This is a genomic window from Sphingobacterium sp. GVS05A (assembly GCF_019969845.1).
GTDB lineage: Bacteria > Bacteroidota > Bacteroidia > Sphingobacteriales > Sphingobacteriaceae > Sphingobacterium.
The window spans coordinates 230,685-288,355 of the sequence record NZ_JAHXYR010000001.1 but is presented as its reverse complement, the minus strand read 5'-3'; the positions used below and the strand labels follow the sequence as shown (position 1 = coordinate 288,355).

The 57,671-nt window shown below is 41.3% G+C and carries 31 protein-coding genes (1 of these 31 only partly in view); 6 read left to right on the top strand and 25 right to left on the bottom strand.

Annotation, left to right across the window (positions count from 1 at the left end; translation table 11 throughout):
* Positions 1–337 precede the first annotated feature (337 nt).
* The 4 genes from LC454_RS01160 to LC454_RS01145 all read left to right on the top strand — a co-directional run bounded on the left by LC454_RS01160 (position 338) and on the right by LC454_RS01145 (position 7,100).
* Positions 338–2,875, top strand: a complete 2,538-nt coding sequence (locus LC454_RS01160) for a TonB-dependent receptor (protein WP_223578310.1) — start codon at positions 338–340, stop codon at positions 2,873–2,875.
* A gap of 487 nt (positions 2,876–3,362) precedes the next feature.
* Positions 3,363–4,409 carry a hypothetical protein gene (locus tag LC454_RS01155; protein WP_223578308.1) on the top strand — a complete coding sequence of 349 codons (1,047 nt, stop codon included), beginning with the start codon at positions 3,363–3,365 and terminating at the stop codon, positions 4,407–4,409.
* A gap of 10 nt (positions 4,410–4,419) precedes the next feature.
* Positions 4,420–5,160 (top strand): hypothetical protein, encoded by a 741-nt coding sequence (locus tag LC454_RS01150; protein WP_223578306.1) that lies wholly within the window; start codon positions 4,420–4,422, stop codon positions 5,158–5,160.
* A gap of 188 nt (positions 5,161–5,348) precedes the next feature.
* Positions 5,349–7,100, top strand: a complete 1,752-nt coding sequence (locus LC454_RS01145; RefSeq protein ID WP_223578304.1) for a family 43 glycosylhydrolase — start codon at positions 5,349–5,351, stop codon at positions 7,098–7,100.
* Positions 7,101–7,523: 423 nt separating this feature from the next.
* Here LC454_RS01145 and galB read toward each other — a convergent pair whose 3' ends face one another.
* The 7 genes from galB to LC454_RS01110 all read right to left on the bottom strand — a co-directional run bounded on the left by galB (position 7,524) and on the right by LC454_RS01110 (position 23,081).
* Complete coding sequence (gene galB, locus LC454_RS01140) at positions 7,524–10,040, bottom strand: beta-galactosidase GalB (protein ID WP_223578302.1); 2,517 nt, start codon at positions 10,038–10,040, stop codon at positions 7,524–7,526.
* Positions 10,041–10,105: 65 nt separating this feature from the next.
* The gene (locus tag LC454_RS01135) at positions 10,106–12,337 is read right to left on the bottom strand and encodes a glycoside hydrolase family 3 C-terminal domain-containing protein (RefSeq protein ID WP_223578300.1); all 2,232 of its coding nucleotides are present in this window, start codon (positions 12,335–12,337) and stop codon (positions 10,106–10,108) included.
* Between the two features lie 74 nt (positions 12,338–12,411).
* The gene (locus LC454_RS01130) at positions 12,412–14,703 is read right to left on the bottom strand and encodes a glycosyl hydrolase family 95 catalytic domain-containing protein (RefSeq protein WP_223578298.1); all 2,292 of its coding nucleotides are present in this window, start codon (positions 14,701–14,703) and stop codon (positions 12,412–12,414) included.
* Between the two features lie 104 nt (positions 14,704–14,807).
* On the bottom strand, positions 14,808–16,064 hold the full coding sequence (locus LC454_RS01125; RefSeq protein WP_223578297.1) for a DUF2264 domain-containing protein: 1,257 nt from the start codon (positions 16,062–16,064) through the stop codon (positions 14,808–14,810).
* Between the two features lie 484 nt (positions 16,065–16,548).
* Positions 16,549–18,477, bottom strand: a complete 1,929-nt coding sequence (locus LC454_RS01120) for a right-handed parallel beta-helix repeat-containing protein (RefSeq protein WP_223578295.1) — start codon at positions 18,475–18,477, stop codon at positions 16,549–16,551.
* Positions 18,478–18,535: 58 nt separating this feature from the next.
* The gene (locus tag LC454_RS01115) at positions 18,536–20,815 is read right to left on the bottom strand and encodes a hypothetical protein (protein ID WP_223578293.1); all 2,280 of its coding nucleotides are present in this window, start codon (positions 20,813–20,815) and stop codon (positions 18,536–18,538) included.
* A gap of 37 nt (positions 20,816–20,852) precedes the next feature.
* Complete coding sequence (locus LC454_RS01110; protein ID WP_223578291.1) at positions 20,853–23,081, bottom strand: hypothetical protein; 2,229 nt, start codon at positions 23,079–23,081, stop codon at positions 20,853–20,855.
* Positions 23,082–23,532: 451 nt separating this feature from the next.
* Here LC454_RS01110 and LC454_RS01105 point away from each other — a divergent pair, with 451 nt between their 5' ends.
* Positions 23,533–24,414 (top strand): AraC family transcriptional regulator, encoded by an 882-nt coding sequence (locus LC454_RS01105; protein ID WP_223578288.1) that lies wholly within the window; start codon positions 23,533–23,535, stop codon positions 24,412–24,414.
* Here the strand turns inward: LC454_RS01105 and LC454_RS01100 are convergent.
* The 16 genes from LC454_RS01100 to LC454_RS01025 form a co-directional block, all read right to left on the bottom strand.
* Positions 24,401–24,796 carry an L-rhamnose mutarotase gene (locus tag LC454_RS01100; protein WP_223578286.1) on the bottom strand — a complete coding sequence of 132 codons (396 nt, stop codon included), beginning with the start codon at positions 24,794–24,796 and terminating at the stop codon, positions 24,401–24,403. The genes LC454_RS01105 and LC454_RS01100 overlap by 14 nt on opposite strands.
* Before the next feature lie 139 nt (positions 24,797–24,935).
* Complete coding sequence (locus LC454_RS01095) at positions 24,936–26,495, bottom strand: SLC5 family protein (RefSeq protein WP_223578284.1); 1,560 nt, start codon at positions 26,493–26,495, stop codon at positions 24,936–24,938.
* Positions 26,496–26,518: 23 nt separating this feature from the next.
* On the bottom strand, positions 26,519–27,691 hold the full coding sequence (locus LC454_RS01090) for an enolase C-terminal domain-like protein (RefSeq protein WP_223578282.1): 1,173 nt from the start codon (positions 27,689–27,691) through the stop codon (positions 26,519–26,521).
* Entirely contained in the window at positions 27,688–28,584 is an 897-nt protein-coding gene (locus tag LC454_RS01085) for an aldo/keto reductase (protein WP_223578280.1), read from the bottom strand. The genes LC454_RS01090 and LC454_RS01085 overlap by 4 nt, the downstream gene beginning before the upstream one ends.
* A gap of 32 nt (positions 28,585–28,616) precedes the next feature.
* Positions 28,617–29,153, bottom strand: a complete 537-nt coding sequence (locus LC454_RS01080) for an RNA polymerase sigma-70 factor (RefSeq protein WP_223578278.1) — start codon at positions 29,151–29,153, stop codon at positions 28,617–28,619.
* Between the two features lie 285 nt (positions 29,154–29,438).
* A complete protein-coding gene (locus LC454_RS01075) occupies positions 29,439–30,782 on the bottom strand; it encodes a MutS-related protein (RefSeq protein ID WP_223578277.1) in 1,344 nt (447 codons plus the stop codon).
* Between the two features lie 190 nt (positions 30,783–30,972).
* Entirely contained in the window at positions 30,973–32,586 is a 1,614-nt protein-coding gene (locus tag LC454_RS01070) for a glycoside hydrolase 43 family protein (RefSeq protein WP_223578275.1), read from the bottom strand.
* 24 nt (positions 32,587–32,610) lie between these two features.
* Positions 32,611–35,535: a glycoside hydrolase family 2 TIM barrel-domain containing protein gene (locus LC454_RS01065; RefSeq protein WP_223578273.1), complete on the bottom strand. Its 2,925-nt coding sequence runs from the start codon at positions 35,533–35,535 to the stop codon at positions 32,611–32,613.
* A gap of 16 nt (positions 35,536–35,551) precedes the next feature.
* Positions 35,552–38,077 carry a beta-galactosidase gene (locus LC454_RS01060; RefSeq protein WP_223578271.1) on the bottom strand — a complete coding sequence of 842 codons (2,526 nt, stop codon included), beginning with the start codon at positions 38,075–38,077 and terminating at the stop codon, positions 35,552–35,554.
* A 134-nt stretch (positions 38,078–38,211) separates the two neighbouring features.
* Positions 38,212–40,569: a glycosyl hydrolase family 95 catalytic domain-containing protein gene (locus tag LC454_RS01055; RefSeq protein ID WP_223578269.1), complete on the bottom strand. Its 2,358-nt coding sequence runs from the start codon at positions 40,567–40,569 to the stop codon at positions 38,212–38,214.
* Between the two features lie 163 nt (positions 40,570–40,732).
* Positions 40,733–42,352: a RagB/SusD family nutrient uptake outer membrane protein gene (locus LC454_RS01050; protein WP_223578267.1), complete on the bottom strand. Its 1,620-nt coding sequence runs from the start codon at positions 42,350–42,352 to the stop codon at positions 40,733–40,735.
* Between the two features lie 18 nt (positions 42,353–42,370).
* On the bottom strand, positions 42,371–45,712 hold the full coding sequence (locus LC454_RS01045) for a TonB-dependent receptor (protein ID WP_223578265.1): 3,342 nt from the start codon (positions 45,710–45,712) through the stop codon (positions 42,371–42,373).
* 125 nt (positions 45,713–45,837) lie between these two features.
* Complete coding sequence (locus tag LC454_RS01040; RefSeq protein WP_223578263.1) at positions 45,838–46,932, bottom strand: FecR family protein; 1,095 nt, start codon at positions 46,930–46,932, stop codon at positions 45,838–45,840.
* A gap of 73 nt (positions 46,933–47,005) precedes the next feature.
* The gene (locus LC454_RS01035) at positions 47,006–47,584 is read right to left on the bottom strand and encodes an RNA polymerase sigma-70 factor (RefSeq protein WP_223578261.1); all 579 of its coding nucleotides are present in this window, start codon (positions 47,582–47,584) and stop codon (positions 47,006–47,008) included.
* Positions 47,585–47,696: 112 nt separating this feature from the next.
* Complete coding sequence (locus LC454_RS01030; protein ID WP_223578259.1) at positions 47,697–50,120, bottom strand: hypothetical protein; 2,424 nt, start codon at positions 50,118–50,120, stop codon at positions 47,697–47,699.
* Positions 50,121–50,202: 82 nt separating this feature from the next.
* A complete protein-coding gene (locus tag LC454_RS01025) occupies positions 50,203–52,194 on the bottom strand; it encodes a DUF5054 domain-containing protein (RefSeq protein ID WP_223578257.1) in 1,992 nt (663 codons plus the stop codon).
* Positions 52,195–52,497: 303 nt separating this feature from the next.
* Between LC454_RS01025 and LC454_RS01020 the strand changes: the two genes are divergently transcribed.
* Positions 52,498–54,588 carry a hypothetical protein gene (locus LC454_RS01020; protein WP_223578255.1) on the top strand — a complete coding sequence of 697 codons (2,091 nt, stop codon included), beginning with the start codon at positions 52,498–52,500 and terminating at the stop codon, positions 54,586–54,588.
* Positions 54,589–54,752: 164 nt separating this feature from the next.
* Here the strand turns inward: LC454_RS01020 and LC454_RS01015 are convergent, their stop codons facing one another.
* Both LC454_RS01015 and LC454_RS01010 read right to left on the bottom strand, forming a co-directional pair.
* Positions 54,753–56,618, bottom strand: a complete 1,866-nt coding sequence (locus LC454_RS01015) for a RagB/SusD family nutrient uptake outer membrane protein (protein WP_223578253.1) — start codon at positions 56,616–56,618, stop codon at positions 54,753–54,755.
* Between the two features lie 27 nt (positions 56,619–56,645).
* A protein-coding gene (locus LC454_RS01010) for a SusC/RagA family TonB-linked outer membrane protein (RefSeq protein WP_223578252.1) crosses the window boundary here: on the bottom strand, positions 56,646–57,671 show its final stretch. Its footprint extends 2,136 nt past the window's final position; the window shows 1,026 of its 3,162 coding nt (coding positions 2,137–3,162); the start codon falls outside the window, past its right edge; the stop codon is at positions 56,646–56,648.

Here is a 57,671-nt window from a genome sequence, read left to right as displayed (position 1 = left end):
ATTCCTAACGGCTTTCTTCTAACCTAATGAAAAACATCGATACCGTGATCGGTAAAGTGTTGATCTCCTAAATCCAAATATATCAAGTCTATTTCTCCTGTGTATCCTTCATTTACAATCCGCGCTTATGATTTACGATTCGTAGTGGTTAATAAAAATATGACAGATCATTGAATGTCAATACATTAAAGACCAAAACAAGCAAATATCCCAGTATTATTACCTACAATAGGACTGCATAAAAGGTATGTTATTTTTTTATTTTAAATCAGTCTAAATAACTAAATTAATTGTATGTTTGCGCCGATAAATAATTTAGACTAATTCAATATTAATAATGAAAAGATCTTTTCTGGGGCTTATCTTAAGTCTGGGATTGGTAGGAGCGACACATTTGGATGTTTCGGCTCAAAGTAAAGGGGTATATGGACGCGTCAAAACCAAAGATGGCGCAGCAATCGAGTCAGCTACAGTAACTATTACAACACTTGGCAGATCAACTTCAACCTCCCGTGATGGCAGTTTTCATTTCTACAATCTTCCGGATGGGACCTATACCATTCAAATCAAGAGCATAGGCAATGCTATTGAAGAACAAACAATAACTGTTAAAGATGGTAAAGCGCAAACAATTCATGTAGCGATGAATATTTCTGAGTCGCAATTGGAGCAGGTTGAAGTGTTTGGCTATAATTCCCATAATAATAAAACGGTCAATGTTGGGAAAGCAGGTATTATTGATAAAGACTTACCACAAAGCGTGCAGATTATTAATAAGCAGATCATTACCGATCAACAAGTCAACAGATTAAGCGATGCGCTCAAAAACGCGAATGGTGTAGCCATGGGTGCAAATCGTGGCGGTGTAAATGAAAACTTTTATGCGAGAGGTTACAGCTTGGGGGCAAACAATATCTTTAAGAATGGCGCACGCACAAATAATGGAGGTTCAATAGAAGCTAGTACATTAGAATCCGTTGAAATACTTAAAGGAAGTGCTGCATTACTATATGGTGGTGTATCCGGCGGTGCGGTCGTTAATCTGGTTACCAAAAAGCCTAAGTTCTCCTACGGCGGAGAAGCTTCAATGCGTGTAGGTAGTTATGACTTTTATAAACCTACAGTCGATGTTTACGGCCCAATTTCAAATAAAGTCGCTTTTCGCATGATAGGCACTTATGAAAAAGCTGGCAGCTTCAGAGATCAGGTCAAGTCAAAACGAACCTATGTAAACCCATCTGTATTGTATAAGATTTCCGATCAAACGGATCTAAACTTCACATTTGATTACTTGAAAAGTGATTTCACACCAGACTTTGGAATAGGGACTGTCGACGGCAAATTAAATCAATCTGTCGGAAGAAATACATTCTTAAATGTACCTTGGGCTTATAACAATACAAATACTTCAAACGGTCAGATCAATTTCAACCATAAATTTAGCGAATCCTGGAATTTAAATGCGATCGCAAGCTATCAAACCTACGACCGTGACTATTATGGATCTGATAGGATCCAGGCTGACAAAAATGGTATTGCTCCTAGAAATTTGACAAGATCCAAATCAAACGAATTTACAGCCAACCAGCAGTTAAATTTAACAGGTACTGTAAAAACAGGTGCTATTAAACATAAAATTCTAGTCGGTGCCGATGCCGATCAATCACATGCAAATGTGTATGCCTATTTTATGGAAGGGATCAATTATTACGATGATAAAAATGCATTAAAGGCAAATGCTTACGATTCGATTTATGTTTTCAATCCGAGTCAAACAGCACAGCATTTGGCTACAGGCCGTGGATTGAGATCTGATATCCCAGGTGCTAATTTGTTGACAAAAACCACAACAGATATCTATCGATACGGTGTATTTCTACAGGATTTGATCGAACTGAATGAGAAGTTTAAAGTTTTGGCCGGAATACGCTATTCCTATCAACGTACGCCTAATTCCGAGCGATTTACTTACAAGGAAAATAAAACAGAAGAAGTAATTACAAAAGATGGGCAGGGAAATCCAATGGGAGCCAAAGTTGATAAAGCATGGTCACCTAAATTCGGCTTGATTTATCAGCCAATACCTTCATCGAGTATATATATCACTTATGCGAATAATTTCACCTCTAACTCGGGCTACGATATCAATTACCAACCTCTAGCACCATCAATAATTGATCAATATGAAGCCGGTGTCAAGAATGATTTTTTCAATGGTCGTTTATCTGCAAATCTTGCCTGGTATAGAATCAATAATAATAGATTCGCTCAGCAGCTGCTTCTGAAACCAGATGGCACCGAAAATGGCGACGCCAACATGAAGGAGTTCTCCGGAAAAACAGCCTCTGAGGGTCTAGAAGCTGAAGTAACAGGAACATTATTACCAGGTTTGAATGTGACAGCTGGATATTCCTATAATTATATGCGTTATACCCATACAAATCCAATTTCAAGCTATACAACAACAGTTGGAAATGACACAAAAACTGTAGAAATTTCTGGAAGTGAAGAAAACGTACGCTTAGTGGGTACCACCGCCCATACTGCAAATGGAACAGTATTTTACACCTTTCAAAATGAAACTGTCAAAGGATTAAAACTAGGCTTTTCTGCTTTTTATACAGGCAGACGTAACGCAGGATGGAACAATAGCAAAATCAATGTTCGAGACGGTTTAAATCGTCTTATTTCAGTCAGCCCATTTACCACAATTGACTTTTCTGCCGGATATACCTATAAAAATTGGAGCATTCTTGGAAAATTGTCCAATATCAACAATGCATTTAATTATTACATCCACGAAAATTATAGTGTAAACCCTATTCCACCGCGTAGTTTTATGGCAACGCTTTCGTATAAATTCGAAAAAAGATAAATCAAATCGTCTTATTTATATCAAAAAAGGGGGCTTTTTATCTAAAGCTCCCTTTTTTGTCCTACTGTATTATCTAAATTTTCAGTTATAGCGTCCTAAGCTTCATTTTTATTATTTTTTAGCAAATCCACAGACAGTAAAGCTGTAATGGATGTCGCAATTAATGCCGAAATACCCATATTCATTGTACTAATTAGTATGTTATCAGCGAGTGCGTACTTGATGCTATAATAAGTAATGACGTAAGTAAACAGATAAGTGATAAATGCTTTAATAATTTCCATAAACTAATAGTAGGATACAGCTAAAATAATTTCCCGGTACAAATATAAAGCGCCATTGACAATTGTTTTTCCTCCTCTTACAATTCGTCCCAGATGATTTATGATTCGTATTTCTGATAGTGATTTATGCATGGTATTTTAACCTTATGAGTAAATAATATAAAATATAATACCTATTTTCAAATCAAATTAGGAACAAAACGATGAAGTCATTCAAACATCCATATCCTCTATTGTTGCTGATGCTATCATTGGGTATGACAGCATTTTCTCAAACCAAAGAAGAACTCAAAAAAAAGTATGAGAACAGCAGTATAGATCAAGAGCTCAAGAAAAAGATGGCTACGGAATTTGTTTTTCCCGATAGCCTAATACTGCCGCCTTTACACTATACCAATTCCTACTATGTATTAGATTCGGTGGTCAACGACTTCCAATCTATTTCCATCGATATTATAGTACAGGATGACATTCCTGATCACTATTCATTTTATATTTCTCCTTTTAATATTGCGTTGAACAATATTCCTTTGTATTGTGGTATTCAATCTGCTGGCGGTGGTATCAGTGTGAAAACGGGCAAGGAGCAAGAAATTAAATTTAATGGTATCTTTTCACGTTGGTTTGAACGGACAAAAAAAGCATTGAAAACAACAGGATATTACGCCAGCTCGGATGCCGAAGGCGACTTTATCAGCGTCCGCAATACCGTAGGATGGCATAAAGGATCTTATCGGATAACACTAATAAGAGAAGGAAATATTCCCGGTAAGGCGGTGCCTGATTCGATCAATCCCAAAGAGACTTATTTCAGTTGGGGCGATTATGAGCATTCCTGGATCACCATGTATGTCGAAGACTTAAGCAACAAAAAGGTCACTAATGTGGGGTCTTTGGCATTTCCGGGTAAAAAGATCCAAATGAGGAAACAAATCACATCGTTCCTAGAGCAGTATAAATATTTTATTGATTTTGCGCAAAGTGCGAGAAATCTGGAAGGGATGAATGTGATACGTTATGACAAATTACCCCGAGTAACCATTATCCAGAAAAATTTACGGATCAATGGCAAAACCGTCCATCTTGACAAGGTGCCCACCTACCACAATCGCACACATAACCCCGAACAAAGTAAAGTCGCAGGGGAAATGCCCATCCTATCAAAAGACAGTTATAACCCTTCCACAGGTGAGTTAACATTAGAGACAGGCCTATTTGTTGGCTGGCCAGAGAAAAAGGAAGGGAAATAAATGAATGATAATGATACGCAAAAAGTTACTTCTGCTGGTACTGATATCATTGACAACTTTCTGCTATTGTCAACGACAGCTTGAAGATGGGGGATTAGATGTGGAAAAGGTAAATTTTAATAGCTTTAACACAAAAAGTTTTTATGCAACTGCCTTAAAAGCCGAATGGTCGGATTATCATAAAAAGAGAAATGCGGGTGTAAAACCGATCTATTTTTTTAGGGCGGAAACGGATACCATAGACAGGACAGGACAAAACTTTAACATTGATACTGCATTTGCAATTCAATACCGACAAACTGGTATTGGTAGAAGTGGCTGGGAAAAGGACTATAGCGCTGGATTTTTCCGTAATTTAAAATTTAATGAAATAAATGCCATTACAGACCTCGACAATAAGCTGCTGCTTTTGTCCGGGGCAACAGACAGGATAGAACCCGAAAAATTGAACAGCTTTATCGTCGAATTAAATAAAGCATTTGGAAACGCATATTTAACAGATTTGTCAAAGGGCCTTTCTTCCTATCAACTACGAAAATGGGAACTTGAAGATCGCATCATCGTATTAGCCTCTGCTGGTGTAATAGATTACAAAGGGCTTGTCTTAACAGAAAAAGAGAAGGCATTTATAAAAAGTATCGAAAATGACAACTTTCTATCCGCTACCCTTTTCAGCTGTAGAAAAGATGTCTACGATACTTTCAAACAGATGAGTATGCGTACTGGATTTATGACTTCCTTTGAAAAATGAAGATGATTAGCAAATACGTCTTTTATATTTTCGTTTGATCATTTTGATAAAAAGCTTTTAGGGATAAAATACCAAAGATAGCTATCTCAAGAGATGGCTATCTTTGGTATTGGGAAATTTAGGGAAAGCCCCCTTTCAATCGACTTTATTAGAAAAGGAAAATTATGCGAAAGCCAAAATATCTTCCCATGCAATATCTAATTGCATCTCAGTATAAAAATAAGTTCAATAAGATTACCAGATCAGTACTTCTCCTTCTATTCTTTTGGTCTGGGCTTATCTACGGGCAACAATCCTCAAAAATCATCATCAATCCCCTAGCGCTCGAGTACCGTTTCCTGCCAGAAAGTCCAAGCCGAAGGGAAGCAGCAGACCCTGTCGTCCAACTCTATAAAGGTCAATACTATCTATTTGCTTCCAAATCTGGTGGATATTGGCGCTCTTCAGACCTAAAAGACTGGATTTACATTTCATGTAAAACTATCAAAAGCATAGAAGCTTATGCACCAACGGTACTGAGTTATGATGGTGCACTTTACTTTCTAGCATCAGGAGGAAAACCTCAGATCTATAAAACAGTCAATCCGGATGAGGATCAATGGGAACCTGTACCCACCAAATTTACCATAGGAATGACTGACCCCGCCTTTTTCATGGATGGCAACAAAAAAGTCTACCTATACTGGGGATGTTCCAACGTAGATCCCATTATGGGTGTGGAGGTCGATCCAAAAGATGGGTTCAAACCCATTGGTGAGCCAAAAGTATTGATCCAACATCATGAAAAACAATATGGATGGGAAGTACAGGGGGAGCATAACGAACTAGGGACTCCAGGCTGGAATGAAGGTCCCTCAGTAATTAAATACAAAGGCATATACTATCTCCAATATGCATCTCCTGGGACTCAATTCAGGAGTTATGCCGATGGTGTCTATACATCGACATCCCCCTTAGGACCTTTTCGATACGAAACGAATAGTCCCTTCTCCTATAAACCGGGGGGATTTATTGCTGGAGCAGGTCACGGTCATACATTTCAAGACAAACTTGGCAATTTTTGGCATGTTGCAACCATGAAAATTTCGGTACGGGACTGGTTCGAACGGCGTATCGGTCTTTTTCCGGCATTTTTTGACAAGGAAGGTAAACTTTACGCACAAACAGTATATACTGATCTCCCCTTTCAGATTCCCAATACTAAAGTTAACCTCGAAAAGAAGGATCTTTCTCTTCCGTATAACCTGTTATCTCGCAATAAGCCCATTATCGTATCCAGTGCATTAAGTAAATTTCCGCAAGGCAATGCGAATGATGAGCGTGTAGAGAGTTGGTGGTCAGCAAGATCAGGAGCCATCGGTGAGTACCTTCAAATCGACCTCGAGAAGAAAATGGCCATCAACGCCCTTCAGGTTAATTTTGCCGATCAGGACTTCGAACTTAAAGCTCCACAATCTTATAGTTATCAATATTTGATCGAATACTCCCTAGATGGAAAAAAATGGTCTCCCCTCATCGACCAGCGAAAAAGCACAAAAGATCAACCACATGAATTGTTCTGCTTGGATCACAAAATTCTTGCACGTTACGTACGCATCACCAATAAGAAAGAGATCCCCGGAAAATTTTCACTCTATGATTTCCGCATTTTTGGCAATGGCCTTGGACAAAAACCAACAGCGATCAATGGCTTAGAAGGACAACGAGATGCAAAGGATCGTCGTCGGATAACCTTACAATGGCAAGCAAGCGCAGACGCTAAAGGCTATATCCTACGTTGGGGCGTTACAGCCGAAAAATTATATAATGCCACCGTCATCTACGACAACAAATTTGAAGGACGTATTTTCAATAGCGCTCAGGACTACTATTTTTCAGTCGAGGCTTTCAATGAAAATGGGCATTCAAAGCAGAGTAAAAAATTACTCCATATTGAATAACATATAGACCAAAATATCCCATTAGGTAGGCGCCAAACGAAATCCGAGAAGATAGGTACTGAAATCTTTTCAATCATGCACAGGCACACACAAAGCAGCAAATAAGGCCGGGGCAAAACAGAGGAGTCTTCTCACCAGCATGACGAGAAGACTCCTTAAAAATTAAAATCTCGATCCGAGACCTTTACCAGGCGGCTTACTTAATCACAAGCCAAGTTTGACTTTTTACCGGTATATGACCTCAAAGATTGCTTCTGATGTCGCATTTAATGACACTGTCCTACTGTGCTGATCCTGTTCCAGCACTTGCACATTTCCTTTCAGTCAAGCATAGTATAAGTTAAGCTTGATTTTTCGCTTTATCTGTCCTACAATCCGGCCAGGCACAGGAAATAAATCTGCTTTTTTAAGTATTCTGTCTTTTTATTTTGACAATACATTTACGGACGCGACTTTCAACCCCTTGCTCGATGCCTTGATCCGGATTGCGCCCTGCTCTCCTTTTTTTGCCTTTACGATGACCAATGCCATTCCATTATACGCTTTACGCGAATGACTTTGGAACGAAGTAAAATCAATCGCATTCCCATTATCGGTAGAAACAATTTCACCCGCACCTTCGACCGAAAAATCAATCAGTGCGTCCGATTGAGGCACCAAAGTTCCTTTTTTATCAGTCACTTTTACCGAGACAAAAACTAGCTCCGACCGTCCGCCATCGATTGTAGCACGATCCGCTTCCATCTGGAGCTTTTCGGCTTTTCCAGCGGTTTGAATTTCTGCTTTGGACCATTCCTTGCCGTCCTTATAAGCAATTACCTTTACCGTTCCCTGTTCGTAGCGCACACTATCCCATTGCAATCGAAAATCCTGTCCCGCAACCTTCTTCTTACGTCCTTGACTTTTTCCATTGACGAACAGTTCTGCTTCTGTACCCGAAGTATACACATGCACCGGTGTAATCTCCCCTTTTCTGCTTGCCCAGGTCCAATGTGGCAGGATATGCGTCACTGGCAATTCAGGTCGCCAATGGGATTGATATAGGTAGAACCGATCTTTTGGAAAACCGGCAAGGTCGATAATACCGAAATAGCTGCTTCTTGAAGGCGGATTCTTCTTCTTCAATTCTTCCAATGCAGCTTCCAGTTCAGCACGTTTTGCGGGATCCGTTCTAAAATTCAACAAATTGGTCTCCGCTGAATTATAAGGTGTCGGTTCGCCCAGATAATCAAAACCTGTCCAAACGTATTCTCCCAGCAAATTTGGATATTGAGCCAATATCCGGAACTGTGCATCCGGTGAACAGCCCCATCCCGGAGCAGCACGATCGTAAGAAGTGACCTGCCAGCCATCGTAATCGGTTCCAAAAAAATATTCGCCACGGGAAGAAACACAGGAAGAAGTTTCGCTACCAATCGTCGGCATGCTCCGATAACGCGCATCTTTATCCCAACGACCTTGTTGACTGAAGAAATAATTTACACCCATGATATCCAAAGCAGTTGCAGCCCCCGACTCGCGGCCGCCATCCGGGTCATTATAACCATTGGAAACTGGTCGTGTTGGATCTGCCCGGCGAATAATATCGGCCAGATGCCGAGTCATGTTGATATCCTGTTGTTCAAGCACCTCATTACCAATGGACCAAATGAATACCGACGGATGATTTCGATCGCGATGCACCATAGCCAATAGATCGCGCTCATGCCACTCATCGTATAATTTATTATAATCTCTTGCGCGCTTACCTGTTTGCCAAGCGTCAAAAGCCTCGTCCCAAATCAAAATCCCCATTTTATCAGCCAACTCCAATAGTTCCGGTGCTGGTGGGTTATGTGATGTGCGCAGGGAATTCATCCCCATGGTCTGTAACATTTTGAGCTGACGTTCCAAGGCTGTTTTATTAAAAGCAGCCCCTAATGATCCTAAATCATGATGGTTACATACCCCCTTTATGTCTACACGACGGCCGTTTAACTTGAAGCCTTCATTTGCTGTGAATGCTATAGTCCGTACACCAAAAGGACTATAATAAGTATCGCTTGTCTGGCCGTCAACGATGACTTCAATCTTTTCTACATAACGATTTGGCGATAGAATATCCCATCGTTTCGGTTGATTGATATGTGTTTCAAGTGTCAGTTTGCCACTTGCATTGGCATGAAGGTCTACAAATCCATTGGCTGTAGCCACCTGTTTTCCAGGTTTATCTTGTTCATCCAACTCAAAATAAGTCGCTTTGACCTCTGCATGTACCGGGGAAAAACGAAAATTATCCAAAGTTACCTCGTTCTTAACCGTCGCGTATTGATCATTGATAACCGGCGTTGTAAGTGAGGTTCCCCAATGCGCAACATGCACAGCAGAAGTACGTACCATCCATACATGGCGATAGATTCCAGCACCGCTATACCATCTTGATTCCCAATTTTCCGTATCCAAACGTACTGCCAAAACATTCTCAGCATCTTTTTTTAGATAGGGTGTCAAGTCCATACGAAAGGAACTATACCCATATGGCCAAGTGCCCACATAGCGGCCATTTAACCAAATTTTGGCATTCGCCATGGCTCCATCAAAATCCAGATAAACCCGTTCTCCGGCTTGAAGATTTTCCAGTTTAAAATGCTTTCTATACCAACCTATCCCTTTATAGGGCAGCTTTCCAGATTCACTGGCCAATTCAATACGGAATGGTCCCTCAATAGCCCAATCATGCGGCAGATCTAATTTACGCCAGGAATCATCACTAAACTCGGTCTTATAGACGTCATTCGGTTCAGCCAATTGATTACCGTCCGCTTGCAAACCAAAGCGGTAAAACTTCCAATCCCGATCAAAAAGTTCAACATGCGCATTTCCCATGCGTGTAATTTCCTGCTGTTGTCCAAATAAAGAGAGGGATAACATTGCTAGGATCATTCCAAAAAGTACTTTCATTTAATATTGTTTATTCGTTGATTAAATAAAGTTATGAATCTATACAAGCCTTTATCTATTTTGTCTTAATAAGGTCGATACGCAGTTCCATGCATTGTAATTTCACGCTCGACTCCCACAGATTTACCTGGCTGACCACCACCAACATATATTTTGACAGTCCCACCTTTTTGTATCAGGTCCCCCTTTTCACTCACTAGGGCAAGATCTTCAGGTGTCAGTATAAAAGTTATCTTTTGAGAACGTCCTTTTTTAAAAAATACGCGCTGAAATCCTTTTAAAGCACTATTAGGCACCTTATAGTTTCCTTCTTTTGGATGAACAACATACAATTGAACGACCTCATCACCATCACGCTCGCCACTATTTGTCACCTGTACCGTGACCTCAACATCAGTGCCTGTTTCGACGATCGTAGGTGCCTGCAATTGTTTATATTCAAAGTTTGTATAGCTTAGTCCATAACCAAATGGATAACGTACCTCACCCGTAAAATAACGATAAGTCCGGTTTGCCATGGAGTAATCCTCAAAATCGGGTAAGTCTGCATCCCGTTTATACGTTGTCAACGGCATACGTCCTGCAGGATTATAGCGACCAAATAGCACATCTGTAATAGCATCTCCAGCTGCCTGTCCGCCATACCATGCCTGCAATAGGGCATCTACATGTTGGGATTCCCAGTCGAAACTCATCACCGACCCCGACATATTGACCAAAACAAGTGGTTTTCCTACTTTTTTCAACTCTTTCAGCAATGCGGTCTGTACTTCCGGAGAGCCCATGGTCGAACGGTCGCCATTGACAAACGCACCATAACCCGCCGCTCCGGCATCGCCCGCTTCACCTTCATAGTCGGCGGTTATACCACCAACGAAAACAATAACATCTGCAGCAGCAGCCTTTTTAACAATTTCTTCAAATGAAGGGCCGCCATCAATTTTTTTCATAATTTCGGTTCCCGCAAGATAGTCAATCGCGATTTGCTTTCCATAACGTTTCTGTAAGCTACTCAACGGTGTGACAATTTCTGAGGGCGTACCAAAATAATTTGCTAACTGCGCATGTCCATTATTAGCATTGGGGCCGATCAAAGCAATTCTTTTTATTTTATTGGGATCCAGGGGTAGAATGCCATGCTCATTTTTCAACAGCACCATAGATTCCTGGGCCATTTTATAAGCATGGGCCTTATGCGATTTACTTTCGATCACTTCGCGACCTATCTTTGCATAAGGTACCAGTTCTTGTGGATCGAACATGCCCAATTGAAACCAGATCTGCAAAAGTCGGGCTAGTGAAACATCTATTTCCTTTTCGGATAATGTCCCTTGTTTTACCCCCTGTTCCAGCAATTGATAGAGATTACCACATTCCAGATCTGTTCCAGCCAAAACTGCCGCACTGACGGCCGCTGTATTATCCGGATGTGTATTATGTCCGCTAGCAAAATCATTGATACCCCCGCAGTCCGAAGTTACATAGCCTTTAAAACCCCATTGCTGCCTCAAAATATTATTAAGTAGCACATTATTTCCACAACATGGCATCCCTTCCAAACGGTTGTAGGCACACATGATCCCATGCACTTTAGCCTTGGTTACCAATTGCCGAAATGCAGGGAGATAGGTATCCCAAAGGTCATAAGCTGATACTTCCGCGTTAAAAGAATGTCGATTATGCTCGGGACCACTGTGCACAGCGTAGTGTTTGGCTGCTGCAACTGCTTTCAAATACTGCGGATCATCACCTTCTAGTCCGCGTACGATAGCTGTTCCAATCTGACCTGTCAAATAAGGGTCTTCACCATAAGTCTCCTGTCCCCTTCCCCAACGTGGATCGCGAAAGATATTGACATTCGGAGTCCAATAGGTCAAGCCCCGGTAACGTTGACCTGTTTTTCCAGCTTTGAGATCTTCATTGAATAATGCGCGACCTTCTGTTGCCGTAAAATCCCCCATCTGTCTGACCGCATCCGTATTAAAAGTAGCCGCCATTCCTATTGCCTGTGGATATACCGTGACTTTTTCTTCTGTCCTTGCAACACCATGCAGCGCTTCATTCCACCAATCGTATGCCGGAATGCCTAATCGTGGAATGCCCTTAAACTCGTGCTTCATCATCTGCACTTTCTCCGATAAGGTCAATCGCGCAATCAAATCTTGAATACGTTCTTCCCGGCTTCTTTTCACATCGCGAAAAGCGTAATCTTTATTTTGAGCTGTCCCCTGTTTTCCTCCACAAACAAACAGCAGAAGAAGAACATTCAGCCTCAAAAAACATCGGTTAACTTTCATTTCTATATTTATTTTTATCAGGTATATTTTTCTATATCCAAACTTCATCTTGGCCAATAGCCTGTTATAATCTTTTAAACACCAGCAACCAAGTAAACACGGTCGCCCTTTGCTGTCTTGATATGCAGACGATCTCCCTGCATTGTTTCCTTCATTTTACCATTCTTACGACAAGATACCTTTTGTCCAGGCCACGGGTTATCCAAGATCAAATTGCGGCCCTGTTCGCTTAAAATTTCAACATAAGCAACAGCTCCATTTTCAAGTTTTGAGGAGACTAAAAAAGCACCATCTACACGCAGATTGGCAAATTGTGCAGCTTGCTGTTTGTTCCATACCGGAAATAATTTTAACACCTGATGATGGACACCACACAGCATCTGGTTGATGGTTGTCGGTACAGTACTGCAATTTTCTATACCGTGTGGGTTATTCAGTTGAAATCCATTCGGGTAAGTATGCCGACTATATTGGTTCAAATGATACAAAATACTATCTACGTTATAACCTACGCGAACCGCTGCCGGGAAAAAACTATTGGTACCATTATTATCAGTCCAGCGTCCCATTTGGCTGATGGTATTACGCGCAATGTCAATCCAATATTGGTCACTTCCGAGGTCAAGCTGCATAGCCGGAAAGATATGTTGTATACCCAGTGAATTATCGTTCCACCAAGCAGGCCCCTTTTCGGTATAACGGAAGACTGATTGACCATCTCTTTCCTGAACCGGAAAAGTAGCAAGATTCTCCTTTACCTGTATCCAATTCGCCGCCAACTGACGGTCCAAATCCAAATAGTTACTCAAATCGGCAGCCAGCTGCAGTGTCTGCCTTACCAGTCCAAGACTTAGAATTGGATTGCTATCCCCAACAGTACCTTCATGAATTGCATCGTTAAAAATCACATAACGCCCTTTTGCATCTTTCTTTACATAATTGTTCCAAAACACAGCTGCGCCACGCACATAAGGGTATATTTTTCGTGCATAATTGCGATCATAAGTCGTGTAAAACGCCGTTGCCATATTGGTTACACCATAAGACACATTACTTTTTTGACCAAAGAACAAACCTTTTTGCTCCACCTGTCCACCTTGGATATAACCACCAAATGCGCTTTCCATGATGGCATTTTGACGGGTTGTTTCCATTCCTTTCGGACCTATTCCCACTGGATACAGCAATCCATCCGAAATCCCAGTTATTTCTTTCGAATAGAACTGACCTCGTTCCATAAAGTCGAGCAAAGGTTGCTCATACGAACCTGCTGCACCAAGATGATTGGAAGAATAAAGTCCATAGTAAGGCGCCATATAGTTATAATTCAAATGATAATCGCCATTCCAATTGGGAATCTCCTGGGTAATCCATGTTCCAAAGATGGGCGGTGCAAATTGCGGATCGCGACTACAGGATCCCATCACATAGTGAGACAAGTAATATTGTTTTTCGATCACTTTATCAGGAATTTCAACATAAGACTCGGACCAAAAATCTGCCCACCATTTTTTATGTTCGCGCTCGAGCAGTTTTACATTTTTTAGATCTAAACTAGCTATGGTCTTAAGCACCTTTTCTACACAATCTTTATTTTTGAAATTGGAAGATAAAGCACATACATAGGTTAGCGATTCGCCTGCATGTAAGTTGAAAGCAGGTTGCTGCTGTGTGATTATTTTTCCAGCGGCAGCAGCCTTTGTCGGAATATCTACCAACTCCTCAAAGCCCCTACTGATCAATATTGTTCCATTTCCTCTCGTCTCCTGCTGAGTGACAGCTGGGAACAGTGATTCGGCTGATGGATTATTTTTAAATTGGTCACCGGCTGGGAGAAGCAGATTTATCTGCCCACTGATTTGTTGCTTCCCTTTGTTTTGAAATTGTAAAATCAAGCAGTCATCTTTCTCGGAAACAAATGATCGGATCTCCAGCAGCTTATCTCCCGCCTGAAAGGTTGAGGTTGCAACTGCTGTATAGAGATCTAAATCAACCTTGTAACTAGCCGTCTTTAACATTGGAATGGCGACTTCCACCTTACCCAATACAGCAGGATAAGATTCATTAAATCCAGATTTTAAACGCCAAAAATCATTTCTTGCCAGGTAGTAGGTCTGCCTATCGGAAGTACCACCAATGGCAACTCCTGTACTGCCGTTCCCCAATAAAGGGGCATCCACAGCTACTTGGGATGGTATACGTACCGCTGGTCGATCGAATTTAGCCACATATTGCGATACGATAGTTTTACTTTTTTGCAATAATACTTGTTGTACGGCGTTTTGCTGAGCCTGACCTGGTAAATAAGAACTAAAACCAAGGAAACAAGTAAAAAAAACTAGCTTAAGATTTGGCGATTTCATCATAATGCTTTCATTAAAAGACGACTCACTACCACCGTTCCCTAGAACAATTGTAAGAAAATCATTCGGCTAGCTTTTTAGAAGAAATAACAGTAATTCGGCTTATGTTAATAACCAATTTTATAGTCTTTTTTAAACACCTGACCTTGCCAAGCTTTCTTTGTTGTCCAGTCTTCCGGTTTATTTGTCCAGAATGGATCATTTACAGGCAATCCCAACGGCAAAAAACTGAGTGTCGTCATATATAAACTTCCAGTGGAAGTATAAGTATCCGCAACTTCTGGCTGTCCGCCACAGAATCCCAACAATAACCATCCTTTTGGATCAAAGTTCGAACAGGAATCGAACATTCGCCGATGCATAGCCGTCATCGCGCTTCTAATCTGTCCCGGCGACAGTCCCTCGGGGTACTTACCCAATAGAGCCACTTGTGCCAGGGACTGGAAAGCACCCGTACGGTATGTTATCGACCGACCAAAAGGGGGGAAGCTTCCGTCTACACCGATCATGCGTTCTTGAAATGTTGCATAACGCTGCATACGTCTTAGGACCAAATCATATTCCTTGCTACCCATCTTCTTTACATCCACAAGCGTACGATAGATATCAACCAACATGGGTTGAATAACAAAACTGTTGTAATAATCCATGGCAAAATAAGGCCCATCGCTGTACCAGCCATCTCCTAAGTACCATTCCTCCATTTTCTTCAGTGCTATATCGATACGGGCGGGATCAGCCTCTTCCCCTATGCGTAACAAAAAGACTTCCGTCAATGCGGAAAATAACAGCCAATTGTTGTAATAGGCGGCTCGATTACGCAAACTTTTAAAATTATTGATGATTCTTGATTTTGTCGCTGTATCTAATGGTTCCCAAAGTGCCTGAGGAGCTCTTAAAAAACCTTGTGCCATAAATGCTGCGTCAACAATTGGCTGTTGTTCTTTGCTGAAATCTAGACAATCCGGATTCCTTGGATTCACTGCATTCGCAATTCCCTTCAGCAATGCCAAGCGCAATTTCTTGCGCTGCTTTCCCTCTTGTGTATTGTCATCCGGGAGTGAAAGCCAGGGAGCAACACCAGCCATGGTACGCCCCACAGCTTCCAAGTAAGAAACCTGTTCTGCCTTTAACATGTAGCCTGGAGCCTTTTCCAATGGCATATTCTTTTTCAGCGTGCCCGAAGCGAGATTATGGATCACCGGAGATACAATTTTGTAAAGTAGTCCGGTCCAATAATCACGATCTTGGTTTCCTTGTTCAATTGTTGTAGGAAGAGTGGTAGCCTGTTGAGCGACTACGGGTTGAGCTATTCCGGCATAGAACACGGAGGTTATGCAGGCAAGCAATCTAACATATTTCATTCGTTTGGGTTTGATCTAAGCGATTGGTTATAAATTTTGTTTAGATTTATATACTATCATGATGATAGTGCATAAATCTAAACAAAATACTAGATTCCTCCCAAAGCAATCACTTGAAAATTATTGATTAATGGTTTAGCCAAACTCTTATTGACATACAGTCGTACGGCATCTGATCATGGAATTTAGTGGCAACAACTTTGGGATCAAAGGGTAAACAAATTCGTCCTTTTGACATTACTTGTTCAGTGCTCGTTCAGTGCTTGCTCAGGGATGACTCAGTAACAACTGAATAACCAGTGACTGATAACTGTCTAATAATTGATTGAAAATTGTAATTAGCTATAAGTTGGTATTAAGATGTTTCCCTTTAATAAATATCTTGGTTATTTGTTATAGTCTCCTCTATCGACAGAAAGGTTATGTTCTTCAAAAAAGGATGCTCAAAAGCATCCCACACGATTTTAATTGAATTATTAGATTTCTATTCATAAATCAACGTTATTTTTTTATTCTTTTTCCCAGTATATTCAAACGGACCTGGCGACGGATTGGACTTTTTTCGAGCATTACCGAAATAGTCCCGGTCAATCCGCAAAGGTTGCCCATTTCGATCTTCAAATGGCAGATTTGGTATAGCAGTAGCTTGCAATGATCGTGATGTCACCAAATCTCTACTATGTTGCAACCAATTTGCTTGAAACGGAAAGTCCAAATAGACCTTACCTTGCTTTTCCACTAAATTGACCAAAACAGCCTGGTTCGTATCAATCAATGCCTGTTGTTCCACCGCTCCTTTCACGACATAGGCTTTCATACGCTGTTCGGCATCGGCATGTACCTCGCCCATACGCGCATTCTCCTTGTGTGCTGAAATGCCGACACTACCTTTTAAATAAACATTGCCATTCAACAATACTGGTAAATAGGCCTTACTATAATCACTAACATCCCCCCCTTTTGCAAAAATATTATTGATAAACTGTACATCTCCACCCGGATTATCCTTTAATGCCGTAATCCTTGTTCCATGCGCTTTCAAATAGGGGGTCAATCGGCTATCGTAGGCAACCACATCTATTTTTCCAGCAAAAAGGTTATGGGCAAAAGCAGCCCCCTGTGCGTTCATTAACAAACTTTTAGGAGAAAGCATAATATTATTGGCAACGAATGCCGGCCCATGTGTCACTTCAAGAAATACATCAAGATCGTTCTGATACAACAAGTTGTCCATAACCTCTGCTCCCTGAGCCATCCAGTCCAACCAGATTGCCTTATCTGTGCGAAAGATCCGATTATTTCGAATGCTAACATCTACAGCGCCATGAAATTTAATCCCTGCCATTTCCGCTCCTGTAAACAGGCGCTCGATATGGATATCATGGATGGTATTCTTGTCTATCGTACTGAAAGAACAGCCCATACTACCCACAATACCAGCCTGCTCACAATAAGCAACCTTATTGTTGCCCACATAATGACTACCGACGCTGTCCTTGTTCCATCCGAAAGCCAAGGCTCTTTTTATCGTACCGACATAACCTTCAGCCGACTCGGTATCTTTATTATCATAGGCATCACCATATTTTCCTAGCGCAATCCCGACACATTTGGAATATTGTATGGTATTATTAATAATTCGCCACCCCTTACTCCAATGTGTTCCAATTAGCCCCTCCTGCTCAGCTGTCGGCGGAGCCCAATTGGTGGCAGCCTGTTCCATGACGAAACCATCGACCGTGATAAAATTGACAAATGGACGATCGGGATAGAAAACCCTGCGCCGGACATTGATTTCGACATTTCCCTGATTGGGGTTGACCTGTGGGAATCGTGCCCATATAACGGTATTTTCTTTGTCTACCGAAGCCCACCACCCTCCTTTTGGGGAACGGTCGGTCAACAAGTGCTTTTTAGATGCAGCTTCCATTAGCCAATGACCATTTAGATAGACCGCGCCACGATGATATTTCCTTTCTTTAGGAGTCGGCCAAAACCAATCCCCACGGATCTCCTCAGCATAGGGATTAAATGTACCAAAGAATGTATTGGGTAAGTCCAATTGCCAAATATCGTCATGCACTAACTTCCAGTCCCTCACTTCTTCGGAGCCTTTAATAATTACCTTCTCACCTTTTGCTGCACGATAGGTGATGGGCTGTTTTACCGAAACGCCACCGCGTGGCGGAACAACACTTTCCCGGTACACCCCCTCATGGACTGTAATAATATCACCGGGCATAGCAAGCTTTGCTGCAGCCATAATGCTGCGGAGTGGTTTTGCTGGAGTGCCAGCCTGCATATCACTTCCAGTGATCGCAACATGGTATTCCCTAGGCTTCGATTTCATCTGTGCCGACGAGGTTTCAAATCCCAAAAAGAAAATCCAGGTTAGAAAAAAAGTAATTTTCATTTTAATCAATTTAATGCCATAAAAACCATATCCGGCCTAAATGGACCGGATATAGTTTTTAATATCCTTTTGCTCTTGTCAATTTTGTTAATAGTTGCTTACCCGAACCATCTTTGTTGATCCGATAAAGATTCCAATGATCTTTATCCAATTCTTCGAGTCTAAAACTCTGCGTAGGATCCACTAGATATTCTTTCACCCATCGCGGGAATGCATTTGCCGCACGGGCGTTCTCCCAAGTGCGAATTGCCTTAAAAATAGCATCTTTCTGCGCACAGCTTTCCACCTGTTTTTGATTCAGTTTTAAGCTGTAGGTCGATCCCGTACCCACGGACATGGCCTGGATATGCTCATATTCTTCTACAGTAGACTTTTCTGTAATAGGAAAATTCCCACCCATTCCTACAGGAAAGAAATTGGCTTGGCACACATCCCTTAGATCCTTCCCTTGACTTGTTGTACTACCCCATTCTCTTGTTTGCGCATCATATAAGTTTTTTCCCCCACCTACATTCCAGATACTTTGATAATGCCATGATCCCTCGGACAAAGTAGCCCCTGTAAATCGAATGTCAGCTAGCCCATGCTGCTTCGCGCGATCAAACATCTTGCGGAAAAAGCGTTTAGCCGAATAGTAACCATGACCATTATTGAACAAGAATTCCTGACCGTCAAAATCATAGTAGCCCAAACCATTGATTGCACAGACATCGGCGTAATATTCGGCAATTTTATCCTGCAACTGTATATTCGGAATCAGGCCATCATAACCATAGTCAATGGTAACCTGTAATTTGTACAAAGTATCCTGTGCCTTATGTGCACTAGCTGTCGTTTTCCAATATCCTCTTTTCACGTTCAATAAGTGATAAGGTTTTGTGTCACTAACCCCGAGATAATGGATCAACTCCTTTCCAATTTTAATGATATTTAAGCTCTTGACATGTCCTTCCCAACTGCCAATTTCTTCTAGATGCGTCGGATCATCCACATAGATCAATGTATCCGTAACACTGATTGCCTTAGCTAGCAAACGTTTTTGTTGATACCAGATACTATCGCTTGGAACCGGACTTGCATCTTTCGTGCCCGGAGCCAGGGCATTCGTTATCGGGGTACGACCGATAACAAGATTGTGCTTGGCTGCCAACATCGCATATTCCTTATGAGAAAGTGCTTTCCCATCGGAGAATTTCAGCGGCTTATGCTCAAAGTTTTTACCGTCAATATAGCCTGCATTTCCGCGATCAGGTCGTAAAAATCCTTGGTCATACAAGCTGATAGCCTTAAATCCCAACCGGTCAGCATATCCTATCATATTGTCATATTGTCCACCCTCGGTCAATACATCAGGTACAAAGGCTGCTGGATCTTTGATCCATTTTCCATTGACGGTCGGATGTGGCAAGCCTTCTTTTAGGACAATATCTTGAATCACATCCATCAAAGCCGTACTATCGGGACTTCCCCAAAAGGCTATCGATGAACCGATATAATCGACACCGGGTAGGGGCTGAACCTGCAAATGGTTTGGCTTGTTTGAAGGCATATTGGGAATCAACGAATAATACACCTCACGCGGACTTCTACGGTCCCGAGATTGGTAGGTAATGGATATCCTTCCATTTTTATCCACCTCAGCTGCATTGCCGTACATAATCCGATAATAAGGTTCTTTGTGCGCATAGAAGGCAACATCGCTGATACCATTTCCACCTAAAGTAAATATTTGACCTTCATGCAAGTCATTTGGCAATGGAAAACGCGCAGCGTCCGGTGAATGGATAATATACTGAAATGGTGCTGCATCGCCTTGAATATCTGCTGTTCCGCCCAATGTATTGTCATTGAGTGCCAGCATACCAATCGCGTAGTTGACTGCCTTGCTCGTATCCCGGCTGACACCAATAATCTCGCCCAGTAAATTGGTTATATTGGTATGATATGATCCCCATTGTATAGCCTCAATTTCTTTCGAGTTTGTCAAAGAAAGAAGTTTCATCTTGAAGTACTTCGCCTGCGGTATGATGCTGATGCGTGCAGTGGAACCGTTAGGATAAGCCAGAGTCATGATTTTATCGCTTGCAGAGTAGTTCGCCCGATTTGGATAGGTATACAGCCTTTTCTTCGCATTATATAGTACCATCAACGGGGATGGTTTATCAGCGGGACTAAATTCCGGACTCGATTTTTTTGTAATGTTCTGCATGCTCGTGATGTACCCTTTTTGGTCGATCACAATTTTAAAATAATTGGTCTTTAATGTCGTTTGGCTATACCCCATCGTTGACAAGGCAGTCAATCCGAGACATAGCAGTTTAGCTTTTAGAAATTTCATTCCCTTTAATTTTAAACGTATCGTATTTAGTTCTCATTTATAGGTCAACAGCCAGGGATTCCCCTGCTTTTATGTTGACTTTGTTCTTCCAATCCCAAAAAGCATTCTCTCCCAAAGGCCGAGCCGCTTGGGCAGCATCTTCTGCCAATATTGTGATATGAGCGTCGTAGGCTGTTGGATTGTGAAGTGTCAAAGACAAGCCCCGAGCCGTTTTCTTTATCGTCTTGATAACAATATGATCAAAGGCATAAGCTGTCCCTTTGTCCTTGCGGACGTAAAGTCCTGGTATCTCTAGCGCCATCAATGCCCCATTGGTTTCATTCCATCCTGTTTTACCACCATCGCCACGTGATCCCCGACTATCTGCATCACAGTAGGTCAGACGTTCGGTGATCTTACCATCGGGTTGTACACCTTCGGCATGCGCATGGATAACGTCACGCATCAGGTCAGCATACAAGCTTACGCCGATTTCCCGGAACAACTTGAAGAGGACATCGCCAGACTGCGTACAGAATCCCGGGGCACCATGTTTGTTTTGTGTACTCGCCCAAACTGCCCCTGTGAGGTTGGCACCCAATTTTGCCAAGGCTGTATTTTCAGGCAGCCGATACGGAAAAGAGACTGTCCAGGATGCCGTATAATTCGCTAGATTTCTAGCCTGTTCCAAGTATTCGCGTTGGCCGGTTTGTTCAAAAAGTGTCATTAATGAAGTCGTCAATGCAATTGCAGTTTCGGAATCTGCATTCTGCAAAATATCGCCACAGGCTCCCGAAGTAAATCCTACAAGCGCAAACTCATCGTAATATTTTTTTGCAGCCTGCTTTGCAATTGCTAGATAATTATCATTATGAAAATAGGAAGCGGCCAATGTCAAACCAGCAACAGCCATCGCTCCGCCTGTTGTATTATAAGCTGCAACTTTACCAGATTCAACAGCCAAATAATTACCCCAGGTTCCTTCTTCTTGCCAAGTCTTTACAAATGCATCCGCAAGTTGCCGGGTTGAGTTTTCCCATTCTTGGGAAATCAAAGAAGATTTGCCCTGTTTTTCCAATAACATAAACTGTTTCACCATCCAGTACAGTACATCAGCATTTTTACGCGTCAATCCGATCCCTGGATTTAGTTTGGCGCCATCACGGTAAATAACCTGGCCATCTGCCCCCAATACATCATAGTAGTATCCGCTTGCTCCGCGCCCCTGTGGCAAAGCAAAGTTAAACGTATGACTTACGCGATTGAAATGGACAGTATCTGCCAAAGCCAACATAGGATAGGTATTGATCAATCCGCCTACCCAACCATAAGACATCCAATCGGCATTTTCAGGGCAGTAAAACCCAACAGCATCTTTTGCATAATAGCGTTCATCAATATTTTTTGCCATACGCTTAAAAACCTCGCTCATCGGCATCAGATTACGCGGAGTTGTTTCCATGACATGCGATTTTCGTTCTTGCATAAAACGTGCGTACAACTGTGAAACATCATCTGCTTGAAACTCAATTCTTGTCACTCGAATCTGTAATTCATCCCCCCTAGCTACAGATATCCCGCGATCAGGACTTTCACTAAAGCCAATAAACTCGGGCTTACGTGACCTTACTCCGGGAGCGCTAATGACAAAACTGGCAAGACTCCGATCTCTGCTCTCTTCAATAATGAGTGCATGATCTTTCAGTTCATTCTTCCATGTAATCCCTTGATCGGTAAAAAGAAAAACTCCCTTTTGTTGCTTCCGATCCAAATAGGCCATCAGTGGTGTGCTGGTATTACTGATGTTTACTTCTAATCGAGAATTAGCACCAAATTCCGGAGAAAGCTGTGGTATGGGGTTAGACGTAAGGGCCAGATCTTTGCGGTAATAATCTGTTTTGTCCAAACCCGTTGCATATTCCCGATTAACGATCCGTTGGCGATTGCCATTATAAACAACCGCAGGAATCATCACGAAATTGTCGCTCGACCAATCATAAGCATCAAACGCAACAGCCACTCCCACATCTTTCATGGCCTTTTTCGCCTTAAAACTAAATCGATAGGTCACCTCACTGGTCCCCTTCTTTTTTAGGACCTCCTGCTTAACATCCCAATTGTCCGAATCCGCTCCTATAGCTGAACTCCGTACCAATTTCGCGCCCTCGTATTGGCAATCCAATAGGCGGAATAGAGATTTCTTATCCCGACGCTCTGGGAGCCAATCCTGCGAAAAGCTATTCAAAGCCAGTACACAAAGTAGAAAACTTCCTACTATTTTTTTCATTCCTTTACTATTTTACTTTTTCCATTGAATAGAAGAGTTGGACTGCTTAGGAAGCCCAACTTTCACCACTTTTAACAAATACACTAAATCACACTCTGAATAAATCTAATTATTATTTTAAAGGATCAAAGGTTACATCCATTCTCCTATTCACTCAATTTTTGAATTCCCTTTCATCACTTGCTTTCTATAGGCACCTGCACTGTTTAACACGAAATTTGTTCATTAAGTTTCTCTATTATTTATAATTGATGGCAGGAATAAATTTCAACATTATAAAAATAGATAACCACCAGTAATTTGCTCTTTTGTAATGTTTTTTTGCATTAAACATTTTACATACAAGATGCGCCAATTTTATACTTTCATATTTTTTTTTCTTACCTTTAACTACATTATGCAACCGGTTGCTATAATATTATGATTTTTAAACCTATTTAAGGCTTTTATTATGATGCAGCATATTTATGAAAACTTTACTTTCCCACCGGATCAGTCGTTTACTGTCCGTAGTGAAGAACTGGAAATCAAAAAATACACTTCATTAAAGTCACATCTCAACTTTGAGATTGTCTTACTGGGTAACTGTATGGGGAAACGGTTTATAGGCGATCACATTGAGGATTTTGAAGGTGATGAATTGGTATTGTTAGGAAGCTATCTTCCGCATTGCTGGCAATATTACAATACAATCGATAAGGATAAACCCGCTACGGCATCCATTGTTCATTTTTATCCTGATTTTTTGGGTAAAGATTTTCTGACCAAACCCGAAGCAATTCTTCTGAATCAATTGTTTATCAATGCTGCAAAAGGAGTACTATTTTCTGGGCCAATAGTTAGACAGGCGAAAGATATTCTCAATGAGATGTTGGTTGCCGCAGGGCTGTCCCGCGCAGTATTGATGCTACAGCTCCTAGACAAACTTGCCTTATCCAATTCCTATAAGACATTATCTTCACCATCTTTCAATATCATTGAAAATTCGACAGATGCCAATCGTATTAACCGGGTTTTTGACTATATATTCAAGCATTTTAGAGAGGATATAACGCTACAAGATGTAGCTTCTATAGTGCCCATGTCTTCCTCAGCCTTTTGTAGGTTCTTCAAAATGCAAACCAACAGGACCTTAGTGGATTTTATCAAAGAGATACGCATTGGTCATGCGGCAAAATTATTGATGGAAGGAAAGTACAATATTACAGAGACCTGCTACAAAAGTGGTTACAATAATATTTCAAATTTCAACAAACATTTTAAAGATGTTAAGGGGAGTTCACCCCGGGATTTTCTAAAGCAATATCGCACACCAGAAGCTATTTATGTTTAAATTCATAAAAGAGATTCGTTTCGGTCCATTTTTGTCCAGCTGCGGTACCGCTGACACCTTGTTGATAGGTATCCATCAACGCGTTCCATTCGGCGCATTTAGGACTGTAGGATTCGGCAAGTTTACCCATCTGATCAAGGTTAGCACCCACTGGGACACGAACTGTCATGACAATGAGCTTATCGAAACGATATAATGCGATCCGTTCATAGCCTGCTTTCTTAAAACCTGCCTCTACTTCTGGCCAAACATGACTGTGGTAAGTCAGATATTCCTTTAATTTTTCTGGATTGTCGACAATATTGACAACAAAGACATGCTCTTCATATTGCGGCGGTACATTGGGTTTTGATCCCTCCCCTTTGCACATAACAAATGCCATTGAAGTGCATAATATAATTAAGCGAACCAACATTTTCATCTTCACTTTCGTTTAATATTTTTACTGAATGAGCTTTCTCCTATTCAATCTTTACTTCGCCATGTTATTCATTGGCTAGTGATATTTTCTACGAATAAGGTCAATTAAAATAAATATAAATCATGATCATGACGAAGGCTAGTCCAGCCCAAGTCAACCAAACTGAGCGAGATTGACCAGACTCTTTTGCATTCGATCCATCGAATAAGGTCGGCAGCTCCGAATTTACATTGGATTTGGTCAAGAAAGATACCAGCACAATGATCAGACTCAAAGCTAAAAAAATATAAAAAGAAAGCATCAGAAAATGTGGCCAGAAGCCTCGGTATGGATAATTTAGGACATGGCAAACACCCAGAATCAAACAAATTAGGCCACCTCCATATAAGACAACTTCGGCTGCTGTCCCGTTAATTCCACGCCAGATCACTCCCCATAAAAAAACGACGGCCAAGGGTGGTGCCAAAATGGAAACCAAACCTTGTGTTAAGTCAAAAAAACCTTTTCCAGAATAAGAAAATAGCATCGCTATGCCAATTCCCACCAGCGCAACTAGGACAGTCACCCATTTTCCCATACGCCGCTGCTGATTATTATCCAACACTTTAAATTGCGGAACAACATCTAACGTAAACACGGTACAAAATGAATTCAAGCTTGATGATACCGTATCTACTAAAGACGCAATCAGCGCTGCTATGCTCAATCCCAAAAGACCATGTGGCATCAATTGTTTGATCATAGTAATGTAGGCATTATCCGGAGCAGTATCCTTAAATAATACGAAACACATGATACCGGGCAAAATAAATATAATCGGCATGATAATCTTAAGTGCGCCGATAAATAAAGCGCCATATTGGCCCTCCTTTAAATCCTTCGCTGCTAAAACCTTCTGTACGATCGTCTGGTCAGCACACCAATAATATATGGCTACGACAGGATAGCCCAACACGATGCCAACCCATGAATATTCGGTATTTGAAGCAGGTAGAAATAATTTCCAATACGATGCTGGAGTTTGGTTGATCAACGCATCGAGATGACCAATCTTCTGAAAACCAAGGAAGGTCAAAATGATCGACGATACAATAATGATAATAGACTGGAAGACACCTGTACGGACAACAGCTTTCAATCCCCCTATCGCAGTAAAACTTGTTGCGACGATACCAATAATGACGATTGCCGTAAATAACTGACAGCCGAAAATACCTGAAATAAGCAACCCTCCAGCGTAAAGGGCGCTGCCCAGCCACACGACTAAAATGGAAATCAGGCTGTAGACGATCAGAAAATTATAAGACCTTTTGCCAAAACGGATCAACAAAAACTGCGGTATAGTACTAATCTTGGTTTTTAGATAATAAGGCAAGAAAACCATGGCCAATAACATCAGAAAGATCCAAGCCAATAATTCGAAGTTACTCGCAACAATTCCATGCGAAAAACCAATGCTGGCAAAGCCAATTAACATCGTTGGTCCGGCATTAGCTCCAAAAATAGAGAATCCAATCTGCCACCATTTTAAGGAACGCCCCCCCAGAAATATATCCTGTTGATTTTTCTCTTTTCTTGAAAAACGAAAACCTACATATAAAAGAACTAAAGCATATATTGTTAAAACCAGGTAATCAATATAATTAAATGTTAAATTCATAATCAGGTTCGCTTTTTATTGTATTACATACTGACCAAAGGATTGTATCCCGGGACATCCTGCTTTAACCAGACCTGCTCCCTTAGCACCTTATTTTCCTTTAGGCAATAATCCCAATTGATACGTACGGGCAATCCATCCGATTCTGGTAAATGGAACTGTCCATTTTCCAATGATGGTCGAATCAAAAAATACTTTTCCAAGCCATACATCAGTGAATACAGGTATTCTATCATGCCGGTTTCTTTGGCTGTAGTCATTAAAAAGCTCGAATATAAGGAATAACCGCCAGAAGATAACTGCAAATTGCGATCCGCACATAAATCCCGAACTTCCATCCATTCTTTTATTCCACCAAATTGGGTCGGAACGGGCTGTAAATGTTTTATCCCACAATTGGCAAGCATCGGAAATATTTTAGAGGTCCGCTCAGATTCGCCATAAGCTACGGGAACTGACGTACGCTTGCAAAGCTCCTCAATCTGATCATAGGCCGCTGAATGTATCGGTTCTTCGAGCCAAGCCAATTCATCCTCACCAATGGCATCCAAAAATCGAAATACCTCCGCGCAAGACCATATCTGATTGACATCCACTGCTACGCGCATGTCTTTTCCAGTCAGTTTGCGCACATATTTTACACGTTCGATATCAGCTGCCAGATTTGTACCGAAGTCCTTTCCAATCTTCATCTTATAGCAATCCACTCCAGCATCCAAAAAGAGCGCAACTTCCTTTTCCAGTTGCTGCAATGTATAATTGGTTCCACCACCGCTTCCATAGATTTTCACACTATTCCGATTACCCCCGATATAACGATATAATGGTAGATTACGACGCCTGGCTGCCAAATCATATAAAGCCATATCCACCTGTCCTAAAAGAGCTGATGCCGCACCTTTAAACCCTTCATTTCGAATAGACCAGTACAACTTAGGAAAAAATTCTGCATAGGTTAAACCTTCACAATGGAACAATATGGGAAATAGGCAGGTTTCCAAGATATTGGTATAACTATTATAAACAGGTGCTTCTCCTACAAATCCCTCAGCATCTTCGATGCGAATAACGGATATGCCAAAACTTGGAAACGGCCCCATGGTTGCATCCTGAAAAGGAGTTATGTTGGCAACAGGTTCCAAAACTCGAATACTGACTTTTTGGATATTGAAAATCTCCTGATCTATTCTATTCATTTATTATCATTAAACGTTTGAAGGATTTCGTTATAAATATTGACTGGCAGCACGCCTTGTTTGATTGCGTCTAAAGAATTCTGCAGTTGTTGCCTGTTAGCTGCTCCCAGGACTATTTTGAATACAGCATTCATATTCAATAAAAATCGTAATGCAAGCATTTCCAATGGTAAGTTATGCCGTTCTGCAATAGCCTGAATTCGTCGCGCTTGTTCAACCGTCCCAGCGTCGAGCCAATTAGGTATGTACTGTGAAAACTCTTGAAACTTACAACCTAAAAGCCCCATATTCAGTGGACTCGCCGCATAATATTCCATTTGGGACTGTTGGCATATCGGGATACTATTTTGGAGCGCGTCTATGCGACACGCATTCAGCTTATTATACTCCATCAGAATATCAAATCGACCTTCTTCCAGAAATGGTAGGAACCAACTAGGCGGATTTCCGCCGATGCCAATTTTTTTTGCCAATCCTTGCTCTTTAAAATGCTCTATAGCTGAAACTACCCTTTCAGCGTTATCTATGGTCAATACAGCAGGTTCATGTAAAAAAAGTACATCAACAGTTGATACTCCTAGTATCTTTAAACTTTCGTCTACACTACGCTGCATGCCAGCAGTGGAGTAATCGTATTTAGCTTCGGTAGCGACATAACTTTTTAATCGACCAACTTTTGTGCTAATTAAAGGTCTTTCACCAGTCCATAACTGTAGAACCTGCCCAACTATGGACTCCGCATCTCCATAAGCCGGCGCGGTATCCAAAGCACGTATACCATGAGATAATGCTTCATGAATCGCCTGTATAGATTCTTCAGGATCTACGCCTCCCCATACACCACCCAGTCCCGCTGTACCTAATATTATTTTATCTATTCCCAGATTACCCATCGCATTTTAGTTGAATTGTAAGATCTAAATTACTAAGAAGCAACCATATAATCTTTAAGATTTACAGTGAGCACTTTTAGTGCTTTCGTAATATGATATTCCACCCCTTTTAGCGAAATTCCCATTTGTCGAGCAATATCTTTACCACTGATGTATTGATGTCGGCTCAGTTCAAAGACTTCCCGGGTCTTAATGGGCATTGTTTCCAACGCCTGCTCCGTTATTTTCTTAATTTCTTTCAGAAAAATTCGCTCTTCATTTATTTCATTGAGATTATCGATCTGCAATTGCAACTCCCATTCGTTCCAACTATCTAATGGTTCTATCAGTTGACGATGGATTCGTTGGTGTTTCAAATAGTCTAAGGCCTTATTTTTTATGACTTTTAACAAGAAACATCTCGGAGACAACAATGTTTCTTCTTGCATACGTTCCCATGTTGCCATTAATGCATCAGCTGTAATATCTTCCGCAACAGCATCAATGCGAACAAAAGATTTGGCAAACAAAAAGGATCGTTGATGATACTCTTTAAATAATTGATCAAAATGCTGTACTATCTGTTTCATTACATAATTAGGTAATAGGAAAAGTCAAATCATTTCCCATCTATTTTTATGTAAAGTTTAAAATCTACCAGCGACACAACTAGGTCAAATTTGACCATTATCGGTGTTTTATTTGCAAAAGCCTACAACACATATTTGCCAAAGAACCTGCCTTATAAAAAATGACAGATGTGCGAAACTCTTCGTTATCCATTATCTGTAGCCTTAAACTATTTAAACAGTAATGGATTAATGAAATAGAAAAAAATAAAATAGCTAATCTATAGCATCAGATAAAACAATCAATCAGTGGGATACCTTAGTTTCCTTCAAAATATCAAATACACCTTCTCGCCTCAGGAGCCACATACCGAGTTTTTCTTCTGCAACACCATCTACAAGCTGGTAGGTAAACAGGAGTCCTTTATCCTCATCAAGTCTGATACCCAAGTGTTTCATTACGGTGGTTCCTCCAGCTAGCAAAGATGAGATTTCAGTGATATGGGAAGATAATAAGAATACACTATGGTCAAATTTGTGAAGACAGTTGATGAGTTCTAATGTTGCCTCACTGGCATCATTATGATTTGTGCCCTTAAATAACTCATCCATCAGCACAAACATCTTTTTACCCGCAGCGAGTAATTCAGCTAGGTGTTTCACGCGAAGGACCTCATTAAAAAAATGACTCGCACCGGCATTGATATTATCGCCTAGATTTATTGTCGCTGATATCCCATCAAACAACACAGTTTCCATAACATCCGCAGGGACAGGAAAGCCAAGATGCGCCAAATACACACAGGTTCCAATGGTTTTCAATAAGGTAGACTTGCCCGTCATATTCGCGCCCGTAAGGTACCATAAGTTACCCCCTCTTTTTATTTCAATATCATTCTTGACCGGATCTTCTAGAAAAAGATTATACGCTGCCCCTATTTTTATCATATCGGAACCTAAATTTCGATCGTCAATAGTAGGGAAATTAAGGTGCTTACCTTTGGTAGCTTGAGCCACACCATACAAGGCGTCTAGTTGATATAAAACCTCAAATACTTCCCGTATTGAATTTCGCTTTATATTCCTAAACTGATAGTCATATTTAATCATCAGTTCCACGGACAGTTTATTTTCCAACAGTTTTTCAAACTCAGCCTGATCGATATCTTCAAGTACACAATCAATCCTATCGCAGTAATTGACTATAATACTTCTTGTGGGATGCTGAGACTTAATGGACCCAAGAAATACGTTGAGATAATCGATGATTTTCGCTATTTCATAAATAGAGCGTCTGATTAATAGATCGCGTTTTTTGAAGTCTAACGAAAGAAAATTTGTCGATACCAGCTCCAGGTAATAGGATGTTTTGGTTGCTGAATAGGGTTCCAATGGTAACGATAAATATTGTTCCAAATCTTGCATCATATATTTATCCAGAATATCCGTAATATCCACATCCTGCATAAAACGAATAATCCACTGTCTATCTTCTATTTCCGATTTGGCCGAAAGCGGTTCAAGAAAATACGTATACAGGGTATCTCGACCACCCCATGTAATTGTACGGTCGAAAAAATCAACCATGTCTCTATACTGACTATTCGTAACATTTAAATCTGCTAAGGTCTGTTTGTCAACAATATTCATATTTTCTCACGGTACTGCTTCATGCGTGGTTCTTGGTACGGTACTGTTTTCTAAACTTACTTAAAATCACTGTCATTGCCAATACTGTATCAGAATAGTTATGCGTTTTGCAAAAAGCAAAAAAAGCCTAGCATCGTCAAATGATACTAGGCTTTCGTGTAAATATCCGCTATTATTTTTAAACCTTATTTTACTTATTGGTAAACCTAAACCAGTTAAAATCGGCATAACCATCTACTCCTTCTGCCGTTTTACTATAGTTGAACAATGCAAAACGATTTGCTGTCCAAGGTAGTCCTAACTGCATCTTTAAATCATCTCCAATAGCATAAAAGTTCTCTCCATCGGTGCTATAATAGAATTTTGCTATAAACCCCTTATCAGTAACACGTGCCCTTACCCACAGCTTATCACCTTCAAAGTTCTCTTTACTCTCGATAATCTTATCATCATTACTCATGATAATTTTACGTTTACCGTTGACCTGCTCCACAGCCACAAAAGCATATGGGAATTCAAAAACACCAAATCCAGTCACATTGCCATTTTTTAATCCTTTCAAATCGATTTCAACAGTACCTTCCGAACTTGGCCCCTGCACCCGTTGTGTCAAGGTATTACGGGCAGTTTTTAAAGAATCTGCACGTGAAGCATGTAGACGCATATAGCCTTTATGTTCTTGCAGTGACCATTTGCTATTATCAGGGTTATGGTTCCATTGCCATTGTAATCCAAGTTTGCTACCATTGAATTCATCCGTTGTCGCTGGAGTTTTTATCGGGTAAGTCTTTCCGACATTTGGTTTCTTGTAAGTAATCACGTCCTTGTTACCCGTTCCGAGCATAGGCCATCCGTCTTCCCATTTGACAGGCAAAAGATGGGGAACCCGACCTATGGCACCACGATCCTGCATAATAATAAACCACCAGTCTCCATTTTTCAACTGCACCATTCCCCCTTGATGTAAACCGTTGTCGGGATAAGAACTGTTGTCGTTGAGTATCAATTTATGTTCGTAAGGACCATAGATATTATCGGAGCGCAAGCAGATCTGCCAGCCCTGCGTTCCACCCGCCGGACAGGTGATATAGTACTTGCCATTGATCTTGTACATATGCGCTCCTTCCATTCCAAAATGACCACCAAGTTCGTTCGCATTCTTGAAGCTACCTTGCCAGATTTTGACTTTATCACTCTTGACAGATTTAACATCTGCATTCAACTCTGTCAGGTATAATGTACCTTGACCATGTACGACATATACTTTACCGTTATCATCGAAGAACAATCCGGGATCATAAAGGTATTCGGGAAAGATTGTCCGCTTCCATGGTCCCTCTGGCTTATCCGCTTCGCAGATCGAGAAATTACCCTTTTCACGTCCCCAACCATACGGTGTACAAAATCCAGCATAGAATTTCCCATTGTGATGCTTTAAAGTTGCCGCCCAAGAACCATTCAAATACAATGTTCCACCTTCCATATTGTAACGGGGGTCTTCCTCATAATGATCCACGGCATAACCTACCATTTCCCAATTGACCAAATCTTTGGATTTTACAATCGGAGCACCTGGTACATAGTGCATGCTCGTCGAGATCATATAAAAGTAGTCGCCCACACGGATTACATCGGGATCTGGCCAATCGCCCCAAAGCAAGGGATTGGTAAAGGTTCCATTACCATTATCAGGGCTCCATACCTGCTGTGCCGACGCCTGACCAAAAAGTGATAGTGTCAATGCCAATGTAAGTCCCAATTTCATGGCTGACTTACAGTAGTGTTTCATTATAATCGTACTCATCTTAATTTAATTTCTTTTTATTTGTTATTGAAATAGGGTTATTTCAGCCAATCCTGCTCTTCCCTCAGAGACTTCCAAAATACTGACCCGCATAAATTGAATCATCTTATCCAGTTTTACCGGTTTGAAATCCCATCCCGTACATTCTTTTTCATAAAGCTCCTCCCAGATCGTTCCATCGAGTGATCCCTCTACTTTATAGCGGTATTTCGAACTATCTTTCTGCAAACGTATACGACTACCAACCACCTTCGTCGGCTGATTGAGTTCCAAGGTAACGACTTGAGGAAACCTATCCTGATCCGCAATCCACCAAGAATAGTCATCGCCGTCGGTGATATGGGCAATTGGAAAATCCAGATGTGTCGACGTTGCTGTCACCTTTTTGAATTTCACTTTTGGCCTAGCCAATAGTTCTTTATCCCATTTTGTTGGTTTAGCAGACACATGATCTTCCTCATTTCCGCCAAACGCCAAATGATCACCGTCTGGAATTTCACTGGATACTGGACGAATAGATCGAATCGCTATGTTTCCGCTTTCAAGTCCTTCGGCTGATGCGCTGATATAAATTTTCCCGCTCTTCTTACTTGTACGAACAAAAGCAAATCCGATTCCCCCTTCAACAACTTGTGGATTAATTGCAATACGAGCCGAGTTGTCGCCAATCAAATGACCTTCGCCTGTAACCTGAATACGGACCGCTGTCTGTGCATCATGCAACAGGTTGCCCTCTTTGTCACATACTTTAAAATACACCGGAATCATATCGGATCCATCTGCAATCGGTTGAATTCCATGATCCGGAATAAAGACTTCAATATGATGAGCTTCACCCGCTGTATGAACCGCATGTTTCGCAACTACTTTTCCTTTTACATAAGCAAGCGCTTTCAACTCACCGGCTTCATATCCGCCCGCATCAAAAACAAAACTTGGACTCCCGCCTTTTCCCACGATGTACGGGTAGAGTTTAGCTCGTCGATCACGAGTCTGTCGCGCAATCAATTTCCCATTTCTATAGAGTTCAACAGCTTCACAATTTGAATAAACTGTGATTTCCGTGCTTGATGTTTTTAGTTTTTCCGACGAATTATAAGAGGCAATAAATACCATGGGACCTTTGAAAATTCCCTTTTGGTCCAACCGGTAAGGACGCATACTCTGCATCATGTAATAGGCAAATTTCGGGTATCTGTTTACATCGACCACACCGGAATACATGGTCTCTTCCTCAGCGCCACGGGTATAATCATTATAACTCCACATAAAATGTCCCCCCATACGTGGATTGGCATCCAACATACACCAGTCGAAATAGCCATTTCCATTCAGTTGATGTAATCGGCTACGCCCCTGCCGCATTTGCTCGTATTCATTTTCGGTCATGCTCACCCTCGGTTTCTCCCCTACTCCATCACCCCATTCTCGAGTCAGCAAAGGTTTAATCGCTATTTGATCCTCCAAATAATTACTCATCACATTTCCATCTTTGGGATATTTCGAAACCTGTTTATAAAAGACATCATAATAGGATTCTGTATCCTCATGGCTAAAGTAATCGCCTGCAGTATAAAACTGATCTCCGGGATATTCAGCATGTGCAGCTTCGGCGATACGCTTGACTACGGACAAGGGATAGCTTGTTTCATTTAATGCTGTTTCCCAAAGCACAACAGAAGGACGGTTTCGGTCGCGACGAATCATACTGCGTGTGATGGATTCCAGACGATCCGCAAATTCGGGAGCCTTATTAAAATATTGCCATCCAGGCACACACTCAACAACCAAAAGCCCATGACGGTCGCAAGCCTTCAAAAAAGCAGGGTCATGCGGATAATGAGCTGCTCGAACGGAATTATATCCACCGCGTTTCATATCGATCACTTCCCGCTCCTGTACCGAATTTGAAGCCGCGTCACCAACATGCGGATAAGCTTGATGTCGATTGGCTCCGACCATATACACATGCTCACCGTTGATAAAGAAGCCACCATCTTTGCTATAACGGATATGACGAATACCAATTTGCTCAGTACGCTGATCCACCTCAGTACCGTTAGAAAGGTAAACACGATTCTCCAAGTTATAGCAGTTCGGACGGTAGGGATGCCACAATCCTGGGTTCTTGACTTCCAACTGTTGATCTATCCGTCGACGTTCTTGCGGTTTCAGCTCAAATAATACTCGCTGCTGGCCCACAACTTTCCCTTTGGTATCTTTCAGTAAGGTCAAGAGATATCCCTTCTTGGTCACTTTGTCATCATTTTTCAATTCGGTATTTACGGCTACAATGGCCTTGCTTTTATCCACCTTAGGATAATGAACAAAAACACCCGAATTCTGGGTCGCATCCGGTTCCAGTTCATCGGTAATGCGCAAGGGATCGGACACAATCAATTTAGCATCCCGATAGATTCCGCTATAATAGTAGAAATCAAGTCTATCCTGTGGCTTACCCGGAGGCGTCAACGGATCATATTCAGCTGATACCCGAACCGCAATCAGATTGTTTGTGTGATCAAAATGGAGCTGATCCGTTATATCCAAGGTAAAACCAACGTATCCACCGTAATGCTTACCGACGCTTTTGCCATTGACAAACACTTCACAGCTGTTCATCACACCTTCAAACTGCACAAAGACCTTTTTACTTCGATCATGATCCGAGAGTTTGAAATAACGCCGATACCAGCCTATTCCATCGTAGATAGCATCGCCACCGTTGTGCTTCTTCTCAAGCTGCATCACATGTGGCAATACTGCTGGGATCCATTTGGAGTCATCCAAACCAATACCCTCGCCACCTTTAAAATCACCACGATAAAAGGCCCAATCCGTGTTTAGTTGATATTCGATACGGCTCGTTGGCTTGTTCCCAAAACTCTGGAGACAGGATCCCCATACCAGTAAAAGCAGGATCGTGAATTCTCTTAAAAACTTATTCATTCTTCATAAGTATTGATTATCTATCTTTTCTTACCTCAGCAGTATTAGGATACGGCAAAATTTCTAAGGCTTGTAGCAATGCTCCATTTTCTGTCTGTCTCAGCCCAAATGTGAGTACATTTTTCTTCGACCCAAAATTCAGCCAACATTCCGGAAGAAAAAATTCACGTTGAGGCCCTGCCTCCCAATGACGTCCGATGTTATGTCCATTAAGCCACATATAACCGTTGCCCGAAGCATTAACTTTAGCCATCCAAGGCACCCATAAATCTTTCGGGAGTTTGTCCAGGTTAAATTCAACCCGATACCAGGTAACCAGGCCGTCCTGCTTACCTTTGGGTTGTACTTGGTTACCTTTACGTGGAATTTCATTCACCGTATCCAGGGAAATCTTATTCCAGCCAGTATCATCAAAATCGGGCAAATTCCAGCCTCGCTGTATGCCAGCAAGATCGGTCGAAAACTCCCATTCCAAGGGGTGCGTAAGCGCGGTTTCACTTAACGAAAGTCCCGCATGATGAATACCAGCCAGTTCTTCCATAGGTACATAGCCATGTGCGTGCCCCAAGTTTTCATATGCCACAACAATTTCATTTTCTCCAGCTTTCAATAAGCCCGCAACATCAAAACGGTTGTCGTATTCGTCTAAGCGAATACGCTCAAAGGCATTGCGCGTTGTCCAACTTTGCGCATCGGCACGGTCTGGAAAAAGCCGCTTGGCAGGCTTTCCATTAACAAGTACCGATACAATATCCCGTGTGTACATATTGAACAGTAAATAATGTTCACGCTCAGCTTGTTTTGCGGTCAAGACCACATGGCTACGATAGATACTATATCTAAAATCATTGATGTCCATATCAGAAAGACTCACTAATTGTCGCATACCGTTCCAATCTGCCAGGTCAGTGGCATCCTCGGCCTTGCGAGCTGTGCTGATACGGATTCCCGCTGGCACTTTGGAAGGTCGTTGAATGGTGTCAGCCTTGTTGGGCCACCAATCCCCCTTAGCCGTCGACTGTCCAGCTGAGACCACCAAAATCTTTGATTCCAAACCTGCCAGATCATATTCAACCTCGATCTTATCCATTTTCAAAATTTGATTTGCCAGTTGATCATCTGTTTTAATCAATACTTTCTCACCATGTTGGTTCACATTATAGATAGGTTCTTTGACCAGATTGGTGCTATTGGGTAATAAGGTAACTCTTCCTTTAATCGCTTGCTTGGGGTCTGTGTTATGCAAAAAGATAAATTTGGTACCATCACTGGATACTCTCACTCCTCCAAATAATGATTTTGGTGCGCCTTGCAGTTCACAAGGACCGCCTTCCGTGCGGACTAGTTTGGATTCAAATTTTTGGATGAATGCACCTATTTCTTTAGCAGCAAGGTATTTCGGACCAATGGCACCGTTTTCATAAATCGCTGCATTATAGTCATAACTTGTGGTCATACCCCGTGCTCCCCAGCCATCTAAATGCGTACCACCGAAAAACATGTAGTAATTGATTCCGGTTCCACCTCCCAGCATTGTCATTAAACCAATTGCTTTAAAATGTCTGTCATCGGAATAATGTTCTTCGCTCAATCTTCCCGTGACCAGCGAAAACCATCCACCTTGTAGTTCGGTCACAAACCCGGGAGCATCAGGTTGCTTTTTGCGCAGATCCATCATGCGATACGCGCAGCTCGGTGCGTCCGATGGCCCACTCACATAGTAGTTATCGCAATCGAAGACCTGCGATAATTCGGGGTCTATGCTCCCTCTTGTTTCATTTGTCAGGCAAGTAAAAACAGGAATATCCATTCCACTTTTCTTGACCGATTCATTCAGGGCTTTCAACACTTTATCTTTTCCCGGTGTCCAGTGTGCATCGTACTCATTTTCGATCTGGATCATAATAATCCCTTTTTTTCCCTTCTCTTTATGTGTAATCTGCTCATCTTTCAATTCCTTGCAGACAGCATCAAACCAATGCTGGGACCAGGCAATATGCTGCTCATCATTTCCACGCAACCAAAATCCCTCTAAATTCTCGGGACGATATTTGGCCAACCATCTCGGATATCCGCCGCCAGAAAATTCGGCACAAATAAAAGGGCCGGGACGAACAATCGTATAAAAACCAAACTCCTCCTGTGCCATCTTTAACCACCTTTTGAGGTCGGAAAAATCGAATTTGGATTGATCTTGCATATCCCTTGGAATATGGCGTTCATGCCAATTCCAGGGCACATAGGTTTCTACTGTGTTGAATCCGGCCTCTTTAATTTTTTTAAATCGATCACGCCACAAATCTTCTGGGCAACGGAAGTAATGGAAGGCAGCACTATAAATATAAACATCCTTCCCCTCGATAGTCATACAGGAGCCGTCATAACGAATTCGTTCAGGATGGGCAAATCGCTTGATCGGCCTCGCCTTATCTCTATCTTGGGCAAGTACGATCGAAGTATAAAAAATAATGCAACAGAAAAGTATATGACCTATAAATAAAGCACCATATTTCCTCCTCAAAACTAACTTGAATATATTCATCTCTAATATAATATGTCTCTTTTAACGCTCATATGGAATAGCCATATGAGTCTATTCTTAATTCCATTGGCATCGCATGGTTTGAACAGCGCTATTTTCTTTTTAAAGCACATCACTACCAAATATCCAATGGCTTATAAACGATTTAGAATTAATGGCTTCTTACCACCTACTTTTACTTTTTTGACATGATCCTTGTACCGCAATTTGACTGTTGTATCCTCGTCTGCAGTTAGCGTTACCGAAATCAAATTGCCCTGACTCCACTTCAGGTCAACGGTTAATCCCTGACGGGCACGCAAACCTTTAATTTCACCATCAGACCAAACTGGCGGTAAAGCAGGTAATATATGCACCTCTTTATTATGGCTTTGGATCAACATCTCAGCAATTCCCGCGGTACCACCAAAATTTCCGTCAATTTGAAAAGGTGGATGTGTATTGAATAGGTTGTTTAATGTTGTCTTGGCGAGCAATGCCTGTACATTTTTACCAGCTTCTTCACCGTCGAGCAGCCGCGCATAAAAGTTAATCATCCAAGCCCTGCTCCATCCTGTATAAGAACCATTGCGGTTGCTTTCGTTTTCATTATAGAACCGACGACGAGCGATCGTTTTGCGCGCTGCTTCAAACAGTTCCTTTTTATCTGAAGTAATCGACTTCCCTGGATAAAGGCCAAAAAGATGGGACATATGACGGTGCCCCGGTTCTACCTCTTCATAATCTTCAATCCATTCCTGGATTGTCTGATATCGTGGGCTAATCCGGAGAGGAGGTAATTTAGTTAGCACCTGTTTCAGTTTTTTTATAAAATCAGTCTCTTCGCCAACCACTGCGCCTGCTGTTAGACATGCCTCAAATAACTCACGAATGATCTGTATATCCATGGTTGCACCATAAGTCAGCTGAAATTCTTTTCCGTCAGCCATTCGATACCTATTCTCCGGGGAATTTGATGGTGCTGTGACCAGATAGCCCTTATGATCTTGGACAAGATAGCCCAAAATAAATTCAGCGGCTTCTTTCATTGAAGGATAAGCTTCTTTTGTTAGGTAAGCCTTATCGTTGGTAAATAAATAATGATCCCATTGATGGAGTACCAGCCATGCAGCAGCGATGGGGAATGTACCCCAGCCTACACCATCCGCAATTGCTGTCCGTCCGAATGGATCTGTGAGGTGGTTCATCGTCCAACCCGAGGAGTTATAGGTCTTCCGTGCAGTTACTCGCCCCGGCTCACGCAAGGCGCTTATCAAATTTGAGAAAGGAACTACTGTCTCCGAGAGGTTACAGACTTCGGCCGGCCAATAGTTCATCTGGATATTGATATTCGTATGAAAATCCGAACTCCAAGCGGCATTCATATCCTTGTTCCAAATCCCTTGTAAATTGGCAGGAAGCACACCAGGACTACGTGAAGAACCCATCAATAAATAACGTCCGTACTGAAAATAAAGACTAATCAGAGAAAGATCCTGATTTCCCTCTTTTACCTTTTTCAGGCGTTGATCCGTTGGTAGATCCGAGGGCTGTCCGATATTAAAGACCACACGGTCAAAAAGTTGACGATGATCAGCAATATGTCTGGAAAGAATCTGTTCATAATGCTGTTTTTGAGCCTGATCCAATAGCGCCCGACAGCGGGCCAAAGGGTCAATATGATGATCGAAGTTCAATTTTGTAACATCATAATCTGTCGCTGCCGTAAAGTAAAAGAGCACTTCATCTGCATCCTTGACAAAAAAAGAGTTTGCGTTTGTGATCATGCTTCCACCTTTGTGGCTTCCACGAACTATACCCGCAAATTTCATATGCGCCCCTATTTCGCCCCCATCTTCCATTGGCAAGTCCACCACTTGTCCCTGAATTTGTAGCTCATGACTTGATAAAGGGGTAGCAACGGCATCCTGCTCCCGTGAATAGGAAAACCGGAAGGTTAGCTTTCCGGGCCTGTCAGCTGACAGACGAATCACGATTATGTTATCGGGTGCTGAAGCAAATACTTCTCTTGTATATTTTACGCCATCGATACGATAGCTACTTGTTGCTAAACCTGTCTGTAAATCAAGATCACGACGATAGTCGGTGACTTGTTCCCGCCAAAAGCCCTCAGTTCCAAAATCAATTCGAAAATTGCCGAAGGATTGATAGGATCGTATACGCAAGGGATTGCTCTTCAGTTCTTTTTCAGACAGAGCAACGGCTTTTTCGATCTCACCGGCAACTAGTAAACGTTGAATTTCCGGTATTTTCCCTGCTGCAGCTGCATTGGCATCCACTTTGGCTCCCCCCCATAGACTTTCTTCATTGACCTGGATATTTTCCTTATTCCAATCTCCATAAACCATAGCACCCAAACGTCCATTACCGACAGGAAGGGCATCCTCCCAAACTTTAGCCGGTTCACGGTACCATAACACGTGATCTTGATGTTGTGCTTTTAGCTGCATGCCGGAGAGCATTAATATGCAGCTCCATAAATATACTTTCATTTAGAAATTGTTATTAGTGTTTACGCTCAATCAAACAAATGTATTGCCACTGCATGGTTATTTAAATCATCTTTTCTATGCCTAAACTTAGTCTAAAAATTGATAATAACCAGTTTAACAAAGTTTTACATCTTTTTTTCGATGTAAAACTTTGTTTTGGGGACTAATTATACCCAGGAGTTTGTGTCAGGTTTTTATTGAGATCGATCTGCTGCTGGCTAATCGGCAAATACCTATTGAATGGCTGAAATTGTCTCGTTTCCACTGAAATAGGTTCTCCAATCTGTATTAACCGCTTGTCCTCATTAGATTCATCCGCATTAATGACCCCCATCCAACTACCTTCTGCTTTTCCATTCAATACATTTTTGGCAATATCCCAACGGATAATATCCGCTCTTCTCAATCCTTCGAAGGCAAATTCTGCCCGGCGTTCACGACGGACCAGTTCCCTTAACTTGTCTTTAGATGCATATTTAATCCGATTCACTTTAGGCATTCCCGCACGTTCACGAACCATATCCAAACTTTGGTACATTTCTTCGTCCAATCTACCCAATTCTATCTTAGCCTCTGCAATGGTCAATAAAACCTCAGCGTAACGACTAACAATTAAATTCATGCTCGTATTCCATGGATCATCGTATTGGGAAATTGGAGCGGTGTATTTTTTGAACGAGAATCCTGTCTTTGATGCGTTATTGGCTCCATTAAAATAATCCGGATTGCTTACCTCTTTTCCATCTTCATTGATATTTTTTGCCAATGGGTCAAAGACACGACCATTCCAATCCTGTCCTGGATAAAGAATAGACATTTTCAATCGTGGATCCCTATTTAGAAAAGGATATCTGCTGTCATATCCACCAGTTAATTTTGCCTCTTCGACAGTACTTCCGTCTTTCATTTCGTACGCATCTACCAAGGCCTTAATAGGGACAATAGAAGACCAGCCTCCGTCGCCATTCGGAAACAATGCTGCAATAAGCCAATTTTCCAAGTCATTTGCCTTATATTGTACATCAAGGATAACCTCTTTGTTATTCACATTCGCCAATTGGAAAGTACCATCATAAGTTGGAAACAATTGGTACACGTTTGATGCTTTGATCGCTGTTGCATCAGTCAAAGCTGCCTCATAGTTACCCAAATAGAGGTTAAAACGCATGCGAATAGCCAAAGCTGCACCTTTTGTGATATGTCCGACTTCTGCAGAACTATATTTTTCAGGAAGCACTGCAGCAACAGCTTTCAATTCTTCTAGAATAAACTTCTCGACTTCAGCTTTTGGAGTACGCGTCAACCGTGCCTCCTCAATAGTCGCATAAGTTTTAGTTGCGAGCGGTACGTCACCATAATTGTTGGTCAACAGGAAATAACGATAAGCCCGTAGAAAACGAACTTCAGCTTTATAACGTTCTTTCAGGTCGGTATCTTTAAAATTGATCGCATCAATGTGTTCCAAAAAGTCATTACAACGATTAATTGTCGTGTAATCGTATAATTCTGCCCCGGGGTCCGCAGAGCTCATCCCACCATTTCCGATCACTTGCCACCCCTCATGCTTGTGAAAACTATACGCATTATCAGACGCACAATCGCGATACAGAATCTCTTCAGATTCCCAGCCACGATAACAACCAACTAAAGCAAGTTTGGCATCCGCTTCTGTTTTCCAAAATGTCTCTGGTGTCAATGCATCGCCAGGAAACTTGTCCAAGAAATCCGAGCATGACTGTAAACTAGCTGTTGCCAGCATAATTAATAAATATATCTTTTTCATTTGTATAAACCCTCTCAACTAAAATGTAATATTCATTCCAACAGTATTTACCTTTACCTGAGGATAATACGACCCAGACCCCGCAGGCATTTCCGGATCATAACCCTTCAGGAATTTGGTTATGGTCAATAAATTCTGTCCACTATAAAATAACTTGACCTTTGATGCCCCTATTCGGTTTGCCCAGACATCAGGAAAAGTATAGCCAAGTTGCAGATTTTTCAATCGTACATATTGTGCATTTTGGATCCAGTAATCTGAAACAATTCGATTGGGGCTACTTATTCCATTGTTGTTCTGAATACGTGGGATTGTACTTGTCGGATTTTCAGGTGTCCAACGGTCAAGCCAAAAACGCAAGGGGCTTCCTGTATCGCCACTGAACTCACCTATACCCGATGACTCAACATAGCCGCACACGCCAGTAGCGCCCTGAAAAAATGTCTGAATATCAAAACCATGGTATGCCGCACTGAGGTTTAACCCAAAAGTATACTTCGGATCAGTGGAGCCGAGTATTGTGCGGTCATCAGCGGTTATATTCTTATCTCCATTGCGATCAACGTAGCGCAGATCACCTGGCAACACTTTGTTGTTTGCCATTTTATATTGTGCCCAATTTTGAATATCTTCTGTACTTTGGAATAGTCCTGCAGTTTGGTAACCATAAAAAGAATTGATGGCTGCGCCGACTTGCTTAATTTTCCAACTTCCGTCCAAAAGATAAGGATCTCCACCAAGGTCAAGAATACGGTTGTTGTTGTAAGAAAAATTAGCGGTTGCACTAAAATCAACTGCTCCCAAGCGTTTTCGGTAGGTCGCGATAGCCTCAAAACCTTTATTTTGCATACGGCCAACATTATCGACATAGCCCTTTAGTCCATAGGTTGCAGGGGCCAAAACCTCCATGAGGATATCAGTTGTTAACCGGTCGTAATAATCTAATGTAAGGGTCAGATTGTTTCCGATACCAAGATCCAATCCTAGATCCCAAGTACGCGTCTTTTCCCAAGTGATGCTGCGTTTATTTGCTTTTTTTAGTGTCGCTCCAGGATAAATCACGTTATTAAACGGATAAGAGTAGTCTTTGCCTAAACCAATTACAGGTATTGAAGGATAGTATTCTAAAGCGCTCTGATTCCCCAAGCGCCCCCACGACCCCCTGAGTTTAATATTGCTAAAGGTCGATTTTGCAAATTCCATAAACGATTCCTCTGAAAGTCGCCAACCGGCTGAAAAGGATGGAAATGTGCCCCAACGATAACCTTTGGAGAAACGGCTGGATGCATCTCGGCGAACATTCGCTTCGAAAAGATAAATACCTTTATAATCATAATTAATACGACCAAAATAGGAAAGCATGTTCAGGTGTTTTGTATCACCTTTATTTGTTTGTCCGTTTGTATCGCCAGCATCGATATCTGTGAGGTCGTTATTTGGAAAATTCTGCCGATACATCTCTCCATATTTGTAATCATATTGCTCGGCATGATAACCTGCCAATGCACCGATGTGATGATTTGAAAATGTACGGTCAAAATTTAAGGTAATGTCACCGGTATACATTGTCGATATCGTTGTTTTCTCAAAGAGCTTATTTGGCCCTTGATATTTCGAGGAATTATACCAAATATCTTTTCTAAATTCATGCGAATCATCCGTTGACGGCCTATAAGATCCCTGTGCTTTCAAGGAAAGACCATCGATAAATTTATATTGTACACTACCAATCGCATTAAAACGGCGTTGGACCTCATCAGTGGTTGCACCCTGGTCCATCCACGCAATTGGATTTCCGTCACTGATCGTACCATAATTGCCATTTGCATCTTTGTAAGGAATCCATGGTGCCATTTGATTAGCTAGACGAAAGTATTGGTCCATACCACCTACGTATGGATTAGTGGGCTCCTGAAGCTTGCGATTCGATAAGTACATTGACAAACCGATATCCAGGTTTTTTATTGGAGTCATATCCAAATTTGTACGGACATTAAATTGCTTTTTTGAAGTCAACTTAATAATACCATCTTGCCCCTGATAGCCTACACTTCCCATATAGCGGACTTTCTCTGCTCCTCCTGAAATATTGAGATTATGCTGGTGCTGAAATCCCGACCCCTTCAAAAGTAAATCGTGCCAGTTTGTATTTGGATATTTATATGGATCTGTTCCATCTTTAAATGCTTTGATATCTTCCGCGGTAAAACGTTCCTTTTTCCCATCTAGCCTCAACCCCTCATTGTACAATTCTGCATATTCCCATGAGTTCAGGCGTTCGGCAATATTCGTCGGATTTTGTTTACCAAAGAAATTGCTGTAATTGATCGTTGTTTTCCCTTCTTTACCTCTCTTAGTCGTTACAAGGATTACCCCATTAGCAGCCTTAGAACCATAGATCGATGCAGAAGCCGCGTCTTTCAGTACAGATATCGATTCAACATCATTGGGATCAACATTTTCCATCGACGATTCAATCCCATCAACTAGCACCATCGGATTGGAGTTATTCAATGTCCCGACCCCACGAACGCGAATTGTTCCATTATCTTTACCTGGCTGACCACTCCCCTGTGTGATTGTCATGCCGGGAACCAAACCTTGAAGTCCCGCTGAAAGTGAGCTGATCGGTCTATTTTCCAATTGCTTTGGAGAGATTGTTGCGACTGCACCAGTCAAATTGACTTTTCGCTGCGTTCCATAACCAACCACAACAACCTCTTGTAAATCACCAACCTTCTCGGATAGAGTCACTTTATAAACACTTCGACTATCAATAGTTGTTATGAATTGACCATAACCAATCAAATCAAATTGAAGTTGATCTCCTTCTTTGACCTGAATTTCAAATTCCCCATTTTCATTTGTCGCTGTTGCAGTCCCATGAATGACTTTGACCGTAACCCCTGACAGCTTATTTCCCTTATCATCAGAAACAGTTCCTTTTATGACACGTTTCTGAATTTTCACACCTTCATTTTTAGATGTTAATACGCTATGGTTTACCTTTTCAACAATAATTCTATTGTCACGAATAACGTAAGTCAAACCATTATCTACCAACACTTTATCAAGAACCTGTTTTAATGGAACATTTTCCAACTTTAAGGAGAGCTTATTTCCACTGCTCCTTAGGTCCTCTTCTAAATACAAAAAGTGGTAACCCGATTGTTTACTAATTTTAGCGAGCACTTCCTTCAATAAAGCTGTCTTTGTCGTAAGGCTAACCCGCTGTCCAAAAACATTGGCATTTACCTGACTGCTCATCAACAGCATAGTAAGCACAGTGACCTTAGTCCTATTGAGATACTTTAAAGCATAGTCGTATCGATTGAAATATGCTATATATTTTCTATTCATTTGATTCAGATATTAATAATAATTAATTGGTTTTTAACATATTGAAATCGTCATCACCATTACCATAAAGGTGTTTAAAACACTGTATTTTAAATGATCTGATCGATTTTGAATTAGGGATTGTATTAGTTTATAATCTGTACCTCCTTTCCATTTATTTTAAACTCAACGCCACTAAGAAGTGTCAAATCATTCAAAAAATCGATCAATGGTACATTCTTAGGAAATGTACCGCCTATTTTCTTGTTTTTGATAGGCGACTTTGCGACTACAGATATATTATACCAGCGTGATACAGCCTTCATGACATCCACAAGCTCTATATTATCGAATACAAAATACCCCTCTTTCCATGATAAGAGTTTGTCAATATCGAATGATTGAGAACTTACATCTTTCCGTTCAGTATCGGCGATCACCTCCATACCAGGAGACAATTTATAAGTCTTGTGATCTATGCGGAAGGTTACGATCCCCTCAACTAGGGAAGTCCGGACGAAATGATCACTTTCGAAAGCCTGCACATTAAATTTCGTTCCTGTAACTTTAACCTCAGCCCCCCCTCCAAAAACATGAAAAGGATGTATCTTATCTGATGCAACCTCGAAATACGCTTCTCCATCGAGTAGCACTTCTCTTGCTGTTTGTTTATAAAGGTCGGAAGAGAACTTTAACGTAGATCCCCCGTTTAGCCAAACTTTCGTACCGTCTTCAAGTGTCAACTTAAACTGTTTTTGGCCGGGAACACTCACCGTTATATTGTTTTCTAAACCCAAAGATTTCATCTGCAATCCCAATTCGCTCCTTAAATGCGCAAAACTGGCTGTATCTTTTAGCCGATATTGTTTTCCGTCGGGCAATATCAGGACAACCTTATCACTGCTATACGATTTTGATTGGACAACTGTATAAAAAGTATCTGTTGGGCCTGGAATTAAATACAGGTAAAAAAAGATAAAGAAACAGACAAGTGCAGCAGCAATACTGACTGCAATTCGAATATTAATCCTTCTTATTTTAGCCTTGGTATTGTTATGTGCTTCTATCCGTGCTTGAATCCGATCCTTCATAGCCTCCTTGTGGCTGCTATCTTTCCAATCCCAAGATTCGCCTGAAGGGTACTTAAGGATTAGATGTTCTAGTTTTTTTGTTTCTCTCGCAGACAGATGTCCTGCGGCATAGTCCGATAGAACTTTTTTAAGTTGTTCATCTTTATTCATAGTCTCTTCTGTCAGATTTTTTAGGTCTATATAGAAAAGAGCCTTGAACTAACGTTAGGTAGTAGAAAAAAAATTAAAAAAGTAGATCTGTCAGCAAAATCGCAAGAAGCAGTGGTTGATAATCCTTATCCACCTTAAGACGAATAAGCTTCAACGCATTACTAATCTGCTTTTTTACTGTTTTATCCGATATATTTAATTTTTTGGCAATCTCAGCATGAGAAAGCTCAAAATGGCGACTAAGAATGAAAATTTCCTTCATTTTACTGGGCAACTTATCGATTTCCTTTTCGATCATATCATCCAACTCTTTAAACACAATCCATTCTTCAATTAAAGAGGACGCTTCTTTGTATTGACTTGCGTAAAAGTCACGATAAGTATCGCTTACAAGTTTTCTTCTAAGTTTTTTAAAAGCCAAATTCCTTCCCATGATAAAAAGAAAAGATTTGACCGATTTGATTTCGGGAATCTTTTCTTTCATTTCAAGAAGATCCAAAAATGTCTGTTGCACTACGTCAGCAGCTTCATCCTCATCCAGGAGAATGCGCATGATTTGTTTGAATAGGCTTTCCCAGTAATCGTGATAGAGTGCTGAGATGTCCAGTTCAACAGTTTCTTTAGCATTATCGGGAATGGTAGATCTACGCATGCTGCGAATGAAATTTGTCGGTTATGTCACAATCTTAGCAAACTAAACGATCATTTCAAAATCAATTTTCATATTGGCCACTTAGAATCCTTCCCTCACCTATACCTTATTTTCATTCAAGCCTCTGCTTTTTAACTAAATTCAATGTTTCCCCTTTCATACGCGTATTATATCGCACAATAACTTCGGGTTTTTCATCGCTATTTGTGTCACAAGAAAATGCTACTGCAGAGCCACCTTTTGGTAAAACCGCCGTTCCCTCCACAGATAAAGCTGCTATTAAACGATAATTTTTATCCGTCAAAATTGCTTTTCCCTTATGATCTAATAAGATGTATTGATCCTTTTCCAGTTTCCCTAGGATTTTGACAATCCCCTTATCCGTTTTAAAAGATGGATTTTCAATGGTACCATCTCCTTCAATTTTCATACGTAAGGCAAAAGTGCTTTCTTCTGGCGACTCCCATGACCAGTCTGCTCCCCCCGGTTGTCCCGGTTGCATGGATGCAAGGTCACAATGGTATCTTTTGGAGACAAATAATGGATATAACATAAATTTCGCCTCGTCAATCTTCTCCAAATGCCATTCAGTCTTTGGATCCTTCAACCTGAGCTTTTGTTCGGCCGTAAATATATCCGCAAGCCGCAATTGATCCCAATTTTTCATACTTTCCAAGAGCTGATCGATCTGTCCATGTTGCTGTAAAGTTTTCATATCAATACTCATCGCATATCCTGAGTCAAAACCTGCAGATTTGGAGAGTGCCCATTCGAGATCCTCGAGGGAAGTAGCCTCAAATTTACGATCAGCTAAACGTACCAAAAACCAACCCAGCATTCGCGGAAACAGATTCCGCTGAAAGTAATCCTGATTCTTGATTCGATTTTCTACCTGCCCTGCGCGCATTTCTTCCCCCCAGGGCTCCCCCCAGTTCATCCGCGTATGAATATGCCATAGATAATGGTCGAGACGACTGGCATCATTAATAAGATCCGTCTTATTTGCAAGACCTTGATAGAAATCAGAAACGAATTTACCCGTTGCATAATAATCCTGTCCTGTATACATACAACCTTCAAGACCATCAAATGAGATCTGTTTCAACCCCGTTTTATTAAAAATGGCTGCTAATCTCTTAGCGTACTCATCCTGAAGTGTCAAATCTGGGAATAAAGTTTTGTAGGGATAATCCCATAATTTATAAACGACCTTTTCTAAGCTATGACTCGCCTTTTGTGTGCCAAAAGCCCCACGCACACAGTTTGTCAATACCCATTGTTCACCCTTTTTCTCGGCCTTACCATAAGTAATCAGCTCGTCTTCAATCTGGAGCGTGTTGAGTGTAAGCGGTAGGGAAAATAGTTCACTTTGCTGAACAGCAATTTCTTGTTGATTCGCATCCAATGCCCCAACAAGTTTCAATTCACCTTGTTTTAGTAAATGCTTACTCGGGATCGGTGTCACATAAGCGTCGTTTGTTGTCGTAAAATTTGACAAAGTATGGATACCGATATTGACGCCCTGTTGCGCAGCCCTATCGACCAGTTTCTTCATACCTGCATCAGCTTCGGCACTCAATTCTTTGCGCCATTCGAAATGTCCCCAGTTAAGGAAAGGATCGGGGTGATATAGATTCTTAAATCCGGCACGTTTTGTTTTTTCCAATGCAAAATCCAGATTGGCAGCTGAGAAATTGGTGATCAAATACGAACGCATAGCATTACGAGATACCTTGGCCCATTCACCGGCAACCATTGGATGGGGTAAACCCTGCTCAACTTCTACTCTTCCTATACGCGTTAAGATCTGGCTTCTTTTATCTCCGAAAAGTGCCACTTTGGCCCCTGCGATCAACCCATCGGCACCTTCAACAGGCAAAGTCACCATATGATTTAGGCCTTTGACATTTTGCACTTCTTTGTTACTTCGATTCTTGGCCGATAGCTGAAACACTGCTCCGTTCCCGGCATCCACAGCAGCAAAATGACCAAAAGAAATACTAGCTACCGAAAGATTACTATTCTGCCCCTGATAGTTAAATGCTCTACTATATGCTCCAATATAATTCTCCGGTATACCTGCAACAGTCTTTACATGCAGCGCTTGCATACCAAATGCAAGATCCTCTCCCTGCGCGACACCCACCACTTCACCCACTACCTCATGAAGTTTGATCTTAACCGGTCCAAACACCAACAACTTATAGGCTGACGATAGCTTTAAAACTTCATATGTAATTGCTTCCTTTTGCTGAGCAACTTTCAGCTCGACGGCCTCGCCATCCTCCATCGTCAATGAAAAACGGTCCCCATTCACTTTTAATGCCTTCGGTTGTATAATTTTTTGGTCCTTATTGACTGATACGATTGGATATCGACCCGACTCCAACAGCTCTTTGCCATCTACTTTGATCGAGGTATAAAAGCCTTGTTGATCAAAGCGCACTTGTGTTAAAGTCGTTTTTAGATCCTGTGCCCATGTAGGGTTCCCAAATCCCGAAATCAATAGGCCAACTATACAGGCAATAGTTTTCATTGGGTATAATTTGATTGTATTTAAATTGCTATTCATTCGTTTAATTTCCATTGGATGTATACTATCCTTTTGCTTTATCTTTCTATGGAATCAACTCAACATCAAACCAATAGGTCACTGTTCCACCAAACCACATGCTAAAGTTTGTTCCCCAAACATTGTTATATAGACAAAAATGCAGGCCTTCACGTAAATCAGGTTGATCTGTGGAATAATTCAACAAATCCCGTTTGCCGATTGCTATCAGCAGCGCATCTTTGCTACGGATGCGAATTTTACCTGCGTTTGTCACAATATCCACATAATGATCCAAGCCATGCATCTGTCGATTACCACCTTCAACCACATCCAATACCCGAACGGGTTGCCCCAGCTTCTCAACAAGTATATCCACAACCTGCTCCGGGTAAAAACTTAACCAATAGGCTTCCGGAAGACGATTGGCCGGTTTGTCCACCAAGGTATAACTTAACTGAATATGATTCGTTTTTTCATTAAAGTGATAAGTGCTATAGACCTGTTTGGGTAGAACTACTTGTTCAATCTTCCCTAGAGCAGGTAAGTCTAGCTGGCTATGGATTTCATTTTTGCTTTTAATATATTTGGACTTTTCAAGAGAGGCCACTAGCGTACGACTTTCGGACATTTCGGGTGTTAAACCCGGTTTACCAAAATCCCGAATTGCCCAGTCCACTTTTTGAGTGATATAGGAGTCCCTAAAACGTTCAAAATCCTCAGTAGAAAAGCTTTGATAACTAAGTTCTCCCATTTTCATTCGAAAACCCTTTTTATTCAGTTGGAATGTCCCATCTTTACCAAGTTGTTGCGCAGCATCCACCCCTTCAAAATTAGGTTTAGGAATCGATGTCAATTGTTGTAAAACGTTCTCGGCCTCAGTACGCAGGTCTTTAGGTAGAAACTTTAACGATTTATTTATATGGTCTTCTTTTTCGGCCCATGACGCTTCTATTTTTTTAAATTCAGGTAAATTTAGAGCTTGATTGAAATCAGCAAAGCGATAAGTATCCCAATGTTGGAGGTGAGTTTTCACGTCCAGTCCCCAGGTATGTTCCGCCACCAGACCAAGATTAATGGCAAATCGAATAGCAGCATCGCTATTGGGATTGATACGTCCATCCTTAACCCAGGTTTCGTAACATCTAGACAACGCTCTAAAACGAGCCATCATCAAGGGTGAACTTCCAAAGCCATGAATCCATGTATCGCCAATTTCCTGTGTCATCAAAGGTAGTTTGTCCTTCATTGGACGCAATACATTGGCAACATCACTCAGGGTAGAAGCATGTAATGTAGCATTTGGATAACGCTTCTGTATCGATGCATAAATTTCCTTAACTTGTTGTACCGTATGTGGCCCATGATTATCTCCAGTAAAGGCAATGACCATGGCAGTCTTTCCGTCGGGCAGGATCATATCGCTACCATAATCTTTTTGGTACATTAATGTCACTTCACTGCCATCGGGACTCTTCCAACGACATAGTGCAGGGACATTAGGAACCTTACTTGCAGGGTTCACACCGACCTGTAAAAAATCTATTCCATTCTTTCGAAGCAAGGGAACAATTCCTCTTGTGTGTCCCGGAACATCAGTCATCTTCGCTGCCTTGGTTTGTTTGCCAAACTGACGGTCCAATTTTCGCGACAGCTGTAGCATTGTTCCAAAAAGAGCTTTGTTTAAGGATTCCGATTCAACAGTGTAAGGGATTGCATTCCACACAATATCTCCACGGCGGATTGCAGCTTCCAATTTCATCTTATTTTCTGGACCCGCTCGCTCCAGATAGGTAGCGATCAACCAAGAGCCCGTTGTCCAGACATAACGCTCTTTGGCTCCTGAATTTCGAAGTTCCTCAGCAACAGCAATGGCCTTTGGAATAAACTCGTGGATATAACGTTGTTCCACAACGGAACTAAGTTCGGTAAATCCAATATCGAGATGTGTTTTAAAAATCAAATGTACCTTTTGTACAGCCTCATTCTGTGTCTGTCCAATGGCAAAAAATGCGGTAAATACAAATAGACATGAACAATAAAATTTCATACGTTTCATAGAAAATATTAGGTTTCTCTTATATCAAATAACGATTATTTTATTATGAAGACGATTGAACGCAGTCTATCCCTAAAAAGAAAATTAGAATAATATAAAATACAACTTTTTCTATTGCAAATTATAGCTTTCCTAGGGAAACACAGCACTCAAACGACTTAGTATATAAGCTTTAATATGAAAACAATCCTAGTATAAATCATTATGACACGCATCAAAATCTTATTTTTCCTATTTTCTTTTTTGTGCCTTTTTAAGGCTAACGCACAAAGGCCTCCCCTTCACAAATTTCGTACAAAGTATATGGACTTGACCATTGATGAACAGGGCTACATTGTTAACATCATTGGGAAAGCCACAAAAAAAGACTACGCCGTAAAAAAACATCCATCCCCTTTACTCACATTGGACAAACATGGGAAAAATCTGTTGCCTACGACCGCAAGCTATGCAGCTGCAAAAGGTTTACTCACATTGAACTATCCCGGAGCCTACACCGCAATTCTTAAGGTTGACCAAAAGGGCGATTATTTAAAATTCAAACTTCAATCGTTAAACCCTTCGGCAGATATCGATAATATTATATGGGGGCCTTATCAGACAAATATCCATAAAACTATCGGTGAGATTATTTCTGTCGCACGGGACGATGAATATGCCGTAGGAATCATGGCACTGGATGACAATACGACGAGTGGGCCTCCAGTAGCTGGAGATATGGGACAAGGTTCTTACATCATCCATACACCAGATCCCGTTAAATTTCCTATTCCAGCTTCACTGAAACCTGGCCAACGATTTCGTATCGGCGGCGATGGCATCAATGATGTAGCTTTCTATTCCCATCCGGAAGAATACTATCGGTTTATGAACGGCAACGGTGCGGAATATATCCCCGAGTACGGTATCTCACTCACCTTACATGCGCGAAACCGACGTAAAAAACAGACTATCCTCTTCCCGCATTTCAACGATTTTCCGTCTATAAAAGCACCAAGGCATATGGATGTTGAGCCCATACCGGTTGATTTTAACAATTCAGGTATCGCCTTTTACGCTTGCCCTGATAAAAAAGGATTGGATGTGATCGAACAGATTGTATTGAATGAGGGGCTCCCTTACGTAACACGCAATGGAAAATGGGTACGTCGGCCGGAGAACTTCAAAGTTGATATCGCTTGGTTCGGCAAGCATGATAGTCTAGTTTCCTATGCCAATCAATTAAATCTCAAAGCGGTGCAAGATGAAGGTTTGGGTGAATATTATGTCAATCCAGCTGATCCTTGGGCAGGCAAAAAAGTAACCCTATCCGGTAGAAAACAACCTATTACAGCGTTAACTGCGTTGACCAATCCGCATGGTATTGCCTATGGTTTGCATACGTTAACAGAATTTATTCAACCACACAGCAGCGACGTGCATCCATATGCCAATGATAGCCTCTGTACGGTACTTAAAACAACATTGACTGTTGATATTGGTGCTCATGATAGTTTAATCATCGTCAAAGATACCTCTTATCTCAATGAGCACGGTGGTTGGGACGATAATGGCACTAACGTACTAAAGATCGGTAAAGAACTATTGAAATACAAAGGAGTAACCCAACATCCACCTTATAAGCTGATCGGAGTGGAGCGTGGTGCATACAAAACCGTTGCGGCCGCACATCAACAGGGTGATACCATTGCCAAATTACAAGTTAACTGTTATTCCGGATTTATTCCCGACATGCGGCTCCAAGACCAGTATGCACACTTTTATGCCAAACTGCTTCGCGATGGCGGCATGAACTATATAGACTTTGATGGTTTTGAGAGCTTCGTCTATACCGGACATGGACAGTATGCTTTCAAACGATTTATGCGTAAACTGTTCGACGATTTTAGATCTTTGGGTGGTGACTATCTTCAGGTTATGGGATCCTGTGTGTTTGAAGGTAACTGGCATTACATGACAACCTGTAATATTGGCGGTGGCGACCACATGTTCAACCCTCGTACCAACAAATGGGGAATTGAAGGGAAAGATATCCGGTATTCTTGGGCGTCCAATTATTTTCCGCCGACTTTCGGCATCCAATATCTTAAACCAGATTGGACGGTACAGATGGTCGAAAACCTACAGGCTAAAGCCATCGCCTGGGATGCGACCTATATGTTTGGGATCAGTGAGGACGTTGTCGAAAAAAATCTGCATAAAAAAGAGATTTTTACGGCATTCCGAGCATGGGAAAATGCACGTGAAGCAAACGTTTTTTCTCAAAAGCTTAAACTAGAAATGCAGAATGAGGAAAACCAATATCATTTGGAGCAGACTGGCACCAAGGCGTGGAAATTATATTTAATCCTACCCGAAGGAAAAAAGCAATTTATTCAAACCTTAAAAAGGTAAATTTTAAATCGGAATTGCTATCGCTAGAGCAGCTTTTAAAACAAAGATATTGAAATAAAAAAGGGCTTGCACAACTACCATGTACAAGCCCTTTTATTATTTTAAAATTTGATTTCTATGAAGCGATACTGAACATGTTCAAATTCACAGATGATAAACCGTTGCTATTGTAATGGATCAAATGTCCCTCCCCATTCTTTATTTTGTGGCAATTGATCTGGCTCAATGGAAATCTGCGCTGGATCCAAAGAATTGAACCAATGATTGAGACTGAGTTTATATGATTGATTGGTGGAGGCCGTTTTATCCAAGTTTTGGATAACTACAGCTGAGAACTTCGCTCGCACCTCTGCCGTCATAATGTTATCAGTATTCCCAGGTAAAGCCTCACCTTTATTCAACATTAACAATAGTCCTTTTCTCGTATTCTGGGCATTCAAAATGTCATAACGTTTCCATCGTCTCAAATCACTATATCTAAATCCTTCAAAGGCAAGTTCAACTTGACGTTCATTGATGATTGCGTTACGTATATCTCCCTGACCTACAGCACTAATCCCATAGTTCACAGCCGCTCCAGGAGCAATTCCTGCCCGCTTACGAATAGCATACAATGCGTTTAAAGCTTCATTACTGCGTCCAGTCTCGTTCGCTGCCTCTGCGAGGTTAAGTAGGAGCTCCGAATATCGCATTGGTGAAAACCAGCTTTTGGCGTTGGCGGCTACACCAACAAGTGCATTTCTGTCCAATAAAGTATCTAAGCCTTTGCGTTGGAAAAATCCTGTTACACCATTTTCATCACCATTTTGAACCAATGGTGAAATTCCTGAAAACAAACTATTATCTCTAGCTGGAAGCACCGTATTGGGTGTTGCTGTCGACTTCCAGGTCCAGGCTTGCCAATAGGTGCGCGACCTAGGTGCTGTCATACCGAGCACATTAACGTCAGGAGTAGGGTACACGGTACCACCACACCAAATCGTCGCATAAAAACGGTCATCACGATTGGTATAAAAATCCGTTAAAAACTGTTTGTTGTAAGCTGGGTTAGACAATTGATTTTGATCAAACTGCATTGGACTACCGTCTCTTTTGGGATAAGCAATCAACATAGGTAATATAGGTTGATCATTATTTGTACTTCCGTTTGTAAACGAGAGCGGTCTAATTGGAGCAAAGTTCATGTAGTTATCTGGATAATAATACTGCTTGGTCATGATCTGCTCCTTATTTCGCGAATACCAAATTAGCCTATAATTTTCAAACAAACCAAAACCGGCGGCATCAGCTGCTTGCACCGCCGCTTTAGCCGCATTATAAGCATTGGTCCATCTCCCTTGATCATTTGTCGCATTAAATAATGGACTAGCATACCATAAAAGAATTCTCGCTTTAAGCCCCAATGCTGCCGCACGATTGATTCGGCCATAGTCTGCGCCACTATAGTTGGGCGGAAGTACTGCGGCAGCCTCATCAAGATCTTTTATAATTTGTGCCACACACTCAGATGTCTTACTACGCGGTACACGCAGTGAATTGATATCACTGCCGTCTTGGGTATGCAGAATCAAAGGTACCCCCCCTATTGAGCTGACCATTTCCCAATATTTCCAAGCCCTCCAAAATTTAGCTTCACCGGTCAGCCTATTTTTTGTTGATGGGCTGAGGACTGACTCCGGCAAATCAGCTAACTGGTCCATAAAATAATTAGCTTTGTCAATATAGGTGTAATCCAACTTTGTGAAATTGGTTGCTACATCGACTATCCCCTGTTGAAAGCTACCGAGGTTGCCTCCAGATCCATTAATACCTTCATCCGCCCCCGCACCACTTCCGAGTTGCCAATCAGGCATAAGACCACCATATATATCGTTCAGATAAGCCTTGATCAATACCGAATCTGTCCAGACATTTTTGGGATTTATAGCCCCCGTATTCTCATAATCCAATCCCTTTGTACATGATGAAGCGCCTAAAGTAACAAGTAGAACGCCATAAAAGACCGATTTAAATTTATTAATATATTTCATTTTGATTTCCTTTTTTAGTGTTAAAATTTAGAATGTTACACTGACGCCGGCATTGAATGATTTAACAATCGGGAAAGAAGTCCCTCCATCCATCTCAGGATCATAGAATTTCTTATTGAATTTACTAATCACAAAAAGGTTGGAACCCGACACATAGAATCTAACCTTATCCACGTACTTTTTATACCAATGTTGTGGAAGATTGTAGGCGATATTCAAAAATTTCAAACGGACAAAGCTGGCATCAGCCAACCAAAAATTACTTCCACTTGTATTGACAGTCCTTACATCATCATTGGCACTATAGCGATAAGGCAACCAAGCGTCTGTATTTTCAGGGCTCCAAGATTCATTAGCCCAAGGACGCCACATCCGGTTCCATTCTACTCCACCACTCAAATTGTTAAACGACTTTTTATAACCAAATGAACCATTAAAATTGGCAGTAATACTTAGGCCTTTCCAATCTGCACCTAAGTTTAGTCCAAAGACTTTGGGATTATTGCTTTTATTCAATACGGTAATATCATTCTCATTAATGGTATTATCTCCATTAAAATCTTTGTAGGCAAATTGCCCAGGTTTTGGGGCATTACCCTTAAAATTGTATCCTGGATGAGCAGCTAACAGCGCATCAACATCTGCTTGGGTCCGGAGCATATGATCTACCGTATAACCAGTAATCATATTTGCCGATCGACCATTACCGATCAAATTCTGATAGTCGTAGGTTATGTTTAAATCTCGTATTGTATACCATGAATCACCATATGTAAAGTTTAGCCCAACATTATAATTTAGATCTCCTGTCCGGTTAAGGTAATTTAAACTAAGATCTATACCATTGGCTTTCATTTCTCCATAGTTAACGGATGGTAAAGGTCGGCTGAATGTCGGTGGTGTAGATTGTATTCTTGTACTTAAAATATCATAGGTACGTGTCTCCCAATATTCTGCCGTGGCATTGAAATGTTTCAAGAAACTGATATCGACACCGAAATTTTTGTTTAGATACTTCTCCCAGGTTATATCTACATTTGGTAGAACATCATA

Coding starts and splice junctions, on each gene's coding strand:
- LC454_RS01160 (WP_223578310.1), top strand. CDS start 338: ATGAAAAGATCTTTTCTGGGGCTTATCTTAAGTCTGGGATTGGTAGGA.
- LC454_RS01155 (WP_223578308.1), top strand. CDS start 3,363: ATGAAGTCATTCAAACATCCATATCCTCTATTGTTGCTGATGCTATCA.
- LC454_RS01150 (WP_223578306.1), top strand. CDS start 4,420: ATGATACGCAAAAAGTTACTTCTGCTGGTACTGATATCATTGACAACT.
- LC454_RS01145 (WP_223578304.1), top strand. CDS start 5,349: ATGCAATATCTAATTGCATCTCAGTATAAAAATAAGTTCAATAAGATT.
- galB (WP_223578302.1), bottom strand. CDS start 10,040: ATGAAAGTACTTTTTGGAATGATCCTAGCAATGTTATCCCTCTCTTTA.
- LC454_RS01135 (WP_223578300.1), bottom strand. CDS start 12,337: ATGAAAGTTAACCGATGTTTTTTGAGGCTGAATGTTCTTCTTCTGCTG.
- LC454_RS01130 (WP_223578298.1), bottom strand. CDS start 14,703: ATGATGAAATCGCCAAATCTTAAGCTAGTTTTTTTTACTTGTTTCCTT.
- LC454_RS01125 (WP_223578297.1), bottom strand. CDS start 16,064: ATGAAATATGTTAGATTGCTTGCCTGCATAACCTCCGTGTTCTATGCC.
- LC454_RS01120 (WP_223578295.1), bottom strand. CDS start 18,477: ATGAAAATTACTTTTTTTCTAACCTGGATTTTCTTTTTGGGATTTGAA.
- LC454_RS01115 (WP_223578293.1), bottom strand. CDS start 20,815: ATGAAATTTCTAAAAGCTAAACTGCTATGTCTCGGATTGACTGCCTTG.
- LC454_RS01110 (WP_223578291.1), bottom strand. CDS start 23,081: ATGAAAAAAATAGTAGGAAGTTTTCTACTTTGTGTACTGGCTTTGAAT.
- LC454_RS01105 (WP_223578288.1), top strand. CDS start 23,533: ATGATGCAGCATATTTATGAAAACTTTACTTTCCCACCGGATCAGTCG.
- LC454_RS01100 (WP_223578286.1), bottom strand. CDS start 24,796: ATGGCATTTGTTATGTGCAAAGGGGAGGGATCAAAACCCAATGTACCG.
- LC454_RS01095 (WP_223578284.1), bottom strand. CDS start 26,495: ATGAATTTAACATTTAATTATATTGATTACCTGGTTTTAACAATATAT.
- LC454_RS01090 (WP_223578282.1), bottom strand. CDS start 27,691: ATGAATAGAATAGATCAGGAGATTTTCAATATCCAAAAAGTCAGTATT.
- LC454_RS01085 (WP_223578280.1), bottom strand. CDS start 28,584: ATGGGTAATCTGGGAATAGATAAAATAATATTAGGTACAGCGGGACTG.
- LC454_RS01080 (WP_223578278.1), bottom strand. CDS start 29,153: ATGAAACAGATAGTACAGCATTTTGATCAATTATTTAAAGAGTATCAT.
- LC454_RS01075 (WP_223578277.1), bottom strand. CDS start 30,782: ATGAATATTGTTGACAAACAGACCTTAGCAGATTTAAATGTTACGAAT.
- LC454_RS01070 (WP_223578275.1), bottom strand. CDS start 32,586: ATGAGTACGATTATAATGAAACACTACTGTAAGTCAGCCATGAAATTG.
- LC454_RS01065 (WP_223578273.1), bottom strand. CDS start 35,535: ATGAATAAGTTTTTAAGAGAATTCACGATCCTGCTTTTACTGGTATGG.
- LC454_RS01060 (WP_223578271.1), bottom strand. CDS start 38,077: ATGAATATATTCAAGTTAGTTTTGAGGAGGAAATATGGTGCTTTATTT.
- LC454_RS01055 (WP_223578269.1), bottom strand. CDS start 40,569: ATGAAAGTATATTTATGGAGCTGCATATTAATGCTCTCCGGCATGCAG.
- LC454_RS01050 (WP_223578267.1), bottom strand. CDS start 42,352: ATGAAAAAGATATATTTATTAATTATGCTGGCAACAGCTAGTTTACAG.
- LC454_RS01045 (WP_223578265.1), bottom strand. CDS start 45,712: ATGAATAGAAAATATATAGCATATTTCAATCGATACGACTATGCTTTA.
- LC454_RS01040 (WP_223578263.1), bottom strand. CDS start 46,932: ATGAATAAAGATGAACAACTTAAAAAAGTTCTATCGGACTATGCCGCA.
- LC454_RS01035 (WP_223578261.1), bottom strand. CDS start 47,584: ATGCGTAGATCTACCATTCCCGATAATGCTAAAGAAACTGTTGAACTG.
- LC454_RS01030 (WP_223578259.1), bottom strand. CDS start 50,120: ATGAAAACTATTGCCTGTATAGTTGGCCTATTGATTTCGGGATTTGGG.
- LC454_RS01025 (WP_223578257.1), bottom strand. CDS start 52,194: ATGAAACGTATGAAATTTTATTGTTCATGTCTATTTGTATTTACCGCA.
- LC454_RS01020 (WP_223578255.1), top strand. CDS start 52,498: ATGGACTTGACCATTGATGAACAGGGCTACATTGTTAACATCATTGGG.
- LC454_RS01015 (WP_223578253.1), bottom strand. CDS start 56,618: ATGAAATATATTAATAAATTTAAATCGGTCTTTTATGGCGTTCTACTT.